Below are 56398 nucleotides of genomic sequence, written 5' to 3'. Positions count from 1 at the left end.
CGTGTCGCTGATGACCAAGGTGGCGGCGAAGAAGACCGCCGGCGTGCTCGGCGACGACCTCGCCCTCAACGCCCAGCAGGTCACCGGCGTCAACGCCGACCGCGAGCTGCCGGTGGTCTGGGCGGTGGCCGTGGGGTCGCTGCGCAACAAGCTGATCCTGATTCCCGCGGCCCTGCTGATCAGCGCCGTCGTGCCCTGGGCGGTGACGCTGCTGCTGATGCTCGGCGGCGCCTACCTGTGCTTCGAGGGTGCCGAGAAGCTCGCCCACAGGTTCCTGCATCGCGCCGACGACACCGAGGAACATCGCCGGCGGCTCGCGGCGATGGCCGATGCCACGGTGGACATGCGCGCCTTCGAGCGCGACCGCATCAAGGGCGCGATACGCACCGACTTCATCCTCTCCGCGGAGATCATCGTGATCACCCTGGGCACCGTGGCCGGGGCGACGCTGACCCAGCAGATCGCGGTGCTGACGGGCATCGGCATTCTGATGACGGCGGGGGTCTACGGGCTGGTCGCCGGTATCGTCAAGATCGACGACCTGGGGCTGTATCTCAGTCGTCGCAACGGCGCGGCGGCGTCGCTGGGGCGCGGCCTGCTGGCCGGAGCGCCCTGGCTGATGAAGGGGCTGTCGGTGGTCGGTACCCTGGCGATGTTCCTGGTCGGCGGCGGCATCCTGAGCCACGGCGTGCCGCTGCTGCATCACCTCGTGGAGGGGGCGGCCGAGGCCGAACTCGGCGTGCCCGGCCTCGACGCCCTGATTCATGGCCTCGGCCCGTCACTGTTCAATCTGGCGATCGGGCTGGCGGCCGGCGCGCTGGTGCTGGCCGGGGTGACTCTCGTCCAGCACCTGCGGCGGCGGGGCGGCTGAGCCTTCGGTCGGGCAGGCGTCGGCCACCACCACGCGGTTGCGGCCGTGGTGCTTGGCGGCGTAGAGCGCCCGATCGGCCCGGGCGACGGCATCCGCCTGGCAGCCGTGCGGGTCGGTCACGGCAGGCAGCACGACCAGCCCGATGCTCAGCGTGATCGACAGCGTCAGCGGCGTCTTCGTGTCCGGTACGCTCAGCGTGAAGGGATGCCCGGCGATGGCGCGGCGGATGCGCTCGGCGAGGTCGCGGGCCTGGGCGGTGGTCATCGCGGTGGTGAGGATGGCGAATTCCTCGCCGCCGATACGGGCGAGGGCGTCTTCCTGCCGCAGCTGCTGGCGCAGCCGCCGGGTCAGCAGCCGCAGCAGCTGATCGCCCGCGGGGTGCCCGTGGCGGTCGTTGACCGGCTTGAAATGATCGATGTCGAGCAGCAGCAGGTGGGGGGCGCGGTCATCGGTCGGATCGCGGGGCGCCAGCTCGGCAAAGCGTCGGTCGAGACCGCGCCGGTTGAGCAGGCCGGTAAGCGCATCGTGGTGAGAGGCGATCAGCGCCTGCTCTTCCTGCCGCTTGCGCTGGCTGATGTCGATCAGCAGCCCGGCGATGCTCAGCGGCCGGGCCTGCTCGTCGTAGGTGATGTCGGCAACGATCTCGCTCCAGGCGTACTCGCCGCCGGCGGTTCGCACCCGGGCGTCCTGGCGGCAGTGGCTCGAGCGGTCGTGCAGGGCCTGGCGCAGCTGCCGGAACAGGGCGGCGCGGTCCGCCTCGAGGATGCCCTCCAGCAGACGCCGCAACGGCACGTGCGGGTAGGTCTCGGGGTAGCCGAGGCGTCGCCGCAGCCCCTGTGAGCACCAGGGGGCGCCGCTGACGAGGTCCAGCTCCCACACGCCGCAGTCCGTGACCTTGTGGAACAGCTCCAGCTGGGAGGAGCGGCTGGAAAGCTGCTGCCGGTAGATGCCGGAGGCGATCAGCTCGGCCGCCAGACCGAGCGCGTCGAGCCCCGGGCCCTTCCAGTCGACGGCGCGCTCGCAGTCATCGATGCCCAGCGTGCCCCACCACTGGCCGTTGACCAGAATCGGCACCGTCGCCATCGACCGGATCGACTGGCTTTCGAGGTTGTCGCGCAGCGACCCGGGCGGCAGCGCGGCGGTGATGGTGCTCTGGCTCTGGCCGCGCCGGCGTTGATCGACCAGCGTCAGGAACTGCGGGTCGTCGAACAGGGTGGCGAAGAAGCGGAAGCGGCGCTGGGTCAGCTGGCGGAAGCGCGGTCCGGCCGACCACTCGAACACATAGTCCTGAACGATGGCGTCGTCCTGAAGGTCGATCAACTGGAAGATCCAGACCCGGCTGGCCCCCGTGGCCTCGCCGATGCGGGCCAGCAGCTGCTGGACGCCATCGGTGAATCGGGCCGTTTCCGCCAGGGCCCGTCCCCCTTGCGAAAGGGCCGCGAGCAGTTCGGTGGTGTTGTTCATCGGGTGGGTTCCGCGGCGCAGGCGATTGTTGTTGGTCGTTGTTCATGGAAGTCTAAGAGGCCGGTCGACGCTTGCCAATGTCGGCGGTCGCCGTTATCGACCCGCGAGGAACCATGAATACCGTCTGGACCCTGCAGCGCCTGCTGCCCGACTCGCCCCATGTCGCCACCGTGGCGCGCTGGACTCACGCGACCTGGGGGCATCTCGACCCGACGCGCAGTCCTGCCGAACGGCTGGCCGAGACCCACAGTGAATGCGGCGAGGCCGGGGTGCCGTCGGTGTTCGTGGCCCTGGCCGGCGAGACGCCGGTGGGCACGGCGAGCCTGATCATCGACGACATGCCCTCCCGGCCCGAGCTGACACCCTGGCTCGCCTCGGTGTTCGTCCATCCCGAGTGGCGTCGGCACGGCATCGCCTCGGCCCTGGTGAAACATGTCGAGCGCGAAGCGCGGGAGGCGGGGGTGGCGACACTGTATCTCTACACGCCCGATCGGCAGGCGCTGTACCGACGGCTGGGCTGGCTGGCGTTCGAGAGCGTCGACTATCGCGGCGAAACCGTGACGCTGATGGCGCGGAGCCTGGGATGAGTGGCACCGGCGACTCGAGAGGGCGTCATGCCCAGAGGTCGGCGATGTCTCGAATGGCACTGCGTATCCGTATATTCGGCAGGCTTCAGGATGATAGTTTTGCCAAAGGTCGGGCGGCCTTGAGCGCAGGAAAGGACCTGTAGCCCGACCCTGCCATGTCCCAACAGCCAAGGAGAGACTCATGGGAATCCAGATGATGGGCAAGCCGTTCCGTGCCGCGCCTTACACCGGCCTGTCGGACCGGGGCGATGGCTCCCTGATCGACCCGGCCGCCGGTATCACCCGGGATGTCCGAAACGACGACGTGACGGCCTTCGCCGGGCACGCCGACATGGCTCGGGGCGCGGCCGGACGAGGCCTGCATCACGGGCCGGACGATCTCGATCCGCCGGGGCGGATCGTGGCGTCCGTGGCGGCTGATGCCCATGGCGGCGAGCCCGTCCGGTCTGCCGTCAACCAGATGCTGGAAACCCGGCCGGCCGACGAGCACGCCGGCCCGAAGCCGACGGGATCCCCGTCGACGGGGGCTGGCCGCGACAACGGCCAGGCAGGCGGTGATCCGTCGGGCACGCTGGTCATCGACGAATCGGGAACGCTGGACGCCTCGACCTTCGAGGGCCGGCTCGAGGGTATCGATACCCTGCGCTTCACCAGCCACGTGATGGCCGATGCCAGCGACTTCAGCGAGGTCGGCGACATCATCCTCGACAACGGCGCAACCCTGCTCAACCTGGGCAACGAGCAGACCGTCACCGCCTTGAACGGAAGCCTCGACGGCGAGGATGAGCCCCTGGTGCTCCGCGAGGCGGGGCAGGCGGTCGATATCGTCACGGATTTCTCCGGACCGGGCGGGCATGTGGATCCGGACGAAACCCTCGAGCTGGTCGTCGAGCCGACCAGCGAGGAGATTGGTGGCCCTATCCCGTACGAATTGGGCACCCTGACGCTCTCGGGCAATGGCGCCGTCAGCTATGAAGATACCGGGCGGGGCTTCGAGAATATCGACGCGTCGTCATTGACGGGCGGCCTGACCTTCTCGGGCCAGACCTACGTCTGGGAGCATGTTTTCCTGGGCGAGGGCGCCGATACGCTGAACATGGCCGGGAAGTCCAACTACTATGCCGCCGATGAGATCACGGGGTTCGATGTCGGCGAGGATAGCCTGGACGTGATCAGCGGCGAGTTCGGCGATGTGAAGGTGATCGAGCCCGATACCCAAAACTGGGACCGAGACGCGTTGATGAATGCCGAGCACCAGGCAATCGAGGTCTCGGGCGAGAATGGGGGCGCCTACGTGGCCTTCGAGACCGACGACAGCACGCGTATTCTCGGGGATACGGAGGGCAGGAGAACGGGCTTTCTCAGCGATGGTGACTTCTCGATCAAGCTGGTCGGCACCACGGGGTTGACGGATATCCTGGCTGCCGAAGGTTCACTCTAGCGGTGTAAACCCATCAGGTTGTTCACGGAAAGGCCCCGCCGGCTGATCTGGAGGGTAGTAATCCAAGCTGACCGGCCTGCCGGAAGGGGGATCCCCGCCCTGAAGGGAGCTTGCGGGAGGGGATTCATCCCCGACAGCGGTGTCTCGGTGGCGCGCTCATCGCGACTGAAGTCGCTCCCACGGCCAGACTGCGGATGAACAACCTACCGAGAGACCACATCTAGCCGCCTCTATCGCCCCGGGAATTGACTTCCCGGGGCGTATTCCTGAAGGGCCTGGCCCGCTGCCCTCGGCGAGCACGACGAGAGGGTCATATTTCCGATGAAAGACCGGCCCGGTGAGGGGCCGGCACCCGGGTCTGATGCGTCAGCGTTGCCTCGATGCGCGAGTAGAGGGCCCGCAGCTCGGGCGGCAGCTCGCTGACCGCCTGGCGCTGATCGATGTAGTAGGCGCGGCGCAGGCCGTGGAAGGTCACGGGCTCGCCGACGCAGGTGAAGCGCAGGCCGTGGATTGCCAGCCGCCGCGGCAGGCGGTGCTGCATCATGGCGAAGACATGGTGCCGGCCGGCCAGGCCGACCAGCGCCGTCGCCGCCAGAAACAGGCCGACGCCGATCAGCGCAAAGCCGGCGCGCTCCTCGGCCGGGAACAGCGAGGGGGCGGCGGAGTGGTCACGTGTCTCGGCGCGGTGGCGGAAGACCGGGGAGATGGCCAGACGAGAGATTTCGCAGAGACGATCGCGCGGCAGGTAATCTGGATGCAGCACGGGGTGCGTCAGGCTGTCCCGGCAGTGTGCCTCCAGGGGCAGGCGGCGCAATGGCTCGGGGCCCTCGGTCAGGGACGGTACCAGGCGTACGCAGCCCGCCGGGATGCCGCTCGCGCGATGCTCGAGCAGCACGATCAGGGAGGCCGTATCGTGGTCGTCGTACTCGAGGCGAGCCTCCGGGTCCTCGTGCATCCGGTAATCGAGTTCCCGGCGAAAGACGGCATGACGCAGGGCATAGGCCCGTTCCCGCAGGACGGAGGTAGTGGCTAGGTGGAAATCAAACGTGGCCTCGAAACGATCCAGTGCATTCACGACAAGTCCCTTTCAGGAAGGGGCGATGAGCCCCGGTTGGTTGTGATTATGGTGAGTCTTCCGAACCGCCCTGCACGTACTCGGTCGCCGGGGAGCGGTCGACATCGATGACGTCCGCCACCGCCATGGGGCGGCCGATGTAGAAGCCCTGGGCATAGGTGATGCCGTAGGCGGCGAGCAGCGGCAGCATGCTTTCGCGATCGACGAACTCGGCGATAGTGCGCTTGCCGAAGCCGTTGGCGATGTCGGCGATGGCCTTGACGATCAGGCGGTCCTCGGGGCTGTCGATCAGCTTCTGGATGAACGAGCCGTCGATCTTGATGTAGTCGGCGGGCAGTTGACCCAGGTAGTGGAAGCTGCTGAAGCCGACCCCGAAGTCGTCGAGTGCCGTCCGGCAGCCCAGCTCGCGGATGCCCTGCAGGACCCCGCGGGCGGTGGCGAAGTCGGTGACCGCGGCGGTTTCGGTGACCTCGAGGATGAGCCGCCGCGGGTCGGCGCCGGAGGCCGCCAGGGCGTCGGCGAGGAAGCCGGTCAGCTCCGGGTCGTGGAGCGACTGGCCGGACAGGTTGACCGCCAGGCTGATGCCGCGCCGCTGCAGCCGGGCCAGCAGCTTCAGGCCGTGACGCAGCACCCAGCGGTCGAGCTCGACGATCTGCCCGCTGCGCTCGGCGATGGGGATGAACAGACCGGGCATCACCGGGTTGCCGTTGTCGCCGTGCATGCGCAGCAGGGCCTCGTAGTGGCGGACGCTGTTGTCGGCGAGATGCAGGATGGGCTGCAGGACCAGCTCGAAGTCGTCGTCGCGCAGCGCCTGGCGGATGCGTTCCACCCAGTAGACGCGCTGCTGCAGCTCCTCCCGCGAGCGGTGCACCATTGACAGCTGATGCCAGCGCTGGCTGCCGTTTTCCTTGGCCTTGTACATGGCCAGGTCGGCGCTCGCCATCAGGTCGGTGGGGGTCAGCCCGTGCTCGGGATAGAGCGCGATGCCGATGCTGCCCATGGCCCGATGGCGGCGCCCGGCGACCGAGAAGTCGATCATCTCGAGCACCTGGATGATGCGTCGGGCCACGTGGCCGGCCTGGGCCTCCTCGGCGTTCTTGAGCAGAATCGAGAACTCGTCGCCGCCCAGTCGGGCGATGACCGCCTCGCCGCCGAGCTCCCGCGACAGCGCCTCGGCGACCAGCTTGAGCAGCTGATCGCCGGCGTTGTGGCCGCTGAGCTCGTTGACCTCCTTGAACTGGTCGAGGTCGATGAACAGCACGGCGCCCCGGGCCTCGGGGACCAGGGCCTTCTCGAGGGATTCCTGGAAGTAGCGGCGGTTGTAGAGGTTGGTCAGCGGGTCACGGTGCGCCAGCCAGGACAGGCGCTCCTCGGCATGCTTGCGGTCGGTGATGTCCAGCCCCACCGAAATCAGGGTGCCGGCTGCCTGCCCCTCGCCGGGCAGGGGCGCATGAAACCAGGCGATGGTGCGCCGCTCGTCGTCGGGGGTGACCAGCGTGCCCTCTTCCTGGCCGGGGCACGCCAGCGTGTCGGGAGACTGGGCGACCCGGAAGCAGGCCGAGAACGGCTGGCCCAGCAGTTCTTCCCGCGGGCGTCCCGAGAGGGTTTCGGCGAAGTGGTTGACCAGGGTGATGCGACCGCGGGCGTCCTGGGTGAGGATCAGCACGTGCGCGGTATCCAGCAGCCCGGCGACGAAGTCGCGCTCCTGGCTCAGCTCGCTCAGACGCTGGGTCAGCTCCCGGTCGCGGCTGGAGACGGTGTGCTCGAGGGTTTCCAGCTGCTCGGCCAACTGCAGCGTGGTGCGTTCGAGGGTGTCGATCTCGTCGGTATACAGGCGCCCCCCGGGCGGCAGGGCCTCGCGGACCCGGGTGAAGTCGCGCCGCGCCAGACGGGGCAGCAGGGTGGCCAGCAGGCGCAGGCGGGCCATGGGGCGCCACAGGATCAGCAGCAGCAGGGCCTCGGCCGCCAGCCAGCCGACCAGCGCCAGGCCCAGGATGTGGCGGGTGTCGCGACGGATGGCACGGACCTGCGGGGTGATGTCGGAGAGCATCACCAGATAGCCGGTGGAGGGGAAGCGGGCGGCGTCGTCCAGGCCGAACGCCGTGAGCTCGTAGGTCCGCTCGCCCTGCTCGAAGGTCCAGGGGCGATCCGTCAGGCGCGACAGCGGTATGCGGTTGGCGGCCTCGCGCAGCACCGGCATGCTGCGCTCCTGGTTGGTCAGGGTGAGCAGCGCGCCCTGCCAGGGCGACAGGTAGCGATCCGGGTGAGGGTACAGCGACGCCTGCGGCGAGACGATCAGCCGCGGTGGCCCGCTGACCAGCAGGGCCACGTCGCCTTCGCTCATGTGCTGCGCGACACGGGTCAGGTCGGCCAGCGAACGCGAGAGTACCACCACGCCCACGCTCGTCCCGCGTGACAGCACCGGCACCACGGCATACTGACGACAGTCGCGCACGCAGCGCAGCTGGGTCAGCGGCTGCTCGTCCTGCATGACGGTGCGGGTCCACTCCGCCAGCGGGGGATCGTCGCCGGGCAGCGGCTGGCCACGCTGGCCGAGCAGGGTGCCCCGGGCATCGAGCACGCTCAGCGCGTCGACGCCGACATCCAGCTGCAGCGTGGGCCAGAAGGGGTCGATGGCCAGCGATACCCGGGTCGGGCTGCCGGAGCGCACGGCGCCGCCCAGATTGTCCGACGCCGCCGCCAGGCTCGCCAGCTGGGCCAGGGTACCGGCGGACTTGGTCGTCGTCAGGCGGTATTCGCGCTGGCGGGCCTGGTAGATGGTCTCGCGGGACTGGCGAAACTGGTCGGTCAGGCTCTTGTGGCCGATGAACGTGAACAGCGAGGCGATACCCAGCAGCAGCAGGCTGGACAGCACGATGGCGCGCCAGGTCAGGCTGAAGCGGGGGCGGTCGTCGCTAGCGGTTCGGTGTCGCATGGGCTGCATCGTCCATCGGGTTCACGAGGCGTGTCTCGGTTCAGAAACGCAAGGAGGCCTGAAACAGCAGCAGGTTCCAGTACTTGGCCGGGGGCGGCGAGGTGGCGGTGGCGGGCAGCCAGGCCGTGCCCTCGATGTGGTGCCACTCCGCGGCCAGCATGAAGCGCGGGGTGGGCTGCCAGCGCAGGCCACCGGTGGTGTCGCGGGCGTAGCGCGCATAGGCCGGCCCGCCGCGGGCGGCGGCGAAGGCCGAGCCGTCGCGGTCGTCGCGGTCGCTGACCAGGCTGTCGTAGCGCAACAGCCACTGCCAGTCGTCGGCGAAGCGTCGGGTGTACTGCACATACCAGCTCTCGCCGACCTGGCTGGCGTTGTAGGCCGGGTTGGCGAAGCCATCGAGCGCGATGCGGCGCAGCGCGTACTCCGCGGTCAGGCTCCAGAACGCGTCGTTGTACTGCACCGAGACGATCCACGGCTGGAAGTGGAAGCGGCCATCGTCGAGCGCGGCCGTGCCATGCTCGTAGCCGGCGCGAACATCGGCGGCGCTCAGCGCGGTGACCCAGTGGCCGCCGTCGTCCTCGAACAGCACCTGGCCGATATAGGAGGTCCGGCCGTCGAAGGAGCCCGGCCAGTCGGCGAGCCCCAGGGTCGCGTCGAGGTCGTTGCCGGTCTGCGGCTGCCCGATGCCGGCCTGGAAGCGCAGGGTGCCGGCGTCCAGGTATTCCTCGTCGTAGAGCGAGACACCGTCGGCGGCCAGTGCCAGCGAGCGGGTTCTCTCGAAGTAGATCGACTGGGGCAGCAGGATGCTGGGGCGGGTGAAGGCCACGTCCCGGGTCTGGTTGTAGAAGCCGAAGGGATTCTTGAAGCGGCCCAGCTGAATGCCCAGGCGCCGGTCGCGGCTGGAGAAGGCCTGGTAGTCCACCACGCCATGGTCCAGCACGGGGCTGGCATCGCCATCGCCGTTGCGGCGGCTGAGCCACTGGGCCGAGACGAGCACATCGCGACGCGGACGCAGGGACAGGTTGAGGCCGAGTTCGGTGTAGTCGAAGCTGCCGCCGCCCTGGCTGCTGGGGCCGAAGAGGTCGTTGTCGTCGCTGATCAGCCAGGCCTGGCTGAGAAAGCCGTGCACCTGAAAGGTGTCCATGACGTCACCGGCGCGGGACGCGGAGGGCAGGGCGCCGGCCAGGGCCAGCAGCAGTCCCGCGATGCGGCGTTCAGTTCGCCAGCGATATGACATGCACGCTGTCCTCCAGGTGGTCGCGTTCGAGATAGCCGATGGCGCCGGGGGTCGTGGCCACCTGGTGCAGCATGGTCTGCTGATCGTCGGCCTGATGCGGTGCCTGCCCGGTGCCCGAGAAGACGGCGCGGTCCCAGGCCAGTTGCAGCTGATGGGGGTAGACGTTGAGCCGTGACTTGACGAAACGCTTGTGCACGGGGTGATCGCCCGGCAGCACGTAGACGTCGACGCTGCGGCCGTCCGGCCAGGTGCGCTGGCGCATGGCGAAGATGGCGCGGGCCATGTCGTGGGAGAGGGTGTCTATCTCGACATCCGGATTGGCGATCACCACCACCTCGTCCGCGCCGGCCACGCCCCCGGGCAGCCAGAACAGCCACAGCCACAGCCACCACCAGGCGCGCCCTCGGCCGACCGGCAGGTGGCGAGAATCGGGGAGAACGCGGTCGGCGCGATATCCGGCCGCTTGCCGCGCGGCGGAAATGGCGTGTCGTGTGCTCCCTGCCCGTCTCGAGGTCATGCCGCGATTCCGTCGCCCCATCGTCGTGTCGTCGTCACGTGCTGCTCCCGCCCAGGTACTTTTTTCATACTAGCGTGTCCCGGGAATTCGTCATCAGCACAGGTTTTTTATCCGGATTGCTGAAGAAAAGGCCTGCTGAATGCCCCGACATTTTTTATGAAAATGGTTAAGTAAACTTCAGGGTTTTTGTATTGAGTTTCCCCTTCGCCGGGTAACGGCTTTTCTCAGTCGGGAGGCTAGAGGATGACAAGATAAGGGGGTGTCGGCAATATTATGAAGTGCTGTGGATAAAAAAAATCACATGGGTTAACAGGCGCGGCCGCCCCGGCTGACGGGAGCGGCAACGAGGGTCGGCGTCGCCAGAGCATGACGCGGGTCAACGCGCGTCACGGCGGGCCTGACTAGACTCGGCGAGTCGGGAGCGAACCTTCGGGAGGCCGCCATGCGCGCGATGCAACTGCAACAGCTCGGTAGTGTGTCCCGCCGGGGGGCGCTCCTCGTGTGTCGCGAGGTGCCGGAGCCGAGCCCCGGCCCGGGTCAGGTGCTCATCGAGGTGGCGGTCTGCGGTGTCTGTCACACCGAGCTCGACGAGATCGAGGGGCGGTTGCCGCCGCCGCATCTGCCCGTCATTCCGGGACATCAGGTCGTGGGGCGCATCATCGGCGTCGGCGAGGGCGTGGATCGTCGGCGGCTCAATGAGCGCGTCGGCGTCGGCTGGATCGCCTCGGCCTGCGGCGACTGTCCGGCGTGTCGGGAAGGGCGCGAGAACCTGTGCCCCGAGTACACGGCCACCGGGTGCGATGTCGACGGCGGCTATGCCCAGCGGATGGTGGTGGATGCGCGCTTCGCCTGCCCGATGCCGGAGACGCTGGATGCCGCCGAAGCGGCGCCGCTGCTGTGCGCGGGGGCCATCGGCTACCGTGCCCTGCGTCTGGCGGCGCTCGACAACGGCGAACCGCTGGGCCTGACCGGCTTCGGCGGCAGTGCCCATCTGGTGCTGCAGATGGCCCGGCATCGCTATCCGGATTCGCCGCTGTACGTCTTCGCGCGCAACGCCGCGGAGCGGGAGTTCGCCCGACAGCTGGGGGCACACTGGACCGGACATACCCATGAGCGGCCGCCGCGCCCGCCGGCGGCCATCATCGACACGACCCCGGCCTGGGAACCGATCGTCGCCGCGCTCGAGTATCTGGCGCCGGGCGGGCGGCTGGTGGTCAATGCGATTCGCAAGGAACGCCGCGATCTCGAGGCCCTGCTGGGGCTGGATTACCCGACGCATCTCTGGCGGGAAAAGTCCCTGCAGTCGGTGGCCAACGTCACGCGGCGGGATATCGTCGAGTGCCTGGCGCTGGCCGCGGAGATCGGCCTGCGGCCCACGGTGCGCTGCTTCGACCTGGAGGACGCCAACCAGGCGCTTCTCGAACTCAAGACCCGCGCGGTGCGCGGGGCCAAGGTACTGCGAATCGGTTCCTGATTGCGCCACTGCCGCGCCGGACCGTCAGGCCCGGCGCGGCGTGAATCACTGGATGTCGAGGCGCCGGCGACGGGCTTCCCGCAGCTTGGGAAGGACCAGTTCCAGCATGCCGTCCTTGAAGGAGGCGCTGGCGTTGTCGGCATCGATGTCACCGGGCAGGGTCAGCGTGCGAGCGAAGGACGACTGGGCGATCTCGCTGCGATAGAACTCGCCGTTTTCCTCCTCCTCGGTGCTCTTGTGCTCGCCCTTGATGGTGACTCGATTGTCACTGATCGACACGTCCAGCTCGTCGCGCGAGATGCCGGGGATCTCGGCACGCAGCACGAATTCGTTGTCGCGTTCGATGAGGTCGACCCGCGGTGCCCGCGGGGCGGCAAGGTCGAAGCGGTCCCAGGCCTGGCGTTCCCGGAACAGCGGACGCATCCAGCCACGATCGAAGAAGCGCTCCAGCATGTGGTCGAACTCCTCGAAGGGGGTGAGTGCCTGGCCACTCGAGCGCGGCGTGGGCGATGACTCGCGTGCGGGCGTGGCTTCCTTCATCTCGCTGACGTTGCTCGTGTCACTGCTTGGCTTGGCCATGATGACCCTCCCGCCATGGTGGCGATCCGGAAAAGGTGAACGGTGTGAACAAGCCCTTGCCGGCTTGCGGATAAAAGATAGTCACGGGACGCAGGGAGGTGGCTTGATGGGCGTCAAGACTCGGTCGTGGCGGCCGGTGAATCGCGGCGGAAGATGACAGGGCGCAAGGCTCTGCTACCTTGAGGAGGCGATCCGGGAGCAGCAGGCTGCAGGAGGTGACATGCGCTACGAGCTCTACTACTGGCCGACCATTCAGGGGCGCGGCGAGTTCGTGCGTCTGGCGCTCGAGGATGCCGGTGCCGACTATATCGACGTGGGCAACGCCTCGGATGCCGGTATCACCGAGATCAGCGAGTTCCTGGACGGCGAGAGCACGCTCTACCCGCCGTTCGCGCCGCCGTTTCTCAGGGCCGGCGAGATCCTCGTCTCCCACGTGGCCAACATCCTGCAGTTCCTGGGGCCGCGGTTGGGGCTGGTGCCCGAGGGTGACGCGATCCGGCTCTGGGCCCACGGGCTTCAGCTCACCGTGACCGACTTCGTCGCCGAGATCCACGATGTCCACCACCCGATCAGTTCCGACGACTACTACGAGGCGCAGCGCGATACCGCCCAGGCGCGCGCCGAGGCGTTCCTCGAATCACGCCTTCCCCGCTTCCTCGGCTATTTCGAGCAGGTGATCGCGCAGAATCCCGGCAGCGACGACTGCCTGGTGGAGGGCGGGCACAGCTATGTCGACCTGTCGCTGTTCCAGGTCGTCAGTGGCCTGCGTTATGCCTTTCCGCGGGCCATGGAGGGCGCGATGCCCAATCACCCGGGCATCGCCGCGCTGGTCAGCCGGGTCGCCCGCCGCGAGCGCATCGCCGCCTACCTGAGTTCCGAGCGCCGGCTGCCGTTCAGCGAGCAGGGCATCTTTCGCCACTACCCCGAGCTGGACTCGCCACCGCCGACCTAGCCGGAGCAACCCGGCGGTGCGGAAGTACCCCTGCGGTTTTTTCGCGCCCCGACTGGCCACGGACCGCCCAACGATGGTAGAACGCCAGCGTAGGTCGGCCGGGTCGCGCACAACAACGCCAATCCATGACTCGCCGAGCATCCCCTCGGGCTCCGGGCTTTCAAGGTATCAGGACTGGCATGTTTCTCGACGATTTCCATACGGTGGCGGAAGGCTGGATCCGTATCACCGCCGCGCAGGCGAGCCGCTTCGCCAAGCAGATGGCCGGTGACTACAACCCCCTCCATGATGCAAAAGCGCGACGCTTCTGCGTTCCCGGTGACCTGCTCTTCGCGCTGGTGCTGGCGCGTCACGGGCTCTCTCAACGCATGACCTTCCACTTCCGCGGCATGGTCGGCGACGACGTTCCGCTGGCGGTCGAGGAACACGACGATGGCACGCTGCAGGTGGTCGATGCCGCCGGCAAGGCGTTCCTGGTGGTCGAGCGTGGCGGTGCCATCAGCCACGATGACGTCGCCATCGAGGCCTTCACCCGCCGCTACATCGCCTTTTCCGGGCGCAATTTCCCGCATTTCCTCAAGCCCCTGCTGGAGGAAAACGGCGTGATGTTCAACCCCCGGCGGCCGCTGGTGATCTACGACAGCATGGGTTTCACTCTCGACGCCTTGCCCGATGCCAGCCTGGCGGTGGAGTTCGACGGGGCCTCGTTCGAGGTCCAGGGCAAGCGCGGCGAGGCCCGCCTGGCCTTCCGCATGACCGCCGGCGGCGAGCCGATCGGCACCGGCGCCAAGAAGCTGGTGGTCAGCGGGCTGCAGCCCTACGACGCGACGGTGATGGACGAATTCGTCGAGGCCTTCAACCGGCGCAAGGCGCAATACGAGGCGTCCTGACGGCGTGCTCTGAAGACGGCTTGTCGGGGTCCCTCGCCCCGGCCGGGGCAGTCGCTGCTATGGTGGAGGGCTGCACCACGGGTCCCGAACGGCCATCCATCAGGAGGGAAACGTCATGACCGTATCGTCCAGTCTCTGGGACATGACGCTGGCGGGCTTTCGCGATGCCATCGAATCGCGCTCCACGCCGGGCTGCGGTGCCGCCGCGGCGGCCTCGGCAGGGCTCGGGCTGGCGCTGGTGCTCAAGGGGCTGCGCATCACCCGGGGCAAGCACGACGATGCGCCGGACGCCATGCACCGGGCGATCGAGCGCGCCGACGCGCTGCTGGCCCGGCTCGGCGACTACGCCGACGAGGACGTCAACGCCTTCGAGGCCTATCTGGCGGCCGTGAGGCTGCCCCACGACGACGAGGCCGCAGGCGAGCGGCGTGAGCGGGCCATCGCCCACGCCGCCGAGCGGGCCAATGCCGTGCCGCTGGGAGCCGCGCGGGTCTGTCGCGAAGGCCTGGCCCTGAGCGTCGAGGTCCTGGCGCTCACCGATGCCAACCTGCAGAGCGATACCCGCGCCGGCGCCTTGATGCTGCACTCGGGGCTGAGCGCGCTGCTGCTCGGTGTCGACGCCAATCTGGCGAGTCTCGATGACGACACCGAGCGCGAGGCGCTGACCCGTACGCGAGATGATCTGCAGGACGCCGCCGATCGCTGCCGCGACGAGCTGCTGCGGCAGGGCGCCCGGTGACAGGACAGACCTGACGGGCAAGGCCCGAATGAGTGACTACGCTGGTGAGGAGTGAGCGGCGTCGTCATGAAAGTGCCGCTCCAGGGAAGACCTTCACCCATGGCAAGGAGCCAGTCATGTCACTCCATCACGGCAGGCATTGTTCGCATTGTTCTTCCCTCGGCGCGGCGGGCGCCATCGGCCTGGGGCTGGTGGCCGGCGTGGCCGCGGCGGCCGGTGTGCTGGCGGGGCGCAGGGCCGCCACCACCGCGCGGCTGAGCCGGGGCCATCCGCGCAAGCATCGCCTGCTCGACGCCGCCTCCAGCACCCTGCAGCGCAAGATTCCGCTGGAGGCCATGAGCACCTACCTCAACGGCTTTCACATGTATGCCGACGACATGGGGCGTCAGGTCGAGGCTTCGCACTTCTGCAGCCATCTCGAGCCGGACCTGCACCAGTGCGTGATCTTCGATTCCAACCGGCCCGACGCGCGGCTGATCGGCATCGAGTACATCATCAGCGAGGCGCGCTTTCGCGCCCTGCCCGAGGAGGAGAAGCGCCTCTGGCACAGCCATCACTACGAGGTGAAGTCGGGCCTGCTGGTGGCGCCGGGTATTCCCGAGATGGCCGAGCATGCCTACTTCGAGGATCTGGTCACCACCTACGGCAAGACCTTCCACACTTGGCAGTACGATCGCGACGATTTTCCCTACGGCGTGCCGCAGCTGATGATGGGCTTCACCGGGGACGGGCAGGCCGATCCTGCGCTGGTGGCGGCTCGTGACCGGCGGCTGGGCATCTCGACCGACTGGCGGCGCCAGAAGCGCAGCGATATCCCCGAACCGGTGGTGGCACCCGGAGCCAACAGTTGGGAGAGCGGGCGTATCGTGCAGACCACGCTGGAAGATCGCCCTTTCAAGCGGTGAGTACGGGTCGGCCGGGCCGGTAGTCAGCACGTGACGGGATCGTCATCGCGCGGTCCCCGGGCTGTCATCTGCGTCGTGGATACTCCGGTCAGCGTTACGACACGGAGGAGAACGCGACATGACCTTGACTCGCAGAGACTTTCTCGCCCGGGGCTCGCGCCTGGGACTCGGGGTGCTGGGCGGCAGCCTGCTCGGCGCCCCGGCGATCGTGATGGCCGAGGCGCGGCGGCCGCAGGTGGTGTCCGGCGCGATGAGCGGCGACATGCTCGACGATCGGGCGATGCTCTGGGGCCAGGCGGACCGCCCGGCACGGATGTGGCTCGAGGTGGCCGACAATCCCGAGTTCCGCGGTGCCCGGACGCTGCCGTCGCTGGACGTGCTGCCGGACACCGACCTGATCGGCAAGGTCGATGCCACCGGGCTGGGCGGCCGGGACACGCTGCACTATCGGCTGCGCTTCGCCGCGCTGGGCGATGAGCGCGCCGTCAGCGAGCCGGTGACCGGCCGGTTGCGCCTGCCGCCACGCCAGCCGCGCGACGTGCGCTTCGTGTGGTCTGGCGACGTGGTCGGCCAGGGCTGGGGCATCGACGAGTCGCGCGGCGGCATGCGCATCTTCGAGACCATGCGCCGCCAGCAACCGGACTTCTTCATCCACTCCGGCGACAGCGTCTACGCCGACGGGCCGCTCGAGGAAACGGTGGACCTCGGCGGTGGCGAGCTCTGGCGCAACCGGGTCACCCCGGCCAAGCGCAAGGTCGCCGAGACCCTGGCCGAGTACCGGGGGCAGCACGCCTACAACCGACTCGATGTCAACTATCGGCGTTTCACCGCCGAGGTGCCGATGCTGGCCCAGTGGGACGACCACGCGACCCTCAACAACTGGTATCCGGGCGAGATCCTCGACGACCCGCGCTACACCGAGACGAACGTCTCGCTGCTCGCCGCCCGCGCCCGCCGGGCCTTTCTCGAGTATGCGCCGATCCGGCTGGCGCCCGACGCGCCGCAGCGCATCTACCGGCGCTTCGCCTATGGCCCCGGGCTCGAGGTGTTCATGCTCGACATGCGCAGCTACCGCGGCCCCAACAGCCACAATCGTCAGGACACCGCCTCCGACGACACGGCCTTTCTCGGCGAGACCCAGTTCGCCTGGCTGCGTCGGGCGCTCAGGGAGTCCACCGCGACCTGGAAGGTGATCGCCGCCGACATGCCGATCGGCCTGAACGTGCCGGATGGCGATAATTTCGACGCGGTGGCCAATGGCGACGACGGCCAGCCGCTGGGGCGCGAGCTGGAACTGGCCCGGCTGCTCAAGGCGATCCGCGACGACGGCATCCGCAACGTGGTGTGGCTGACTGCCGACGTCCACTACACCGCCGCCCATCACTACGCGCCGGAGCGTGCCGCCTTCCGGCAGTTCGCGCCGTTCTGGGAGTTCGTCACCGGCCCGCTCAACGCCGGCACCTACGGACCCAATACCCTCGATGCCACCTTCGGCCCCGAGGTGGTGTTCAGCAAGGCGCCGCCCGACGGCCAGTCCAACCTGCCGCCCTCGGCGGGCTACCAGTTCTTCGGCCAGGTCGATCTCGATGGCGAGAGCGAGGCGCTCACCGTGACGCTCAAGGACATGGACGGCACGGCGCTGTACCGGAAGATGCTGGAGCCGCAGCGCGCACCGGCCTGACGGCAGCCTGCCATCGCCCGACAATCGCAGGCGGCGGTGCCTGGCGATGGTCGAGTGGCGGGTCACCGCGTTGGCTCGCGCCACTCGGTCAGCCAGAACAGCACGCCGATCAGCCCGAACGCCGCGCCCAGCGCGCAGGCCCCGGTCCAGCCGGCGAGGGTGTAGAGCCAGGCCGCGCCCGCCGAGCCCAGCGCGCCGCCCAGGAAGTAGCAGGTCATGTAGGCGGTGGTGATGCGGCTGCGGGCTTCCGGGCGAATCTGGTAGATGGCGCCCTGGTTGAGGATCTGGTTGCCCTGCACGCCGATGTCGAGCAGGACGATGCCCAGCACGATCGCCGCCAGCTCATGGGCGAAGAGGGTCATGACCCAGAAGCTCAGCGTGATCAGACTCAGGAAGCTGCCGGTGCCGACCCGCGACAGGCCGCGATCGTGAAGACTGCCGGCGACGTTGGCGCACAGCGCGCCGGCGGCGCCGAGCAGGCCGAACAGCCCGATCACGGAATCACTGTAGCCGTAGGGCGGTCGGGCCAGCAGGAAGGGCAGGGTGGTCCAGAAGGCGCTGAAGGCGGCGAAGCCGGCCGCGCCATAGACGATGCGCCGGCGCAGCAGGGGTTCCTCGCGCATCAGGGTCAGCACCGAGGCCAGCAGCGCCGCGTAGGACAGTGAGGTCTGGCCCGGTTCGCGCGGCAGCAGGCGGGCCAGCAGCAGTGCCTGGCAGACCATCACCCCGGCGGCCAGCCAGTAGACCGCCCGCCAACCCAGCGCATCGGCGAGCCCGCCGGACACGGTGCGCGCCAGCAGGATGCCCAGCAGCAGCCCGGTCATCACCCGGCCCACCACGCGGCCGCGCTGGTCATCGTCGGCCAGGTGTGCGGCGAAGGGCACCAGGATCTGGGCCACCACGGCGGTCAGGCCGGTGGCCAGGGCACAGAGAATGAACAGCTCGATGCCGGGCGCCAGGGCGGTGCCGGCCAGGGCGACGGCGGTGGCCAGCGACACCGTGACGATCAGCCGCCGGCGCTCGAGCAGGTCGCCCAGCGGCACCAGCAGCACCAGGCCGGTGGCGTAGCCGAGCTGAGTCATGGTGATGATCATGCCCGCCGTGCCGCGCGATACCGAGAAATCCCGGGCCAGGGTATCGAGCAGCGGCTGGGCATAGTAGATGTTGGCCACCGCCACCCCGCAGGCCAGTGCCATAACGAAGGTCAGCAGGGCGTTGGGACGCAGGGCCGTCCCGGGTGTTTGCATGTCGGTCACGTTGCTGGTCTCCGCCTCAACCGTGCTGGGTGTCGTCGCCGCTCACGTCGATGTCCACCTCGACCATCATCCCGGGCCCGATCTGCTTGACCGGCCCGTCGTCGAGGGCGATGCGTACCGGGATGCGCTGGGTGATCTTGGTGAAGTTGCCGGAGGGGTTGGGGTCCGGCAGCAGCGCGAACTGGCTGGTGGCGGCGCGGCCGATGACCGTCACGTGGTCGTGGAAGGGCCGGTCCGGGTAGGCGTCGACGGTGATGTCGACCGGCTGGCCGACGCGCAGCTCGCCGATGTCGGTTTCCTTGATGTTGGCCTCCACCCACAGCTTGTCCGGATCGTGCATCATCAGCAGCGGCTGACCGGCACTGACGTATTCGCCCGCATCGACCAGCGTCTTGTTGACCACGCCGCCGATCGGGCTGGGCACCGTCAGGTCGGCGATGCGCAGCTTTTCCTGCGACAGCCTGGCCCGGGCCTGGGCCAGCTCCTGCCTGGCCACCTTCAGCTGGGAGCGCAGCACCGAGGGGTTGGGCAGCGGCATCTGCGTGAAGCCCACCTCGGCGTTGTCGGCCTGGGCCTGGCTGACCGCGACTTCCTGCTTGGCCTGACGATACTCGGCCTGGGCCGCCAGATACGCATAGTAGTCCGCGTCACGCTGCTGCTGCGACACCGAGTGCTTGGCGAGCAGGGCGTCGGAGCGCTGATAGTCCTTGCGCGCCTGCACCAGCCGGGCCTTGGCGGCGGCCATGGCGGCCTTGCTGGCGGTCAGCTCCTGATGGGTCATGTTCAAGCCGCCCTTGAACTGCTTCTCGGCGAGCTTGAGCCGCTCGCGCTGGTAGTCGAGCCGCGCCTGCATGGCGGCCACCCCGGCCTCGAGGGTCTTGAGCTTCTCCTCGTCCGGGCGGCTGTAGAGATGGGCCACCGTGTCGCCCTTGTCCAGGCGGTCGCCCTCGATGATGGAGAAGTCGGTCACCCAGCCTGCCAGGCGGCTGCTGACGGTGACCTGGTCGGCCATCACCCGGGCATCCTGGGCGCTGACGTGGGTCATCCGGTGGTGGATGGCAAAGCCCCCCCAGACCAGCACGGCCAGCACCACCAGGGCCAGCAGCGTCAGCTTGGTGACCTTGCCGGGGCGGCGGGAAACGGCATTCGACGTCGACGATGTCATGATGGCGGAATCCTTGAACGAACGAATGGAAGAAAGGCGTCAGGCACGCTGCCAGCGGCTGAGCAGGATCGACGGGATCGCGACGACCAGCAGGCTGCCGACCAGCAGCCAGAAGCCGTCCTGGTAGGCAAGGATCGAGGCCCAGATCGTCTCGATGCGGCCCATCAGGTAACCGGCCATGGCCGACTGGTGGATATCCGGCACCCCCAGATGGCCGGTCAGCTGGGCCAGCTGGCCCAGCTGTTCCCGGGCCTGGGTGTTGTCGGCGGTGACCCCGGCGTTGAGATGCTGGCCATGGAGGGCGGTGCGCCGGTCGAGCAGGATCACCAGACCCGCGGTGCCCAGCGCGCCGCCCAGCTGCATGACGAAGTTGATCGCCCCGGAGCCGTGCCCGGTGAGCTCGCGGGGCAGGGCGGCGATGGCATTGGACAGCGTGGGCGGCGGAAAGGCCGCCATGCCGATGGCCATGATCGCCATGTTGCCGGCGAGGAACGCGAAGGAGGTGTTCCAGTCCATCTGCGCCATGTGCCAGACCGCGATCATCGTGCAGGCCAGTCCCGGCAGGGTGATCCAGTGCGGCGGGTAGCGGTCGCTCAGCCAGCCGACCAGGGGCACCAGTACGCCGAGTACCGCCGTCGATGGCACGAAGATCATCCCCGCGCTCACCGGGCTGTAGTGCAGCACCGACTGCACGAACTGCGGCAGCAGGTACATGATGCCGTAGAACGAACCACCGAAGAGCAGCATCGCCAGGATGCCGACCATGAAGATCCGGTAGCGGAAGATCGCCAGGTCGATCAGCGGATGCGCGGTGCGCCGCTGCCAGGCGACGAAGATGGTGCCACAGAGCAGCGAAGTGCCGATCAGCTCGGGGATGCGCGGGTCGTACCAGCCCCAGCGCTGGCCGTTGGAGAGTGCCGCGAGCAGCGCGAACACCGCGATGAACAGCAGTATCGTGCCGGCCCAGTCGAAGGGCGGGCGCGGCCCCTTGCCCTCGCGGGGCGGCAGGAAGAAGTAGCCCATCGCCACGGCGGCCGCGCAGATCGGCAGGGTGATGAAGAACACGTAACGCCAGGTGAAGTTCTCCACCAGCCAGCCGCCGATCACCGTGGCCAGCGTCAGCGGCAGACCCAGGCACATGCCGTACATGGCCACCGCCATGCCGCGGCCCTCGGGCGGGTAGGCGGCGAACAGTGCCTGCATCGCCACCGGGCGGATCAGCCCGGTCATGGCGCCCTGGATGACGCGGGCGGCGATCAGCATCGTCATGCCCTGGCCCAGCCCGCCGAGAATCGACGCGGCGATGAACACCAGCAGCAGGCCCATGAAGGTGGCGCGCTGGCCGACCGCCGAGACCAGCCAGGGCGCGATCAGCAGCGACACCGTGGTCGAGGCCAGAAAACCGGTGGACAGCCACTGCACCTGGGAGGCGCTCATGCCGAAGGAGCCCTTGATGTAGGGGATCGCCACGTTGACGATGGTGATCGACATGCCCAGTGCCACCAGCCCCAGCATCACCGTGAGCGTGACCCACAGCTTGTAACGGGGGCCGTAGCGTTCGAACAGCAGATCCACCTGGCTCATGGCCGATACCTTCCCGGCGACTGGGCCGGACAGGAATGGACGTTCTCGAACACAGGAACCTCTCCTCGTGTTGTGCCGCGGGCCACCACTCATCCAAGCAGGCGGGCCGGCCTCCCTGGGGTGGGGGGAAACCGGCCCGAAGCTCTTGAACAGCAGACGGTGGCGCCAGTCAGGCGCTAACAAGTAGTTAAAATATCATTTGATAGCTAAGCATCATAACGCATCCGGACGGTGAGGCCCAGAGGCTGCGTGCAGAGCCGAGGTTCGGGGCCATCAGGGCCGCAGCGGCCCGGGAGCTGTCATTCGAGAAATGCCACGACCGCCTCGAGAACCGCTTCCGGTCGCTCCCGGTGAGGAACATGGCCACAGCCAAACAGACGCAGCATGGCGGGGCCGGCGGCATGTGCGACGAGCCGTTCGGGATGGCGTGGCGAGCCATACTCGTCACGGTCGCCGTGCAGCGCGAGCAACGGGCAGGGTACCCGCGCCATCACCCCGGCGAGTTCCCAGTCGCGAAACGCCTCACTCAGCCAGGTGTCCACCCAGGCGTTCAGCACCCAACGGGCCTTGTCACCGTGATAGCGGGCCAGCCGCGCCAGCTGCTCCGGCGCGGCGAAGGCCTGTTTCGCCTCGCGCACGCCGTCAAGTGTGCGCCTTTCGACAAAGCTCATGGCGGACTCGGTCACCAGGCCCCGGCAGGCTTCGGGAAAGGCTGCCGAGACATGCGCGGCCATGGCGCCGCCCACGCTGTGCCCGAAGGCGATGAAGTGTGTCAGTGCCAGGTGGGCGTGTATCGCCGCGAAGGCCTCCTGCGCCTCCATCTCTATGAAGTCGAGCGGCAACTGCCCGGGGTAGGGATCGGAGCGGCCGAAGCCAAGGCGATCGTAGGCGATCACCCGGCGGCCCGTGGCATCGGCCAGTTGCGCGGGGAAGTCGCGCCACAGGGCAATGCAGCCCAGCGACTCGTGGAACAGCACGATGGGCGGGGCATCGACGACACCCGACGGCAGCCAGCTACGGACAAAAAGGCGGCCTTGGGGGATGGGCACCCAAGTATCGTGGGTGGTGGGTGGCGTCATGCGAGAATGCCCCGGTGTGGCGTGTGACGGTGGATAGCAGACGTCAGAGTGCCAGCCGGCAGGCGATGAAGTCGAGAAACGCCTCGATGCGCGGCGACAGGGCACTGCCACGGTAGTAGACCGCCTGCACCGCCTCGCGGGCGTTGGGTGTCCGCATTCTGTCGCCGAGCAGGGTGACCAGCCGGCCGTGTCGAAGGTCGTCGTGGATCATGAACCGCGACAGGCAGGCGATGCCCTGGCCGGTCAGGCACAGTTCGCGGATCACTTCACCGCTGGACGAGGTGAGCGAAGGTGTGATGTTGGCGCCTTCCTGAGCCAGGCCCTCGACCGGCCAGTGATTGAGGTTGTCGGCATGTAGGAAACCCAGCAGGCGATGATCGCGCAGCGCCGTTGCGCTGCCGGGTATGCCGTGACGGTCCAGATACTCGGGACTGGCGACCAGTTGGAGTGGCGATCGGCCAAGAACCCGGGCATGCAATGTGGAATCCGTCAGGGGGCCGATGCGGATGGCCACGTCGGTGCGCTGTTCCAGCAGGTTGATGATGTCGTCGGAAGCCGAAAGCTCCAGGCGTATCCCCGGATAGCGGTCGGTGAAAGAGCCCACCAGTGGCACCAGTTGATGAAGGATGAACGGTGTGGCGGCGTCGACCCGCAGCGGGCCGCTCGGTTGGCTATGCCTCAGGCGTAGCGCCTCCTCGGCGGCCGCCAGCTGGCCGAGTCCCTCGCGAACCTGCTCGACGAAGCGTCGCCCTTCTGCGGTGAGGACCACGCTACGGGTGGTGCGGTTGAGCAGCGGCGTCTCCAGCTGGCGCTCGAGACGCTGTACCGCCCGCGATATCTTGGCCACCGGCACGTCCAGGTGGCGTGCCGCCGCGCTGAATCCGCCGCTGTCGATCACCGCGAGCAGCAGTTCCAGGTTGTCCGACCGGCTCTGCAAGCTTTCCTCCCGCACCTTGCGCGCTGTCGATTGTTGCTGGAATTGTAAAAGTCTTTCGAGTTTACGCTGGTTTTTCGTTCAGGGCAGCCAGGCCAGACTCCGTGCCATCCAAGGCACTTCCCCAAGGAGTCTTCTCATGCCTATCGCGCTATTTGCACTGACGCTCAGTGCCTTCGCCATCGGCACCACCGAGTTCGTTATCGTCGGCCTGGTGCCCACCATCGCCGGGGATCTGGGCGTCACGCTGCCCTCGGCGGGGCTGCTGGTCAGCCTCTACGCCACCGGAGTCGCCGTTGGCGCCCCGGTGCTCACCGCGCTCACCGGCCGGCTCAACCGCAAGTGGGTGCTGCTCGGCCTGATGACGCTGTTCATCGCCGGCAACCTGCTGGCCTGGCAGGCGCCCGGTTATGCTTCGCTGATCACCGCCCGGGTGCTAACCGGTTTGGCTCACGGGGTGTTCTTCTCGATCGGCTCGACCATTGCCACCAGCCTGGTCAGCAAGGACAAGGAGGCCAGCGCCATCGCCCTGATGTTTACCGGCCTGACCGTGGCGCTGGTTACCGGCGTGCCGCTGGGAACCTGGATCGGCCAGCACCTCGGCTGGCGGGCGACCTTCCTGGCCGTCGCCGGGCTGGGGGTGATCGCTCTGGTCGGCAGCGCTCTGCTGGTACCAAGCAACCTCAAGCAGTCCGCCCCAGCCTCCCTGAGCCAGCAGCTCAAGGTACTCACTCACCCTCGGCTGCTGCTGGTCTATGTCATCACTATCCTCGGCTACGGTGGCACCTTTACCGCTTTCACCTTCCTGGCACCGATTCTCCAGCAGGTCACCGGTTTTGGCGACAATGCGGTCAGCCTGATCATGCTGGTCTACGGAGCCTCTGTGGCGGTCGGTAACCTCTATGGCGGCCGGCTGGCCGATCGCTTGGGTGCGATTCGCGCGCTGACGCTGATTTTCACCGGTCTGGCCGCCGTATTGCTGGTACTCACCGTGGCTGCCGGCCACCCTGTGGCTGCCGTGCTTACCGTTCTTGTGTGGGGCGCCTTTGCCTTTGGCAATGTGCCCGGGTTACAAGTCTACGTGGTCCAGCAGGCTGAGCGTTTCGTGCCGCAGGCGGTTGATGTCGCCTCGGGACTCAATATCGCCGCCTTCAACATCGGCATCGCCCTGGGCTCGGTGACCGGTGGTCACGTGGTCGACGCCATGACGCTCCCCGATACTGCCTGGATCGGGGCGCTGATCGTACTCGTCGCGCTGGTGCTAACCTGGCTTTCCGGCACGCTCGACCAGCGCACGCGTTGCCGGGCGGCCACGACCGGCTGATTGTCGACCCACCGGGTCCATTGCCGGGGCTGGGTGCCCAGGCATGCGTTGCCGTCATCGGTTGCGCGGGCTATGTTGGCCGACGCGATCCATCAGAGAGGAAATGGCCGGCATGAACCAGTACGCGGTAGTGGCCCACGATTACACGGATGACGAGGCGCTTGACCGCCGCCTGAGCCGTCGGGAAGCCCACCTGGAGGGTGTCCGCCAGCTCGCCGATCAGGGGCGCTTCCTCAGTGGCGGGGCGATTCTCGATGACGCCGGGCGCATGGTCGGCTCCAGCGTGCATGTTCAGTTTCCCGACCGGCGGGAGCTGGACGACTGGCTTGCAGCAGAGCCCTATGTGACCGGGAAGGTCTGGGAGCGGATCGAGATCCGTGAGGTCAAGTTCTTCGATCCGAGTGCCTGACCCATCATGGCTGATAGCCGGACACGGCTTGCCGCTCAGGTTCGCCGCCTTCTCGAGACGACGCCCCGCGAGGCGCTTCCCATGACCTATCACCAGGTCGCGGAAACACTCGGGCTGCAGTCACCGCGAATCATTCAGCAGGTGGCTCTGGCACTGGAGGAAACGATGCGGGAAGACGCCGAAGCGGAGCAGCCCTTCATGGCGGCCCTGGTCGTCAGCCGACAAGGGCAGGGCCTGCCCGCCCGGGGCTTCTTCGATCACGCCGTGGCGCTGGGGCGTTTCCCCGAGGAACCGGCACGGCACATTGAAGCCTGGCGGGGGGAATATCGGCATGTCCTGGCGGCGAGGGGGAATCATTGACTCACTTTTCAGGCATGCAAAAACACCAGAGCCCGCCGAAGCGGGCCCTGGTGCTCGAAGCCTTGCGGCTCGAAAGCGCGGTCTAATCGATATTAGAGCGGCTTGATGTTCGCAGCCTGCAGGCCTTTCTTGCCCTGAGTGACGTCAAAGGAAACCTGTTGACCGTCCTGCAGAGACTTGAAGCCGTCAGCCTGAATTTCGGAGAAGTGGGCGAACAGATCGTCACCGCCGTCAGCGGGAGAAATGAAGCCGAAACCCTTGGAGTCGTTGAACCACTTGACTGTGCCAGTTGCCATGATCGAATTCCTTATGCGTTGAACGCTTTTGCGGTTACCGGGGACACCCCGGAATGAAGTGGGTGAGACAAGAGATATGTCCAGGTAACCGAATGCTTCGAGTACAACTGACAATATGCGACTTGCTAACCAACTGACGGCATAGTGCGGGCCTTTCGTTCTGGAGTCAAACAATTTTTGCCGGCCAGCCCAAAAAGACGGTGCTATATCGGTCGACGGGGGTCCGCGCAGCATGAGGGAACCCCCGGGGCCTGGGCGCCCCGCCGCCAGCCGATGAAGCCGTTCATGGCGTGGTGGCGACTGGCGGTGCTTCCCACCTCGCCCCGGTCAGGTCGCAGGAGACCTCCCACAGCCGCTCGGCCAGCATCGAATCGCGTGCCGCGGCGGTCATCCGGGCGCGTTTCGGTGCGCCGCGCGCCTCCCAGGGGCCGGCGGGGCCGAAATAGTCGCCCGGGCGCACCTCGTCGGCGGTGGCCGCATGCAGCACCGGGCGGGCACCGTCGGCGGCGGACTGGCTGATGAGCGGCATCAGCAGCCGGAACAGGCTGCCCACCAGGGCGCGGCTTCTGACGCCATGCTCGAACAGTGCCGTGCGCGACAGGCCGGGATGCGCCGCCACGCTGACCAGCTCCCAGCCTCGGGCGTCGCTGTGGCGTTGCAGCGCCTGGCTGAACAGCAGCATGGCCAGCTTGGACTGGCGATAGGCGCGCCACGGATCGTAATCGCGTTCGCCGTTGAGGTCCCCGAAATCGATGCGCCCGCTGCGGTGCGCCAGGCTCGACAGCTGCACCACACGCGGTGCCGGTGCGGCCTGCAACAGCGGCAGCAGCAGGCTGGTCAGCAGGAAGTGCCCCAGGTAGTTGACGCCCAACTGGCGCTCGAAACCGTCGCGGGTCATTTCCCGCGTCGGCGGTGCCAGGAGGCCGGCGTTGTTGACCAGCCGATCCAGCCTGGCTTCCTGCGCCTGCACCGTGGCGGCGAAGTCACGGACCGAGGCCAGGCTGTCCAGGTCGAGCGGCTCGAAGCGCACCGTTGCCTCGGGAAATTCGGCGCGCAGCGCCTCGGCGGCGGCGCGGCCCTTGTGCGGGTGGCGCGCGGCGACGATCACGCGATAACCCTGCTCGACGAGGCCCCGAGCGGTCTCGAAGCCGAGCCCGGTATTGGCCCCGGTGACGATCGCCAGCGGAGGGGCGCCGTTAGGGTTGCTCGTCACGGTTCAGCTGTTGCCGACCGTCTGGATCACCTCGAAGCCCTCGAACTTCGGCGGCCCCAGGTACAGCCCCTCGCGACGCGTCTGCCCGGCGTTGGCGTGGGCGGCGCGAAATGCCTCGGAATGCGTCCAGGCCTCGAAGTCCTCGCGCGAGCGCCAGAGGGTGTGCGAGGCGTAGAGGACGTGATCCTCCTCCTCGGGGCCGCGCAGCATGTGGAACTCGATGAAGCCAGGCAGGCCCTGGAGGTGAGTTTCGCGCTCCAGCCAGATCTGCTCGAACTCGTCCGTTCTCTCGGGATTGACCCGGAAACGATTCATGGCGATGAACATGGTACGTTCCTCACGGCCTGGGTGATGGATGTCCGGGGACGATGACACCTTCCCCGGAATGGAGCAAGGCGACGCCGGGCCAGCCGCAGTCTACTGTGGGAGGGGATTTATCCCCGATGGCGGAGCCCGGTGGCGGGTTCAGCGCGACTGAAGTCGCTCCCACGGCCAGGCTCCGGATGAACAACCTGCCGAGAGATCACGGCTAGCGGGCTGCCACCATTTCCTGATCCCTGCCGGTCAGGGTCATCCACACCACCACGGCAACGATCACGCCGAGAAACAGCAGGCTGGTGATGACGGTGCCGAATCCGAGACCGCCGTAGGCCACCGGTTGCGACAGCAGGTCGCCGAAGGAAGCGCCCAGCGGGCGAGTCAGGATATACACCAGCCAGAAGCCGAGAATGGCATCGAGGCCGAGGAAGAAGTAGCCGATCGCCAGCGACAGGATGATGGCCCCGAACAGGATGCCGGTCGCCAGGTACCCCAGGCCGAACTGCTCGGAGACCAGATCGCCCACGGCCGTCCCCAGCGCGAAGGTGAAGAGAATCGCCAGCCAGTAGAAGGCCTCGCGCCGTGTGGTGGTGATGGAATGAATCGACAGGGTGCCCTCCTTCCGGAACCAGAGCCAGAAGGTCAGGGCCAGCAGCACACTGAAGGCGACCGTGCAGGTCAGCAGGCTGACCCCCAGGTTGTCGACCAGGTTGTCGCTGATCAGGGTGCCGACGATGGAAACCAGTACCACGGCCAGCCAGTAGGACCAGGGCACATAGCGCCTGCGCGAGAACTGCAGGGCGAGGGCCACGACCAGAACCGCGGTCATCAGCAGCGAGGTGGTCGTCAGGCCCAGCCCCAGATTGACCGCCAGGTAGTCCGCGGCGGTTTCGCCCATGGTCACCGCCATGAGCTTGATGAGCCAGAAGCCGGCCGTTACCTGCGGGATCCGGTTGGGACGCAGGCCGTCCTGGGTCGTGGGTTCGGCTGTCAGTGCCTCGGTGTTCATGGCTGTCTCCTGATAACGCGTCATTGGCTGGAAAGGGCAAGCGCCCGGGCGGAGAGTTGATCGGAATGCACGTCGTCGTCGGCGTTGCAGCGCTGGGTGGCCCGGGATTGCAGGCTTCTTGCCTGGGCGAGATCGGCGTCACCGATCGCGCCATTCGCCAGGGCGCTGCGCAGCTTGCCGAGCAGGGTTTCGCAGGGGATGGCGTGGCCATTGGCGTCGGTCACGGCGATGCCGGCCACCTGCTGGACACCCCCCTTCGACCCGCCGGCCGAGGGATGGCTGAGCCGGTCCGACAGCGCTGTCAGCCGCTTTTTCACCGTCTGCGTATCGGGTGACCGGGCGCGAAGGGCCGCAAACACGCGATCGGCCGCCGCATCGACGTTGCCCCAGGCAGCGGGCGCCTTCGGGCGCAGCGAGGACTCGGCATCGTCCCATCTGGTCTCGAAGTCGGTGGCGCGGTGCTCGGCCGCACTCAGCTTCCCGGCTTCGACCAGCGCCCGGGTGTCGGAGACGATGGCCTGGTAATCCGTCAGGTCGCCGAGCGGGTTTGACGTGCCCGCACCGGCGGGCGGCTTATGGCCCGGTGACAGCCAGAGTTCCGTGGCGGAAAACACGCTGACCGGCACCACGATCAGCAGCGCGGCAAGCAGGATCTGTTTCATGGGTGGCTCCACGTTGTTGATGGACACCTCCCAGCTTGTGCGCGCTTGAATACTGTCGGCTTCACCGGGCTATACAGATTTGCAATGTTCCGGGAGGGCGGTCGACAGGTTGAAGATTTGCAATCTTTCGGGCAGGTCGCTGTGACATTGCGCGCCTAGCGTCATGGAGTGGCGGATGCTTTCACGCCACTGTCCATCAATCAGGAGATCAACATGATTCATTCGACCATGATTCGTCGCAGTGCCCTGGCCGGCCTGGTGCTGGCGCTTGCCCTGCCGGTATCACAAGCCATGGCAGACGATGACCCGACCGAGGCGAAGGACTTTCTGGCCTCGGGCATGACGGTGGCGCAAGCCGCCACCGCGGCCGAGGCGGCGGATACCGGGACGGCCATGTCGGTGGCCTGGGAACCTCGGGCGTCGGGAACCATGGGCTTCGCGGTAGAGCTGGCCCGGGCCGACGGCAGCGTGAACACCGTCCTGGTCGACCCGCAGGATGGCAAGGTGACACCGTGGGTCGCGCACGCCGAGGACAAGGAAAGCCATGATGAGGGTGAGCGACATCATGCTCAGGCAGGCGACGAGGAGGATGACGACTGACGTCCCTGTTGTGCCCGGAGCGACGGTATGGCATTACCGTCGCTTTTTCCGGTGACATGACGGGGAGCCATCGGTCAGGGGTACACTCGATGGTCGGCCTTCGGGAACAGGTTGCGAGTACGGCGTGAAAATACTGGTGATTGAAGATGACCGTCTGACCGGTCAGTACATCGTGGATGGCTTGCGTGAAGAAGGGCATGTCGTCGACCTGCTGACGGATGGCTCGCAAGGCCTGATGCAGGCGGCAGCGGGCGGCTATGACGTGCTGGTCGTGGACCGGATGCTGCCGAGCCTGGACGGGCTGGCCATCGTGCAAACGCTGCGTGGCGCGAGGCTTCCCGTTCCCATCCTGCTGTTGACGGCACTCGACGGGGTGGAAGACCGCATCGAGGGGCTCAACGCCGGGGCCGATGACTATCTGGTCAAGCCCTTCGTCTTCGGCGAGCTCTCCGCCCGGGTCGCCGCCCTGGCAAGACGCCCGCCGCCCGCGGAAGAGCCGACGGTGCTGCGGGCCCGGGATCTCGAGATGAACCTCCTGACCCGGCGGGTGACCCGGGCCGGGCAGGCCATCGACCTCCTGCCCCGCGAATTTGCCCTGCTCGAATGCCTGCTGCGTCGCAAGGGTCGCGTCCAGACCCGGACCATGCTGCTGGAAACGGTCTGGGGCATCCATTTCGATCCGCAGACCAATGTCGTCGAAACGCACGTCAGCCGGTTGCGCGGCAAGGTCGACAAGCCTTTCGACCAGGAGCTGATCGAAACGGTGCGGGGTGCCGGCTACCGGATTCCGGCATGAGCAGGCTGCGTTCGACCCCGCTGCGGCTCACGGCCACGCTGGTCGTGGTGTTCGTGCTCTTCACCCTGGCCGGTTACGCAACCGCCTATCTGGTCACGCGCACGTCCCTGTCCCGTGAGGTGAACGCCCAGCTCGAGCAGACCGTGGATATGCTGCGCGCCATTGCCGAGCCGGATGAAATCCGCGAGCGGATCGGCGAGATCGCCGCCGGGGCGCAACCTCGCGACCTGCTGCTGCGCTATACCGAGCCGGGCAAGCCGGTCCTGGGCAATCTCACGGTTCCCATCGAGGCGTCGGCGTACCGCGTGATCGGCCATGACGCGATTCCGCGCCCGTCATCCACGCTGGCGGACAGCTATCTGGCCTGGCAGGGGCCCGTCGGCGAGGGCAGGCTGACGCTGCTGGTGGGTCGCGACAGCCTCAACGAGCTGGGCGAAACGTTCGCCAAGGTGCTGCTGTTCAGCCTGGTGCCGGCGCTGCTGCTGGTGACCGCCATCGGCGCGCTGGTCGCCCGCCGGGCCCGGGATCGCGTCGAGGCCATTCGCTCGGCGCTCGCCAGGCTGACATCCGGCCACCATGACGCCCGGGTGACGATTTCGGGTGAGGTCGACGATGATCTCGGCCAGATCGGGGTGGCGGTCAATCGCATGGCGGAAGCACAGGAAGCGTCCATGGAGGCGCTGCGGCAGGTCTCTGCCGATGTCGCCCACGACCTGAGAACACCCATCCAGCGGGTTGCGGTGCTGCTCGATCGGCTGGATGACGGCTCGTTGACGGACTCGGCGCGTGGCACGATCGCCGAGGCGCGGGCCGAAACCGCGCATATCGTGGCGACGTTCCAGTCGCTGCTGCAGATTGCCCAGCTGGAAGGCGGCCAGGCGCGGGCCAGCTTCACGGCGGTTGATCTCGCCTCGCTGGCCGCCAGCCTGGCCGATGTCTACGAGCCGGCCGGCGAGGAAAGCGGCCACCGTCTCGAGGCCCGGGTCGTCGATGCCGCGATGGTCAGCGGCGACCGGACCCTGCTCGGCCGCCTGATCGCCAACCTGATCGAGAATGCCCTGCGCCACACCCCGCCCGGCCGGATTCAACTGATCGTCGAGGGCGGCCCCTCCCCGGTGCTGCGCGTGGTTGACGACGGGCCCGGCATTCCCGAGGGCGAGCGTTCCCGCGTATTACGGCGTCTCTACCGGATGGAGCGCAGCCGCACGAGCGAGGGAAGCGGCCTGGGGCTGAGCCTGGTCGCCGCCATCGCCGAGCTGCACGAGGCGACCCTGACACTGGAAGACGCCGCACCCGGGCTGCGGGTGTCGGTGTGTTTCCCGGCGCTATCGCACTCCGTGGGGGCCGGCCGCTAACCCGAAAGCACCGTCGGCAACCACAGGGCAATCGAGGGCCACAGGCAGACGATCAGGGCGCCGATGCACATCAGCACGAAGAACGGCGCTGCGGCCAGCGCCACGCGACCGATGCTTTCCCCGGTCAGGCCCTGCAGCACGAAGAGGTTAAAGCCCACCGGCGGGGTGATCTGACCAAGCTCTACCATGATGACCAGGAAGACCCCGAACCACAGCGGGTCGTAACCGGCCTGGACGATGATCGGCAGCGTGATCGGCAGGCTCATCACGGTGATCGAAATGCCATCCAGGAACAGGCCCAGCAGCACGTAGAACAGCGCCAGGGCCAGCAGCAGGGCGACCGGGGAGAACGCCTGGTCGGCGATCCAGCCCGCCAGTTCCCGCGGCAGGTGCAGGTAGCCCATGGCGGTGGACAGCAGGGCGGCCGCGATCAGCAGGCTGCAGACCATCACCGCACTGATCAGGGCACCGCTCAGGGCATCGATGAACAGCCGCAGGGTCAGCTGGCGCTCCCACAGGAGCAGCACCAGAGTGGCGGCACAGCCGACCGCGGCGGCCTCGGAGGGCGTGGCGATGCCGCTGTAGATGGCGCCGAGGACGATCACGATCAGTCCCAGTACCGGAGCGAGATTCAGCAGAGCGCCGCCCAGGCCGGTCGCGTCATCCTCACCGCGAGGCGCGATGCTCGGATCGATCAGGCTGCGCACGGCCACATAGCCGATGTACAGCGCGGCGATCAGCAGTCCGGGCAGCACACCCGCCATGAACAGCTTGCTGATCGAGACCTCAGCCTGGACGCCATAGACGATCATCACGATCGAGGGGGGTATCAACAGCCCCAGGCTACCCGCGCCGGCCAGGGAGCCGATCGACAGGTTGCGATCGTAGTGGCGCCTGGCCAGCTCCTGGGTGGTGATCTTGCCGACGGTCGCGGTCGTGGCGGCGCTCGAGCCGCTGACGGCGGCGAACAGGGTGCAGCCCATGACGTTGGTATGCAGGATACCGCCGGGAAGATGCCGGGTGAGCGGCGTCAGTCCCCGGAACAGCCGTTCGGAGATGTCGGAGCGAAAGATCAGCTCGCCCATGAGGATGAACAGGGGGATGGCCGAGAGCTCCCAGCTGTTGGCGGCGCGAAAGAGGATCTTGGAGAAGATCAAGCCGATGCGCTGGGCATCGAAGTCACCCAGCCCCCATAACGAGAGCATGGCCACGATGACCAGGCCGGAGAACACCCAGCTGCCGAGCGCCAGCACCCCGAGCAGCAGGGCGACGACGCCGGCGCCCGTGAGTAGCATGTCCATTCATTGTCCTCCGGGCGTGAAGGCCTGACGCTGCGCCAGGATCTGCAGCGTGCGTACGGCGAGCGCGAAGCAGAGCAGGTACAGGCCCAGCAGGACCGCGCTCTGGGGGATCCACAGCGGGGTCCTGGCCATCGTCTCGCTGATGATGCCGCGGGCATAGCTGCGCTCCACGGCCAGGGTCCAGTAGCGCGCCAGCCAGCCGAAGGCGAGCAGCGCCGACACGCTGGCGAACAGTTCCAGCGGCCAGCGCCAGGGCCGAGGAAGACGCTCGAGGACGAGTGACACACGGATCAATCCATCCTTCTCGAGGGCATAGGGCAGACCGAGGAAGGTCATGGCGGCCACACTGTAGCCGATGTATTCATCGAGAATGAACGTGGAGTGCCCGAACAGGCGCAGACCGATCTCGAGCAGGATGTGCCCGAGCATGTAGACCACGAGCAGCATGGCGATGCCGGCGCCCAGCGCCGCCAGGGCGCTGGACAGCCGGGTCAGGGCCAAGAGGACGGGGCCGGACCGGTCGCTGTCGTGCGATTCGGACGCCGCCATCATTCGGCCTCTTGGCTGCGATACTGCTCGAGAATGTCGCGGCCGCGCTCGCCGGCTGTCTCGATCCAGTTTTCGACCACCGGTTTGGCCGCCTTTTCCAGACTGGCCTGGAACTCGGGCGGAATGGGGTCGTGAATGGCCACCTGATGCTCACGCAACTGGGCGTAATTCTTCTTCAGTCGTTGCTTTACCACTTCCCAGTTATGGGCATCGGTTTCCTTCGCTGCCTGCAGGATCGCCTGTTGATTGGCCTCGCTCAGGTCATCGAAGGCGTCCCGGTTCATGTGAACCATGTTGAGTGGCACGGCGTAGTTGATGGCGCTGAAGTCGTTGAGGTGCTCCCAGAAGCTGCCATTGGCGCCGGCCTCGGCCGAGGTCAGTACGGCCTCGATGCCGCCGGTGGCGAGCTGGGGCACGACATCGGCCCAGGAGAGCTTGACCGGCGAGGCTCCGGCGTTCATCAGGGTTTCCGTGCCGTTGCGATCGTAGCTGCGAATCTTCAGCCCCTGGAGGCCCTGCATGCTGGTCACCGGGGTCTTGGACCAGATGCCGCTGGCCGGCCACGGCGAGGCGTAAAGCAGGATCTGATTGTTGTCCTTGAAGACCTTGGCGTACTCGGGGCGGGCGATGTCGTAGAGCCGGTGGGCGGATTCGACATCGTCCGCAACAAAGGGCAAGGACGACAGCAGGAAGATGGGGTCGATGCCGCCCAGGGTGCCGGAAAGGCTGTCGGCGATCTGTACCGCATTGTCGGCCACGGCATAGAAATTGTCCGCCGATCGGAAGCCCAGAGAACCACCAGTATGCAGGGTGATATCGACCTGGCCGTCGGTGAGTTCCTTGACCCGGTCGATGAACCAGGCGTCTCCCTGGGCATGGATAGAACTGGCATTGTACTCGTTCGAGAAATCCATGCTGGAAGCCGAGTAGGCGGGGACGGACAGTGCCGACAGGCCGAGCGCTACCAGTGAATTTATTAGCATATTGCCAGGATAAATAGCGAATTTTTCAAGCATATTCGGGTCCTTTTGTTTGTAATGGTTCGCCTATAAAGGCTTCGTTAAACGGGATCAGAAGGTAGGTCTGAAAGCGACATAAGGCGGTCCATCTGCGACACTTCGAGATGCTATATGGCATCTTTGAGATCCTGGAAATAGGGGTGTTACTTGCCGATGAAGGGACAAGGACCGGGAGCGGTAAAGGCAATCGGACAGGGGAGATCATTGCCAAAAAGGGTTGCAGCGACAGAGGCCAAGTATTCGATCGGCGACGAGGTTGCGAATGGGTGATTCTTGTTGGGCGTCGTGTAGAGCTTCGGGGATGACGCAGGGAGAAAGGTGAGCGAGGAGAGTATCCGGATTATGGAAGACACAATTCCACAAACACGGTCCTTGCCATGGTCTATACCACTGCCATTCTGCTCAGCCTGATCGGCTATTTCGTGATCGGCCATCTGGCCGGTCGTCGGGTCAAGCATCTCGACGACTATCTGGTCGCGGGGCGCAATGCACCGACCTTCCTCATTCTCGGCACGCTGGTGGCCAGCTACCTGAGTACCAGTGCCTTCCTCGGCGAGACCGGCTTCGCCTACAGCGGTTACCCCTTCGTGATGCTGATCTTCGCCTCGGTCAGCACCTCCGGCTGCCTGCTCGGCGCGCTGGCCTTCGGCCGCTACCTGCGACGCAGCGGCGCGCTCACGGTGCCCGAGTTCTTCGGCAAGCGCTTCGCCTCGCGGCATGTGCAGGTAATCGCCGGACTGACCACCGTATTCGGCCTGGGCGCCTACCTACTGGGCGTGATGCAGGGCGCCGGCATCATGTTCGAGGAGCTCACCGGGCTGCCGTACTGGGTCGGGCTGGTGTTGGTGTGGCTAACTTACACCGGCTTCATCCTCTACTCGGGCTCGCCGGGCGTAGTGCTGACCGACACGGTGATGTTCGTCATCTTCTCACTGGCCGCACTGGGCGGGTCGCTTTATATCATCAACGACCTGGGCGGCTGGCACGGTGTCCTCGAAGGTTTGATGAGCCAGTCCGACAAGCCCGGCATCGCGCTCTGGCACGGCGTGGTCCGGGGCAGCGACGCCAGCTTCGCCTCGCCGGGTGAATCGCTGACCTGGGGGCTGACGCTGGGGCTGGTATGGGCCGCCGTGCTGGCAGCGAGCCCCTGGCAGGCCAGCCGCTACCTGATGGCGCGCAACGAGCATGTGGTGATGCGTTCGGCGATGTTCACCGCCGTGGCACTGGCGGTCTTCTACGCGCTGATGATGATGACCGGGGCCGCCATCAACCTCTACAAGCCCGACCTGGATGCCGAGCATGCTATGGTCTGGTCGGCACTCAACGTCCTGCCCACCTGGTTGGGTATCGTGATCCTGACCGGGGTCTTCGCCGCCGGTCTGTCGTCCTGCTCGACCTTCCTGTCGATCATCGGCTTCAGCCTCTCCAACGATATCCTGCCGCCGTCGCGTGACGAGAAGACCGCCATGCGCACCAGCCGGCTCGCGGTACTGGCGGCTGGCCTGATCGCCCTGGTACTGGCGCTGTTCCAGCCGCCGGCGGTGATGGCCGTGGTGTGGTTCGCGGCGACCCTGTTTGCCTCGTCCTGGGGGCCGGTGGCGTTGATGAGCATCTGGAGCCGCCGGATCACCGCCGCCGGTGCGGCCTGGGGCCTGGTGGTCGGCTTCGTCGGCAACCTGCTGCTCTCGCTGGCCGATCAGGCCGGATGGATCTCGCTGCCGGTTTATCTGCACCCGGTGGTGATCAGCACCGTGGCGGCCCTTGTGGCTATTCTCGTGGCCTCGCGGATGACCCGGGTCAGCCAGTCGGAACGCGACTACCTGGCCTTCCTGCACCAGGACGACGAGAGCCTGGAGGCCGGCTGGATGACCGGCTCGCGGTGGGTGGCGGTGTGCACCATGCTGTCGGGCATCGGCATCGGGGTGTTCCTGTGGAACCAGTATGCCGAGACGCTGGCCGGTCTGGCCGGTCGCTTTGCAATCCCCGATAGTTCGGTGTGGGGGGCCTATGCCCTGGCGGTAGGCTGCGGCGGCATGCTGTTCATCGCCGGCGCTGCAGGCTACTGGGTGGTCCGCGCCCGAAAGCCGGCCATGACTGCCGCGCGCTCCATGGAACCCTGAGCTCGTGCGCCGGCCCCGCTGATCCGGCGGGGCCGCCGCGTGACCTGGATCATCGCCGCTTTTCCATGCCAGAACGGCCCGAGCAGATCGCTCGGGCCGTTCTGGTTGGTTGCAAGGAAGCGTGCGACCCGTCGGTCGATTTCGCCCTGCGGGAAGCCATCGTGGCCGGGACGGTTATGGCATGTGGCGGGAAGGCCGTTTTCAACGTTCCTCCGGCCTCCAGCTGCCACCCCTGGACGATGAGGCCGGGGAGTCGAGCGCTTGCCTCATGAGCCTGAACTGGCGGCCGGCTTTTCCGCCTCATCCTCTGCCGGTTCTTCCAGCGGCTCGCCCTCGTCGTTCTGCAGCTGGTTGTCGTAGGCGGCCTGAAGGCCGGTGGCCTCCTCGGGCTCCTCTTCGTCTTGCTGTTCGATGTGGCCCGGGTAGAAGGGCGAGAGGATGGCCACCAGGATGCCGAGCGCGGCGAACATGGAAAAGGCATCGGCGTAACCGAAGATATTCACCAGCCCGCCGACGGCCGGCGAGCCGGTGGCCTGCCCGAGTGAGACCGCCATGAAGGGCAGCACCGGCCCGGCCGACAGCCGACCCGGCAACAGGCGAATGCCGGTCATCAGATAGAGTCCCGTCAGACTCATGTAGGCCAGGCCGAAGACCAGCGCGGAGAACGCCGCCAGCAGCGGCTGACTCGGGCTGGCCGCAAGCAGGGACAGGCTCGCCGCCAGCATCATCAGCATCAGGGCATGGGTGATGGGCGGGTTGTTGCGATCGGCCAGGTCGGCGACCACGGCGCCGCCCAGGCCGGCGATGCCCACCGCCAGCCAGAGCCAACCGGTGTCGCCGGGCGCCAGGTTGCCGAGGTTGACCGCCAGGTCGGGCGCGAAGATCCAGTACGCGGAGGAAACGAAGCCCATCACGAAGGCAAACAGGGACAGCCGGCACAGACGCGACCAGGGCAGTTCCTTGAACGGGGCCGGTGGGGCGGCATTGGCGGGCACGATCCGCGAGACCGAGGGCAGGAACAGCCAGGCACCCATCACGCCGATGGCGGCGCAGACGGCGAAGGAGAGATAGGCGATGCGCCAGGCGCCGACCATGAACAGCACCGTGGGCACGGCAACGATCACGCCGATGCTGGTCCCCGCGTTCATCACCGAGCTGACGCGGCCGTGCATCGAGCGCTTCACCATGGCCTGCATGGCCGCCGTGAGGGCCGGCATCATCAGGCCGGTGCAGATCCCGCACGCGAATACCCCGGCGCCCAGCAGCAGGGCGTTGGGCGCCTGGCTGATCAGCCCCAGGCCGCCGACCCCGAACGCACCGGACAGCACTGCCGCGTTGCGGGCCCCCAGATAATCGGTGGCGAGGGGGGCGACCGCCGTGGCCAGCAGGAAGCTGATGAGCGGCAGGGCGCCGATGATGCCGATGACGTAGGGGGAGAGATCCAGCGCGGTGCGCATCTGGGGCACGAACAGGCCGAAGGCGAAGCGTGCGAGGCCGTAGCTGATGGCGATCAGCATGGCACCGAAGATCGCGAACTGGGTACTCGACAGCGTGGGAGCTCTCATGGCGCCTCCACCCGGCAGGCGGCGATGATGCCGGCCCGTCCCGCGTCCGGGCGGGGTGCCCGTGATGTGATGACTGCCCGTGGACGGGCACACTCCATGTCCGTGGTAATCGCCATGCGGTCCTCGCCTGACAGGGTACGGGGGTGTCGACGCTGGCCTGCCGGGGCATTGCTGGAGCGGGCTGTCGATCCAGCGGGATAATGGGCCCGGGGCCGCACCGCGAGGTGCCGTCGATGTGGGTCCATGGCGATGTTCCTGCACGCCGTAGACTGGACTCGATGAAGCCTAGGAGTTACCTCGGCCCCCTTCAAGCCGGCTGTCGATATGGGCGCAGGGCGTTACGTTTTCGGCTTCATTTTCTCGGCCGAGCCCGCCGCCGCAGCGGCTCGAGCAGGCCGCTCAGGCCGTTGTGGTCGATCTCGTGCATCAGCTCAAGCAACTGGCCGATCTCGCCGCGCGGGAAGCCTTCCCGGGCAAACCAGTTGAGGTAGGGGCCGGGCAGGTCGGCGATCAGCCGCCCCTCGTACTTGCCGAAGGGCATGCGGCGGGTGACCAGTTTCTCGAGATCCTCGGGCTTCATGGCAGGCGGCTCTCCGCCGGACTCGTCTCGACCCGGTTCCTTCCGCCGTGCTTGCCGGCGTACAGGGCCTGGTCCGCCTGCCTGATCAGAGCGGGCAGGTCGCTGGCCGCGTCGAGCTCTCCGGCGATCCCGATGGTGACGGTCAGGCGGTGTTCGGTCATTGCCTCCGTCACCGGGAGCTCGGCGACGGCTTTCTTCAGGCGTTCCGCCACTCTTCGCGCCTCTTCCAGCGGCGTGTTCGGCAGGGCCACGATGAACTCCTCGCCCCCGAAACGCCCGATCACATCCCCGGCTCTGAGGGATTGCATGCAGGTTTTTGCGATCGCGGTCAGTACACGGTCTCCCTGACTGTGCCCCCAGGTGTCGTTGATGGCCTTGAAATGGTCCACGTCGATCATGAAAAGGCTGAAGGGGGTGTTGTCATGCTGCGCTTGCAGCAGCAGCTCCTGCGCTCGCTGCATGAAGTGAATCCGGCTGGCCAGCCCCGTCAGCGCATCCCGCTCGGCGACCATGCGCAGCTGTTTTTCCAGCGACTTTCGGTGAGCGATTTCCTCGCTCAGCTGGTGGTTCTGGATACGCTCTTCCTGCAGCAGCGCGAACTGCTTGCGTTGCAGCTTTTCCAGGCGAAGCAGGGCGAAGAAACCCACGGCGTTGGCCATGACCAGCAACAGCAGCAGGCGCAGTGCCACCACGGCGGAAATATCGGCCGCCATCACCGCCGCGACGAGGAAGCCCACGCTCAGGTAGAGGCTGGCGATCGCCACCACGGGAAGCAGGTTGGGGATCAGCAGGTAGAAGGCCATGATGGCCACCACCAAGGAAGTGACCTGGGTGGAGAGGCTGTCGGGGCGCAAGGGAATGATCAGGATGATCCCCGTGGCCAGTATCCACAGCGGCAGGGCGTGCAGCCATGTCTGGCGGGAATAGCCGCCTCGCTGTCCGATCACGAAGGCCAGGGCCAGGCACGCGATCACCACCAGGGCCCGCATGCCGAGCAGCAGATAAAGCTCCGTGCTCAAGCCGATATAGTAATAATCGGAAATGGCAAACATGCCGAAGATCAGGGCGGCCACGCTCAGCGTCAGGCAGGATTCCGCGCGAATTCTGGGCTCGCTATCCCGGCGATACATCGCTTCCTTGCCGGGGTCGTGGAACTGACCGGTCAACCAGTGCAACGGGTATTCTTTCACGGGTGGCGACAACGGCCATTGTCCCCCATCCTGCACACTCTGCGCCATGTTGTGTCTCGCTCTGGTCCGGCATCGTCAAGGCCGCCGGGTAACGGGCCGAAATATCCCGGTCGCGTGCTGCTTCTTTCCCGTAATGGGGTGTCAGTCGTGTGCCCCTGCCGGCCTCAGCCAGTATCCCGCGACCGCTCCCCCCCAAGCCCTTCACCAAGGTAAACCAGTCCCTGATGCCTGTAATGCCCCTATAGACCAACGCGCTAGTCGGCCTCGGGTCGCAATATCCGCCTACTGGACTCGATCGGCCATGGTCCGGGCGATGTAGCTGGCGATAATGGTGTCCAGATGCGCGCCGCCGCCATTCTTGTAGACGGTGATCTCCGAGTCGGCCCGGCGGCCGACGCTGCCCTTGACCAGGTCGTAGAGATCGCCCTGCACGTCGTCGGCGGTAATCACCCCCTCGGCGATCGGGATCATCAGTTCCCCGATATGCCCGATCGTGGTCTCGCGGCTGTCGACGAAGAGCGAGCCCCGGGTGAGCAGCTCATCATCGGCCTCGCGCATGTCCGCCTTGTAGGCCCCGATGAGGTCGACATGGGTGCCCGGCCGCAGCCAGGCCCCCTCGAGGACCGGCGTGCGGGCCATGGTCGCGGTCGAGACGATGTCGGCCTGCGCCGCGGCCCGGGGCAGGTCGTCGACCGCCGCGACCTCGACCGTCATGCCCTGCATCTCTTCCGCCAGTCGCTGCGCCTGTTCCGGCTTGCGGGCCCAGACGGCGATGCGCTCCAGCGCCGGGAAGCCGGCGGCATAGGCCCGGACCAGGCTGCGCGCCAGGGTGCCTGCGCCGACGATGAGCAGCTGCCGGCTGTCCGGCCGGGCCAGAAGCCGGGCGCCCAGCACGGAGTCCCCGGCAGTCTTGAACTCGGTCACCAGCCGGCTGTCGATCACCGCGGCCAGGCAGCCGTGCTGGGGCTCGAAGACCAGCATCGCCCCCTGGACCGTGGCGAGGCCGTGAGCCGGGTTGTCGTTGAAGACGGTCACCGCCTTCACCCCGTAGCCCGTGCCGGCGATATAGGCGGCGCGGTCGAGCAGGGCGCCCGCCGGCGGGCCGAGGACCAGGTCGCCGACCTCGGCCCTGGCCATCTCGTGGCCGGAACGCAGCGCCTCGATGGCCTCGTCCCATGACAGATGGTCGATGGCCGCTTCGTAATCGATGACGTTCAGGCTCATGTGGTGCCTCTTTGTAGCGCGTCAGAATGGCGTTAACTGCCCACCATACACGCTAAGCGCTTCATCCATTATCACCGGGAGTCCAACGCTGGCGACCGTCGCCCTCCCCATCGCTCCGTGGTGGTCGTGGGAGGACGGGCCGGCCACCCCTCGCCGCCGGAACGGCGATGCCAGGCCAGGGGAAAGACTGATGAGAGAGTGATGCGCGTTGCCGCTGACGATGAGGGCTCGACTCGCCGGGAAGGGGGTATTGCGCGCGGAAGCGGCCGGGCTTCAGGGCCCGGCCGCGGAGTGTCACGCCTTGTGGTGGCGGCAGGTCACCGTCGGGTTGAACGGCTCGAGATTGCCGTTGGGGTTGTTGCGAAACCACAGGTGCTGATCGTAGTGGGCCTCGAAGTGATGAGCCTCCTCGGTGGGGGTAGCCGGATCATCGACCATGTACTCCCAGTTGCGCCCGGCCAGGACCGGCGGCGCGCTGTGTCCCGCGCTTTCCCAGGCCTTGCGGAACACCAGATTCTCGACCCCGACCAGCACCAGGGAGCCGTCTTCCTGGGGTTCGTAGAGCAGGATGGCGGGGTTCATGAAGTCGGTATGGGTGCCGGTGCCGTCGACCCGCGGGGCGGTGACCGTGATGCCCAGCAGGTCGGGACGCAGGTAGTGGATGCCCATGGCCCCCAGCTCGGCGGGAGCGCCATGAGCCTCGGCCGTTACGCATTCACCGGAAGGGTCCGGCACGTAGCCCGCCGCCAGGGCCGCGTTGACATCCTCGAAGCGCCGCGTGGCGGCGCGCACCGACTCGATCAGCGCCGTCGCCTCCGCGTTCTGGCCCGGGGGCGGGCTCGCCGCTACCAGTGGGGCCGTCGTCAGACCCGCCAGGATCACACCACCCCACATGACTGCACGCATGGGATTCTCCTCCCGGCGTTGCCGGGCCGGCCGCATCGGGCAGACGCCCGCCAGCGTTATTCGCCGAGCTCCCTTGCGGCCCAGGGTGAGAGGGCCCGGCCCGCGTCGACCAACCCAATCAGTATAGGAGAACCGGGGCCTTCGGCGGTGCCGCGAAACGCGAAGCGGAAGCGGACAGGCGAGCGCCGGTGGCGTCAGGCGCCGTCTTGCCACTCCTGGAGCAGCCGGCTCACCAGCTCGCCGGCGGGGAGTTCGCGTACCAGTGGCGCGCCCTGGCCGGCCCAGTGCGCCGCGAAGTCATGATGGCCGAGGCCGGCCGCCGCCGCGTTGAGCCGCTTGGCGGCGTCGTACGCCACCGGGTAGGCGGGGGGCGTTGGCCCGCTCGCCGAATCGGCATGGCGGATCAGGCGATTGAGGATGCCGCGCGCCGGGCGTCCCGACAGCGCCGTGGTCATGCGGGTCACCCCGGCACGTTCGCTTTTGAGGGTCGCGCGATAGCCGTCGTTGGCCGCTGATTCCGGGCACAGGATGAAGGCCGTCCCCAACTGGGCGGCGCAGGCGCCCAGCGCCAGGGCCGCCCGAATGCCCTGGCCATCCATGATGCCGCCGGCCGCCACGATCGGCAGCGCCATCTCCCTGACCAGCCGGCGAACGAGCACGGACGTGCTCAGCCGTTCGTCGTCCGCCTCGGGATCGAAGCAGCCGCGGTGCCCGCCCGCCTCATCGCCCTGGGCCACGATCGCGTCGACGCCCCGCGCCTGAATCTCTCGCGCCTCCTGCAGGCTGGTCGCCGTCGCCAGCGTGTAGATGCCGGCCTCCCGCAGCGCGCGTATCCACGCCTCGGGCGGCAATCCGAAGTGAAAGCTGACCACGGCGGGGTGCGTCTCGAGCAGCATCTCGAAGGTCGCCTCGTCCTCCACGAAGCTGCGGTAGATCTCGTCGAGCGCGGCCGGCGGCTCGCTGCCACTTTCCCGAAACAGCGGCGCGAGGTGTGAAAGCCAGGCCGATTCCCGGGCCGCGTCGCGCACTGCCGGGGCATGGCAGAAGACGTTGACGTTGAACGGGCGGGGCGTGAGCGCTCGGGTGCGCTCGATCATCGCCCGAGCCTTATCGACGCCGCTGGCGCCGATACCCAGGGAGCCCAGGCCGCCGGCATTCGACACGGCCGCCGCCAACTCCGGCGTGGCCACGCCGGCCATGGGCGCCTGGATGATTGGCTGGATGCCCAGCCGGTCGGTCAGAGGATTCGACGAAGTCATGGGAACGGCCTCCACGAGTGCGGGAACGATGGCTTTCATTTATTCTCAATTTGAGAATAAAATAGATCAATGAATTTCAAAAGGCGAATGGTGTGGATCTGGAAACCCTGAGAATCTTCGAGGCCGTCGCCGCCGAGCTGAGCGTGACCCGCGCCGCCGCGCGGCTCGGGCGTGCGCCTTCCAACGTCACGACGCGCATCCAGCAGCTGGAGGCGGAGCTGGACGCGGAACTGTTCATTCGCCTCGGCAAGCGCATCACGCTTTCGACGGCGGGGCAGCGCTTCTTGGCCTACGCGCAGCGCCTGCTGGCGCTGGAGGACGAGGCCCGGCAGGCCGTGGGCGGCGGCGATGGCGGCAGCCTGCGCATCGGCAGTATGGAGAGCACGGCGGCCAGCCGGCTGCCGGCGCCGCTGGCGGCCTTCAACCGCGCCCATCCGGCGACCCGGCTCGAGGTCAGCACCGGCCCCACGGGGCCGCTGGTGGAACAGGTGCGCGACGGGCGGCTGGACTGCGCCTTCGTGGCCCTGCCCGCCGAGCTCGAGAACGAGCCAGCCCTGGCCGAGATGGGGCTGCAGAGCGCGCCGGTCTGGGAGGAATCGCTGTTGCTGCTGCTGCCGCCCGTCGACGCCAAGGCCACCGCGCCGGCGGAGCTTGGCACCCGCACCCTGGCGGCCTTCAAGCCGGGCTGCACCTACCGCGCCATGGCGGAGCAGCGGCTCGGCATCGTCGCCGGAAGCGAATGGCACATCCAGGAGCTCGGCTCCTACCATGCCATGGTGGCGGCCGTTGCTGCGGGTTCCTGCGTCACCCTGCTGCCGCGCAGCGTGCTGGAACTGTGCCGCGTGCCGGACGATCTGGCCACGCTGGAGATGGGCACCGTCAGCACGCGCCTGCTGTGGCGCTCTGGCTACGAGACGCCCACGTTCCAGACGTTCGCGGGTCAGTTCCTGGAGGACGCATGACGCGCGCCGGAGGCTTCAGCGCGGCAACAAGCCCTTGCCGATCGCCTCACCCAGCCGATCCACGGCGGCGGCCAACTTCTCGTCGATGATGTGCAGATAGGCCGTCCAGTCGTCGACGTGATTGAGCTCCGCCTTGCCGTCGGAGATGCCGCGCAGCACCGCCAGCGGCACCCCGAAGCGGGTGCAGGCGCGCAGGCAGGCGTAGCTCTCCATGTCCACCATGTCGGCGGTGATGGCGCCATAGGCCGCGCCCGAGACGATATCGGCGCCGGTCGAGAGCGTGGCCTCGCGAATCCCGGGAATGCGCAGCGGCAGGGGCAGGGTGGCCGGCAGGTCGAGGAAGGGTGTGATGCCTTTCTCGAAGCCCAGCGGCGAGGCGTCCATGTCGCGGTAGGCCACCGAGGTCGCCTGATAGACCTCGGTCTGCTCGAGATCCCGGCTGCCCGCCGAGCCCAGCGATACCACCAGGTCCGGCCGTTGCCCGCGCGCTGAAAGCTCCGTCAGCGCGGCAGTGAGTTCCACCGCCGCCTCGACCGGCCCCACGCCGATCATCAAGGGCGTGAAACGCTCCCGCAGATGCGGGCCGTATTCGGCGTCCGCCGCCATTACGAACAGCACGGAGCGGCCGCCGAGTTCCGTCAGTGGTGCCAGTACGCGTGGTGTCTGGTTCATCCCGAGAGTCTCCCGCAGCTTATGAGCGCCACCATCATGGCGGGCCGGGGCGTTGGCGCCAAGCGTGGGATGGCTTGGCTGATGCCGAGCGGATCATTCTTGAAAGATCGACCTAGATCAAAAGCCGAAGTGAAATTGTCTCCAGGCGGTGACATTATGTATCCCTAATTCTAGGCTGAGGAACCAGCCGACCAGCAAGGGACTGACGATGGCCGATCACACCGCCGAAACGCGCATTACCCTGCATCCGCATACCCGCCGGGTTCGCATTTTCGACGGCGACATTCTGATTGCCGATACCTGCAAGGCCATCGAACTGCGCGAGCGTGGTTATCCACCGAGACACTATCTGCCGCGTGCGGATGTGAATATATCGAAATTCTCGATTTCCTCTACCGTTACCCACTGTCCGTTCAAGGGTGATACCACCTATTACTCGCTGCCTGATATCGCCGATGTAGCCTGGAGCTATGAACGGCCGGTCGATGAGATGCAGGCGATTGCTGGGCGGCTGGCATTTGATGCCCGCAAGGTGACGGAGCTTGTGGAGTGACGTTCGCTATCGACCCAAAGCGGATAGCGGAAAAGGCAGAAGGTGCGCTCGCCTAATATTTATTCGGAACAAGTAATATGCTTGATGCCTAGAATTCAGGGTTTTCAATAAGTTTGGAAATGAGCGATGTGAGGAAATTAATGTGGAGAGACGAGGTGACACGTCCATCCAGTCAAAAGTCGGGTGTTCCAATAACTCATAGGTATGTATATGCAGCTAGAGCTTATCTCTCCCCGAAGCCTTGATTCAAAAGCAGTGAAGAGTATTTCAAAAGGAATGATTTATTATGTGTGCACAGGAAGGAATGCTTGGCACAGTACATGGGTGTCTCATTATTATCCTGGTTGCATGCATACCACTTTGGCGTCAGCGAAGGAACATGCAGAGAAGCTCAGGACAAGAGGAACTGTGTTCTATATAAAGCAACTTCCATGCCTTGTTTTCCGAAGTAGTGGAGTTGCTGTGATTGTTACTGAAATAAACAGCAGGAATCCTCTATCTGAGTACTCCGCTGATGCAGTTACAGATGAGGTAACTCCTAGTTCAAAAAAAATTGAGGGGGTTTTAGATAATTATATAAGAATTGGCGCTCCATTACAGGGGGTGGCAATGTCATTCCTCCCAAATAGTCGTTTCTGGAGGCAAAGGCCTTCACCTAAAAATTCGGTCATTATTCTGTCCGCAAATTATGAGTCAGTGCCAATTGAAAATATTAAATCTAGCGGCCTTTTGTCTATTAAGTCGTTTTCTAATGGGGGAAACTATTACCTAGGGTGGAGCTCAATTGAGTCCCGCGTAAAAAGTACGGCCGTGCTCGGTTTGTCCCGGAAGGAAAAGACAAAAAATCAAGGCCCTCGGATGGTGTAAATGCTGCTGGCGCATGAAGTGGAAAGCCTAAATTGTCGGGTCCCAGATGATCAAATGAACTATAGGAGTTATCCTCTTCTAGCAGCCAAGGAGAAGAGTAGGCGGGGCCGGTGCTGCCATCGTTTTATCAAGGTCATCTTAGAGTCCGCTTCTGTTCGCCCGAGTATTATTAGTATATAATGATAAGTTGCTTTCGGCCGCTGGCGACCTAAAGCCGACATGCCAGAAAAAGGGCGAAAGCGTTTGTTGGGGATATGCAGCATGCACAATGATTGGCGTTATACTAGGCGATCTATACTTGATTTATTGGGTTTTCAATGAAATAAAGTGTGGTCGGTCGCGGAGCATAACATTGTTGAACGTGCGTGCACGTTCAAGTGAAATATCGAGCATGCTAAATAATACAGCTGTTGGGCAGCAAGTGATGAGCAGTGTTTTTGCGCTTTTGTTAACTGATAAAAAGATGATATTTCGAGGAAAACATGATGCGGCGTAGTTGTAGTGACTTTGAGAGTGCTAATGCCATGCGAAATCCCGCTGGATACATGTACTACGCACGCATGAAAACAAAGTGGGGGAAATTCTATAAACTTGGTTACACCAGCCAAGATTCACTCGAAGAACGCCTGAACTACGGCGAGAAGAATGATGGCGGACTCGTAGATCGCGTTCTTCTTTGGGCTTGGTCAGACAGCGCACTACACGATGAGCAGAGGCTGCATGGCCTATTCCACAATAAGAGGGTCTTCGGAAAGTACGGGAAATTTCACAATGGCCCCCTGTACAAGAACGGACAATCAGAGTTGTATGCAGAAGACATCTTTGATTTGGACCCAGAGTGTACAAAGGAGCAGGTGAAAAATTCGATCAAGGCTGCCGAAAGAATTGGCATCGAATATCGCAACGATCCGATTGGCGATCATCCCATCTGGCGCGTTGTGGGATACGTGCTCATGGTGGCTTTGTCGCCACTGATACTACTTCGAAAAATTCTCGAAGAAACCGTTCCAGCGATGAAGAGAGAAAAGGAACGAATTCTCGAACTGGAGCGTAAACGCGAAACAGATATTGCGGCCGCCGTTCTAGAGATCAAAAGAAAATCGACGACCTATAGAGATGGTGCCGGCTCAAACGGTTCCTGTAGAATTTTTGATCGAGCGAAATCAGAAAATGCATGGAAAAAAAGCCTATGTGATTGGCTCAACCGCGCTTTGACGGTTGAGCCAGAAGATATGACGGCAGAGGATATGTTCAGGGTTGTTAAAGGCAACTTTAGTCCAGCAACTATCGATTCCGTCGAGTGCCTGGTTTTAGGTGATGCTCAAGGCGGCAGGCATATTTCTGCGCTTCCGGAATGCCTGTACGAACTGCGCGGCCTCAGATCGCTTCATCTGCAGCGTAACGAAATCGAACACCTCGGCGATAAGCTCGGTCAGTTGGTCAATTTGGAAGAATTGAAGCTTGGCGGAACTGCGTTGAAAACATTGCCTGCAGCTATTGGTCAGTTGAAGAAATTACGCATCCTTACGGCATGGTGGAGTGACCTAGAATCATTGCCGCCAGAAATCGGACAGCTTAGTGAGCTTGAGGGGCTTGATGTATCAGGGTGTGAAAATTTGAAAGTACTTCCCAGCGAGATTGTGCAACTGAGAAAAATTAAGAGGTTGTATCTTCCCGCACATGATGACTTCAAACTAACTGCTGAGCAGCAGCGCTGGGCAGATGAACTGAAGAAAAGTGGGGCGGAAGTGGAGCATTATTGGTGAATGCGTTGTATGAAAGTCGAGATTTGTGGCGAGTGAAATGCCGTTGCCGCCCAACAAATCGCTGCAGATGACGTTTGGCCCGCCACCCACTTTTGCTGTCGCAAAAGCGGGCGTCGATTCAAACGCACCTGAGTTCGAGCGTCTAAATCATTAATTATGAAAAATCCGATGCGAAGCAAAGGTGATCATGGTGGCGAATATTGAAAGGGTTGGGATGAAGGTGTCAGCAGCGCTGCTAACATTTAATGTGCTGGCGTTTGCAAATATGGCTCGTGCAGAGATGAGTCACGAAAACTTGTGTGATTTGATGGTCGAGATCTCAGAGACCACCGACTCTCCGTCAATTCGGAAGGCCGCTTGAAGATTTAATTCTTAGTAATGAGTTAAATAATGTGTAAAAGAAGGTGGCTAGAATTGCCTGCCAAGTTCCGATACAAGAGGGCGTTGCCAGTAAAGGATGGGTGATCAGAGAGTTTAACTCCTATCAAGAGAGTCAATGTCGAGAGCATTTTGGTATTGAGTAGAACTGTTTTGACGATGTTTCGGGGGGTTAAAAATCGCAGTCACAGCGACGTCTGATACATTGCGGCTTCGCCTCCATTCCGTAGCAGCGCATGCCACTGGGCCCTCACTCACCCATGCTGGCGTCGTCGACCCGCACCCGGACATAGGAGCCCGGCGCCTCCTCGAGGGGCGGGTAGCGGCGGCTGCCGGGCTCACGGGCCGCCACCTGGCCGCCGGCGTGGCGCTGGAGCCAGTGGCGCCATTCCGGCCACCAGGAGCCGGGGTGGTGGGTGGCCGAGGCCAGCCAGCGCTCGGGATCTTTCGGCAGGCGGCCATAGCTCCAGTAGCCGTACTTGGAGGAGCCGGCCGGGTTGATGACCCCGGCGATATGCCCTGACCCGCCGAGCAGGAAGCGGGGTTGCTTGCCCAGCAGGTGCGCGCCGCGGTAACTGGACTGCCAGGGGGCGATGTGATCCTTCTCGGTCGCCACGAAGAACGTCGGGATGCGCACCCGGCTCAGGTCGATGGCCTGCCCCGCCAGGGAGATCCCCCCGGGCTCGGCGAGGCGGTTCTCCAGGTACATGTTGCGCAGGTAGAAGCTCTGCATGCGCCGCGGCATGCGGGTGGAGTCGGAGTTCCAGTAGAGCAGGTCGAAGGCCTGTGGGGTGCGACCAAGCAGGTAGTTGTTGATCACGAACCCCCAGATCAGGTCGGCGGACTGCAGCAGGTTGAAGGCATTGGCCAGGTGCGTGCCCTCCAGATAGCCGCGCTGGGCCATGTGCTGCTCGATGTGGCGGATCTGCTCCTCGTCGATGAACACCTCCAGCGGCCCCACCTCGCTGAAGTCGAGCAGGGTGGTGAAGAAGGTGGCACTGTGTACCCGCTCGTCCCCTCGAGCGGCCTGATGCGCCAGGGTGCAGGCCAGCAGGGTGCCACCGATGCAGTAGCCGATGGTGTTGAGCGTCTCCTCGCCGGTGACCTCCGCCACCACGTCCATGGCCTTGAGGGTGCCCCGGGTCAGGTAGTCGTCGAAGGCCACCTCGGCATAGCGTTCGTCCGGGTTGACCCAGGAAATCACGAAGACGGTGATGCCCTGCGCCACGGCCCAGCGGATGAAGGAGCGCTGCGGGGTCAGGTCCAGGATGTAGAACTTGTTGATCCAGGGCGGCACGATCAGCAGCGGCCGACGATCGACCGTCTCGGTGGTAGGGGCGTACTGGATGAGCTGCATCAGCTCGTTCTGGAAGATGACCTCGCCCGGGGTCACCGCGAGGTTCCTGCCCAGTTCCAGCTCGGCCGAATCGCTCTGTGTGATGCGCAACAGGCCCTCGCCCCGGGCCAGGTCCTCCATCAGGTTGGCCAGGCCCTGCAGCAGGTTGGCGCCGCCGGTGCGCACCGTGGCCTCGATCACCTCCGGGTTGGTGAGGGCATAATTGCCGGGAGCGAGGGCATCCATCAGCTGCTGGGCATAGAACTCGACCCTCACCTGCTCGTCGTGGTCCAGTTCCTCGGTGACCTCATGCACGCCCTTCAACCATTGCTCGGCGGTCAGCTGATAGGCCTGGCGGAGCGCGTCGAAGAACAGGTTCTCCTCCCAGCCCTTGCCCTTGAAGCGCCGGTCCCGCGGGTCGGGCGCGGCGACCGGGGAGGGCGCCTCGCCAGACAGGCGCCGGGCGGTGTTCTGCCAGAGTGTCGTATAGCCCTGCCACAGCTGCTGCTGGAGCTCCAGGGCACGTTGCGGATGAAGCATGAACTGCTGGCTCAGGCGGGTCAGCGCCCTGGCCGCGACCGCCGGGTCGGGCAGGGAGAAGAAGTCCCCGCGCGCCTGGCGCTCGAACCAGCCCTGCCAGGCCCGGGACGACCCGTCGGACAATCGCGCGAGGGCCTCGGCATAGCGGTGTGCCAACGCGTCGGATGGCGCCTCCCGGGGTGGTGTCGCCGGATCGCCAGGTGTCGCTGACGACGGTTTCCGGTCACTCATGGCCTGGTCCCCCTTGGTGAACACGGGTCGATGGCGGCATCGTCCGCCGCGTGCCGCAAGCAGGGCCGCTGTGCTGCCCCCTCTGCGGCAACCCACGGTTTCAGTATCGTCGGGACCGGCCGAGACGCAACTGCCTGGCGTGGCGGCGGCCGGCCGGCTGGACGCTATATTGAGAGCACTAACCCGAATCCGGCGACTCACGACGGCCAGGTTCCGGCTTGGCTGACGTTGGGCGCTCGCACAGGGTTTTGCGGGATTCACCGTCCGGCACCCCGCTGAACGGGATAACCACGCCGCGGCAATCCGCATGGGGACAGGAGGAGCACTGCCATGATTGAAACATTGGCCGACTTTCCCGATAGCGTACTGGCGTTCGTTTGCCATGGGCAGGTCACGAAGCAGGATTACGAGTCGGTCCTGACGCCTGCTGTCGAGAGGGCACTCCAGAACCATTACAAGGTGCGCCTCTACTATGAAACCGCCCCTGATTTCGCCGGCATCGATCCCGGCGCCATCTGGGAAGACACCAAGGTGGGTCTGGGTCATCTCGCGCGTTGGGAAAAGTTCGCCGTCGTCACCGATGTCGAGTGGATCCGGCACACCATTCGGCTTTTCAGCTTCCTGATGCCCGGTGAAATGCGCATATTCTCGACGGACGAGGCAGCGCAGGCCCGTGAGTGGATCGTGCAGTAGCCGCAAAGCACCGGGTGACTGCCGCTGCTCGGATGGCGGGCGTGGGGGATGCCGGGGTAGACCACTGCCCGCGTCAGGCTCTGTCATGCCGCCCGCTGTAAGCAGGTTTCAGGCCATTCGAGCGGTGATCAATTCTGCATGGGAATGTGGTCGTCCCACCGAAAGCCGATGCCGCCGCCTTGCCAGACCCCCTGGCCCTGGGGATTGGGGCCGTGGATATCGACATGGAGCGGCAGCCCGAAGCCGGGGGCCAGGTCCTGAACACCGCGCATGGTGCTGCGGTGCAAGATGCGCAGGCCCTGCTGCTCGGCGGGCAGATGGGCCTCGGGGGCGGCACGATGCGCCACGGCGAGGTTGTCGATGAACACGCAGTCGTTTTCCCGGTACTCGTAGGCGGCGGCGTAGCCGTTCTCCAGCCCGGCATTCAGGATGTCGTTGTACTCATGGCAGAGCCGCGTGAGTTCGTCGGCGTTCAACAGGCGGAAGGCCTCCGCGTCGGGCAGCTTCTCGATTATCGCGCCCGTCATGCCCAGGTGCAGCCAGATGCACCGGCGGCCGGAGATGGGGTGCTCGTGCACCACGGGATGCACGGCGCCGGAACTGGAGTTCACCGAGGCAAGGCGGCTCCAGTAGGCCTGGCGATCCTCCGGGAGGGCATCGTGCGCGGCGGCCTGATGGGCGAAGTAGGTGCCGCCGCCGTTCTCGGCGGGCCGGACGATGTGGTAGCCCGAGTGCGAGAAGGTGTCGGTGTTGAAGCTGCCGTCGTTGTGCCACTGCGGCCCGACGTCCGGGATACCGTGACGGCGGTCGTTCGAGAGGCGGAAGATATGCGGGTTGCCCTCGGGCGTGGCCGGATGCACGCCATGGGTGCTGTGCAGTTCCTTGCCACCCCACCAGCAGCTGGCACGGAGAAAGTCGTCGGCCGAGAGCGGCGCGTCGTTCTTGAAGACCAGGAACCCGCGGTTGGCCATCTCGCGCTCCAGGGCGTCGAGCACCTCGGGCGGTGGCGCCTGTTCGGAGGACAGGTCGATGCCCTGCACCTGCGCGCCCAATGGGTCCAGCGGCGTGATGGTGCCGCCGAAGGCCTCGATGGTGGCGACGCGTGACGGGTCGAGGGGCGGGAGGACGGATTGGCGAGACATCGATGCGGGCCTCCTGTGTTTGAGCGCGATGCCAGCAAGGAGAAGGGCGCCGCTGTCATCCGCGCACAGGCTGTATGTGCCGGGCATGCTGACAGAGGCGCTGCGGTTTTCCAAACGCGGGCCAGTGGGGGCTGCTGCGCCCGTTGCAGGCCCGCAGCGCGTTCCGTCGCTCGGCCGCGTCAGCCTTTCGACACCTTCCCCAGCCCACTCACCCGGGTCACCTCCCGCAATATCGCCTCGTCCAGTATTCCGCGACCGCTTTCCACTAGCGTGAACCAGTCCCTGGCGCGTGTTATGCCCGTGTAGACCAGCTCTCGAGTCAGAATCGGGTTGGGCGCGTCAGGCAGCACCAGGGCGGTGTGGGTGAATTCCGAGCCCTGGGACTTGTGCACGGTCATGGCGTAGACGGTCTCCACCGCCTGCAGGCGGCTGGGCAGCACCCACTTGATGCGCCCGCTGCCGTCGTTGGCGGGGAAGGCCACGCGGGGCAGCCAGCGCGCGCCGGGGCGGCGGGCGTTGGGCAGGGCGAGGGTGATGCCGATGTCGCCGTTCATCAGCCCCAGCCGGTAGTCGTTGCGGGTGACCAGCACCGGGCGGCCGATGTACCAGCCGTGCTGGAGTTCGGCGTCGCCGGCCTCGATCAGCCCGGCACGGCGCAGGGCGAGGGCGATGCGCTCGTTGAGTCCGGCCACACCCCAGGGGCCGCGGCGCAGCGCGCACAGCAACTGGAAGCGGCCGTGGGCGTCGAGCACGGCGCGTGCCCAGGCGTCGAAGGCTTCCTTGTCAGCTTCCAGCGTGGCGGACTCGGGCGGGCGCCGGTCGGCGAGTGCCTCGAGGTAGTGGCGATAGCCGGTGGGCGGCGGCAGCGGCTCGCCCCGGCGGTCGCGGCGGCCCTGTCCGTCGTTGGCGAAGCCGCCGGGGTGGCCGTCGATCGCCAGCCGCTCGAGGGCGTTGTCGTGCTCATCGCGGAGGCGCAGCCGGGCGATGTCGGGATAGTTGGGCGGCTCTCCGGGATCGAACAGCGCCTGCACCCGGCGGCGCTTGTCATGGGGCTGGTGGTCGGTGCCCAGCGGGGTGTTCACCGCCTGGGCGAGCTGGCCGATGCCGCTGTGGGCGTCGAAGCGGTGGCTGACCCGCAGCATGGCGATCGCCTGATCGAGCGCATGGCCCTCGTCGTCGAGGAAGCTGCCGGGCACGGCGGCGCCGGTGACGGCGTTCAGCCACTCGGCGGTGGCCGGCGTGTAGTGGCCGCCCTCGGCACGCTGGCACAGGTCGCCGAGCACCGCCCCGGCCTCCACCGAGGCGAGCTGGTCCTTGTCGCCGAGCAGCACCAGCCGGGCGCGGCGTGGCAGGGCGGCGAGCAGCGCGGCCATCATCTCGATGTCGACCATCGAGGCCTCGTCGACCACCAGCACGTCGAGCGGCAGCGGATTGTCGGCGTGGTGGCGGAAGTGACGGGTGTCGGGTCGCGAGCCGAGCAGGCGGTGCAGCGTGGTGACTTCCGTGGGGATCGACTCGCGCAGCGTGGTCAGGTCGATGCCGCCGCCGAGCTGGCAGAGTTCGACCAGCGAGAGGCCGGCGACCTGCCTGGCGATCGATTCGTTGAGGCGTGCGGCGGCCTTGCCGGTGGGGGCGGCGAGGCGGATGCGCAGCGCGCGGGGTTGATCCGTGTCGCTATCGCCGAGTTGCAGCGCCTGAAGCAACGCCAGCAGCTTGACCACGGTGGTGGTCTTGCCGGTGCCGGGGCCGCCGGTAATCACCGCGAAGGGCGAGCGCACCGCCAGCGCACAGGCGAGCTTCTGCCAGTCGGGCGCGGCGCCCTCGCCGGGGCCGAACAGGGCATCCAGCGCCTGTCGCAGGCCGGCGGGATCGGTGTTGTCGGTCGCGTCGGCGCTCATGTGCAGGCGGGCATCCAGCGCCCGGCGGATGTCGCGCTCGTACTGCCAGTAGCGGCGCAGATAGAGCCGGGTGCGGCCGTCGCGATGTTCGATCACCAGCGGCGTGGTGCCGGAGGCGCCGCTGGCGGCGTCGGCGACCAGCGCGGGGTGGTCGAGGGCGGTCCGCCAGGTCGCGAGGTCGAGTCCGGCGAGCACCTGGCTGGGCAGCGGCGGCGGATCGCTGAGGTCATCACCCTCCGGTGGCAGCGAGAGTGCCAGGTCCGGGGCATTCAGCGTCAGGCCGAGATCGAGGCAGACGTGGCCGCGGCCCAGCTGGTGGCTGGTCAGTGCCACGCCGAGCAGCAGCAGTGGCGGGGCGTCCGGCGCCTCGCGGTGGAGGAAGCGCGCCAGCGCGCGGTCGAGGGCGCGCAGCCAGCCGCGTGCCACCCAGCCGTCGGTGAGGGCGAGCACGGCGTCGGCGTCCATGGCGGTGGCGGGGGCCACCGCCGGGCCCGCCTGAGCCTGTTCCTCAGCGTCGCTGGCGGCATCGCCGGTCGGGTCGAGATCCGAGAACAGGTCCTTCATGCCGTGGCCTCCGTGGCGGCGGGGCGGGCGTCGCCCTGGAACAGCGCGTCGAGCGCCTCGATCAGTTCGCGCGGCGGGCGCTCGGCGTGCACGCCGCGGCCGGGGGCGTTGGCGCCGCGCAGGAACACGGTCAGCGAGCCGCCGATGTGGCGGTCGTAGTCGTAGTCCGGCAGGCGCGAGGTGAGCAGGCGATGCAGCGCCAGCAGGTAGAGCGCGTACTGCAGGTCGTAGCGCTTGCCGGCGATCGCCACGGCCAGCGCCTCGGGGGTGTAGGCGGCATCGTCCGGGCCCAGGTGGTTGGACTTCCAGTCGGCGACGTAATAGCGCCCGTCGCGTTCGAACACCAGGTCGATGAAGCCCTTGAGCATGCCGTTGAGCATGTCGCGGTCGGCGCGCGGGCGCGTCAGCCTGCCCAGGGTGTGGCGGCGCACGGCGTCGTCGAGGGCACGAGTGTCGACGCGGTGGGCGGCGAACCAGAACTCCAGCTCGACCTGATAGACGTTGAGCGCATCGAGGCGCAGCGTGTCGCCGTCGGGCAGCGGCAACGGCGTGGCCAGCAGCCGGGTCAGCCATTCGTGGAGGGTGGGAACCCACGCCGTCCAGCCGCGCACGTTGCAGCGCCGCGCCAGGGTGTCCTCGAGCGCGGCGGGGTTGGCGAGCACCCAGCCGAAGCCCTGCTGGCCGGCCCATTCCAGCAGGCCGTGCAGAAACGTCCCGGGGCCGGGGCCGCGCGGGAAGCGGTGCAGGCTGGGGGCGGTTTCCGTGGTGGTGGCGCTGTCGCGGGGCTCCTCGATCACCTCGATGGCGGTGGCCTCGAGCGGGGTGGCCGGCTCCGGCAGTGGCGCCTGCGGGGCGGCGATCGCGTCGCCGTTCGGGGCGGAGGCGGCCATTTCGGGGCGGGCGTCGGCGTGCGTCGAGAAGGTCAGCGCCGAGTAGCTGGCGATCCACCAGTGCTCGCGGGCCGCCCGCGCGGGAATCCTCGCCTCGCCGGGCGTACCGGCGGCATCGTCGAGGGCGATGGCGCGTTCCTCGACGGCCGGGGCCGGCTCCAGCGCGATCGCCTCGCAGTCGCCGCGCAGGGTGGCCAGCGCCTTGCCGAACGCCTCGGGAGCCAGCTCGGTGCCGCCGGTGAGCAGGTGGCCGATGGCGCTGGCTTCCAGCCCCTTGAGGGGGGCCAGGCCCGCCCAGGTGGCGTGGCGGGCGCGGGTCAGGGCGACGTAGAGCTTGCGCAGGTCCTCGCCCAGGCGCTCGCGATCGGCGGCGGCCAGGGTGGCCTCGTCGCCTTCCAGGGCGATGCGCAGTCGGCCGCGGTCATCGTGCCAGCGCAGCGGCGTGTCGTCGGGCTTGAGCGGGCGGTGGCTGCAGATGAAGGGCAGGAA

50 protein-coding genes (2 of these 50 running past the window's edge) are annotated in these 56398 nt (G+C 66.3%); 20 read left to right on the top strand and 30 right to left on the bottom strand.

Going from position 1 to position 56398, the window contains the following annotated elements:
* Nucleotides 1–871, top strand: the 3' portion of a protein-coding gene (locus tag G7A98_RS01645; protein ID WP_163647735.1) for a DUF808 domain-containing protein. Its footprint begins 56 nt before the window's first position; only the last 871 of its 927 coding nucleotides appear in the window; its start codon lies off the left edge, out of view; the stop codon is at nt 869–871.
* Here G7A98_RS01645 and G7A98_RS01640 read toward each other — a convergent pair.
* Entirely contained in the window at nt 779–2335 is a 1557-nt protein-coding gene (locus G7A98_RS01640; protein ID WP_163647734.1) for a diguanylate cyclase, read from the bottom strand. The genes G7A98_RS01645 and G7A98_RS01640 overlap by 93 nt on opposite strands.
* A 113-nt stretch (nt 2336–2448) precedes the next feature.
* On the opposite strand from G7A98_RS01640, the gene G7A98_RS01635 reads away from it, so the two are divergent.
* Together G7A98_RS01635 and G7A98_RS01630 are read left to right on the top strand one after the other, a co-directional pair.
* Nucleotides 2449–2922 carry a GNAT family N-acetyltransferase gene (locus G7A98_RS01635; RefSeq protein ID WP_163647733.1) on the top strand — a complete coding sequence of 158 codons (474 nt, stop codon included), beginning with the start codon at nt 2449–2451 and terminating at the stop codon, nt 2920–2922.
* Nucleotides 2923–3103: 181 nt separating this feature from the next.
* Nucleotides 3104–4363 carry a hypothetical protein gene (locus tag G7A98_RS01630; RefSeq protein WP_163647732.1) on the top strand — a complete coding sequence of 420 codons (1260 nt, stop codon included), beginning with the start codon at nt 3104–3106 and terminating at the stop codon, nt 4361–4363.
* Nucleotides 4364–4673: 310 nt separating this feature from the next.
* Here the strand turns inward: G7A98_RS01630 and G7A98_RS01625 are convergent, their stop codons facing one another.
* The 4 genes from G7A98_RS01625 to G7A98_RS01610 are packed head-to-tail and all read right to left on the bottom strand — an operon-like array spanning nt 4674 to nt 10124.
* Entirely contained in the window at nt 4674–5438 is a 765-nt protein-coding gene (locus tag G7A98_RS01625; protein ID WP_163647731.1) for a PEP-CTERM/exosortase system-associated acyltransferase, read from the bottom strand.
* A gap of 46 nt (nt 5439–5484) precedes the next feature.
* The gene (locus G7A98_RS01620; protein ID WP_163647730.1) at nt 5485–8373 is read right to left on the bottom strand and encodes an EAL domain-containing protein; all 2889 of its coding nucleotides are present in this window, start codon (nt 8371–8373) and stop codon (nt 5485–5487) included.
* 40 nt (nt 8374–8413) lie between these two features.
* On the bottom strand, nt 8414–9607 hold the full coding sequence (locus G7A98_RS01615; protein ID WP_240464647.1) for a hypothetical protein: 1194 nt from the start codon (nt 9605–9607) through the stop codon (nt 8414–8416).
* Nucleotides 9585–10124: a substrate-binding domain-containing protein gene (locus G7A98_RS01610; protein ID WP_224415481.1), complete on the bottom strand. Its 540-nt coding sequence runs from the start codon at nt 10122–10124 to the stop codon at nt 9585–9587. Before G7A98_RS01610 ends, G7A98_RS01615 begins: the two co-directional genes overlap by 23 nt.
* Nucleotides 10125–10566: 442 nt before the next feature.
* On the opposite strand from G7A98_RS01610, the gene G7A98_RS01605 reads away from it, so the two are divergent.
* Complete coding sequence (locus tag G7A98_RS01605; RefSeq protein WP_163647729.1) at nt 10567–11598, top strand: zinc-dependent alcohol dehydrogenase family protein; 1032 nt, start codon at nt 10567–10569, stop codon at nt 11596–11598.
* A 45-nt stretch (nt 11599–11643) separates the two neighbouring features.
* On the opposite strand, the gene G7A98_RS01600 is transcribed toward G7A98_RS01605, so the two are convergent.
* Nucleotides 11644–12177, bottom strand: a complete 534-nt coding sequence (locus tag G7A98_RS01600) for an Hsp20/alpha crystallin family protein (RefSeq protein WP_163647728.1) — start codon at nt 12175–12177, stop codon at nt 11644–11646.
* A 220-nt stretch (nt 12178–12397) separates the two neighbouring features.
* Here G7A98_RS01600 and G7A98_RS01595 point away from each other — a divergent pair, with 220 nt between their 5' ends.
* The 5 genes from G7A98_RS01595 (at nt 12398) to G7A98_RS01575 (ending at nt 17344) form a co-directional block, all read left to right on the top strand.
* Nucleotides 12398–13129 carry a glutathione S-transferase gene (locus G7A98_RS01595; RefSeq protein WP_163647727.1) on the top strand — a complete coding sequence of 244 codons (732 nt, stop codon included), beginning with the start codon at nt 12398–12400 and terminating at the stop codon, nt 13127–13129.
* 179 nt (nt 13130–13308) lie between these two features.
* Complete coding sequence (locus tag G7A98_RS01590; RefSeq protein WP_163647726.1) at nt 13309–14019, top strand: DUF3581 family protein; 711 nt, start codon at nt 13309–13311, stop codon at nt 14017–14019.
* Between the two features lie 115 nt (nt 14020–14134).
* On the top strand, nt 14135–14758 hold the full coding sequence (locus G7A98_RS01585; RefSeq protein WP_163647725.1) for a cyclodeaminase/cyclohydrolase family protein: 624 nt from the start codon (nt 14135–14137) through the stop codon (nt 14756–14758).
* A gap of 116 nt (nt 14759–14874) precedes the next feature.
* Entirely contained in the window at nt 14875–15663 is a 789-nt protein-coding gene (locus G7A98_RS01580; RefSeq protein WP_163647724.1) for an OBAP family protein, read from the top strand.
* A gap of 118 nt (nt 15664–15781) precedes the next feature.
* On the top strand, nt 15782–17344 hold the full coding sequence (locus G7A98_RS01575; RefSeq protein WP_163647723.1) for an alkaline phosphatase D family protein: 1563 nt from the start codon (nt 15782–15784) through the stop codon (nt 17342–17344).
* A gap of 62 nt (nt 17345–17406) precedes the next feature.
* On the opposite strand, the gene G7A98_RS01570 is transcribed toward G7A98_RS01575, so the two are convergent.
* From G7A98_RS01570 to G7A98_RS01550, 5 genes are all read right to left on the bottom strand, one after another.
* Complete coding sequence (locus G7A98_RS01570) at nt 17407–18591, bottom strand: MFS transporter (RefSeq protein ID WP_163647722.1); 1185 nt, start codon at nt 18589–18591, stop codon at nt 17407–17409.
* Nucleotides 18592–18616: 25 nt separating this feature from the next.
* Nucleotides 18617–19765: an HlyD family secretion protein gene (locus G7A98_RS01565; protein WP_163647721.1), complete on the bottom strand. Its 1149-nt coding sequence runs from the start codon at nt 19763–19765 to the stop codon at nt 18617–18619.
* A 39-nt stretch (nt 19766–19804) separates the two neighbouring features.
* A complete protein-coding gene (locus tag G7A98_RS01560) occupies nt 19805–21349 on the bottom strand; it encodes a DHA2 family efflux MFS transporter permease subunit (RefSeq protein ID WP_163647720.1) in 1545 nt (514 codons plus the stop codon).
* A 299-nt stretch (nt 21350–21648) separates the two neighbouring features.
* On the bottom strand, nt 21649–22428 hold the full coding sequence (locus tag G7A98_RS01555; protein ID WP_163647719.1) for an alpha/beta fold hydrolase: 780 nt from the start codon (nt 22426–22428) through the stop codon (nt 21649–21651).
* A gap of 43 nt (nt 22429–22471) precedes the next feature.
* Nucleotides 22472–23365: a LysR family transcriptional regulator gene (locus G7A98_RS01550; RefSeq protein WP_163647718.1), complete on the bottom strand. Its 894-nt coding sequence runs from the start codon at nt 23363–23365 to the stop codon at nt 22472–22474.
* 136 nt (nt 23366–23501) lie between these two features.
* Here G7A98_RS01550 and G7A98_RS01545 point away from each other — a divergent pair, with 136 nt between their 5' ends.
* The 3 genes from G7A98_RS01545 (at nt 23502) to G7A98_RS01535 (ending at nt 25455) form a co-directional block, all read left to right on the top strand.
* Complete coding sequence (locus tag G7A98_RS01545; protein WP_163647717.1) at nt 23502–24686, top strand: MFS transporter; 1185 nt, start codon at nt 23502–23504, stop codon at nt 24684–24686.
* A 112-nt stretch (nt 24687–24798) separates the two neighbouring features.
* Entirely contained in the window at nt 24799–25095 is a 297-nt protein-coding gene (locus tag G7A98_RS01540; protein WP_163647716.1) for a YciI family protein, read from the top strand.
* A gap of 81 nt (nt 25096–25176) precedes the next feature.
* Nucleotides 25177–25455, top strand: coding sequence for a hypothetical protein (locus tag G7A98_RS01535; RefSeq protein WP_346427251.1), 279 nt, complete (start codon nt 25177–25179; stop codon nt 25453–25455).
* 92 nt (nt 25456–25547) lie between these two features.
* On the opposite strand, the gene G7A98_RS01530 is transcribed toward G7A98_RS01535, so the two are convergent.
* The 5 genes from G7A98_RS01530 to G7A98_RS01510 form a co-directional block, all read right to left on the bottom strand.
* Nucleotides 25548–25751 carry a cold-shock protein gene (locus G7A98_RS01530; RefSeq protein ID WP_163647714.1) on the bottom strand — a complete coding sequence of 68 codons (204 nt, stop codon included), beginning with the start codon at nt 25749–25751 and terminating at the stop codon, nt 25548–25550.
* A 283-nt stretch (nt 25752–26034) separates the two neighbouring features.
* On the bottom strand, nt 26035–26964 hold the full coding sequence (locus G7A98_RS01525) for an oxidoreductase (protein WP_163647713.1): 930 nt from the start codon (nt 26962–26964) through the stop codon (nt 26035–26037).
* A gap of 3 nt (nt 26965–26967) precedes the next feature.
* Nucleotides 26968–27291, bottom strand: coding sequence for an antibiotic biosynthesis monooxygenase (locus G7A98_RS01520; protein WP_163647712.1), 324 nt, complete (start codon nt 27289–27291; stop codon nt 26968–26970).
* A gap of 202 nt (nt 27292–27493) precedes the next feature.
* Nucleotides 27494–28291, bottom strand: coding sequence for a hypothetical protein (locus tag G7A98_RS01515; protein WP_163647711.1), 798 nt, complete (start codon nt 28289–28291; stop codon nt 27494–27496).
* Between the two features lie 20 nt (nt 28292–28311).
* The gene (locus G7A98_RS01510; RefSeq protein ID WP_163647710.1) at nt 28312–28953 is read right to left on the bottom strand and encodes a hypothetical protein; all 642 of its coding nucleotides are present in this window, start codon (nt 28951–28953) and stop codon (nt 28312–28314) included.
* 213 nt (nt 28954–29166) lie between these two features.
* On the opposite strand from G7A98_RS01510, the gene G7A98_RS01505 reads away from it, so the two are divergent.
* The 3 genes from G7A98_RS01505 to G7A98_RS01495 all read left to right on the top strand — a co-directional run bounded on the left by G7A98_RS01505 (nt 29167) and on the right by G7A98_RS01495 (nt 31704).
* The gene (locus G7A98_RS01505) at nt 29167–29553 is read left to right on the top strand and encodes a hypothetical protein (RefSeq protein ID WP_163647709.1); all 387 of its coding nucleotides are present in this window, start codon (nt 29167–29169) and stop codon (nt 29551–29553) included.
* 124 nt (nt 29554–29677) lie between these two features.
* Entirely contained in the window at nt 29678–30349 is a 672-nt protein-coding gene (locus G7A98_RS01500; protein ID WP_163647708.1) for a response regulator transcription factor, read from the top strand.
* A complete protein-coding gene (locus G7A98_RS01495) occupies nt 30346–31704 on the top strand; it encodes an ATP-binding protein (protein WP_163647707.1) in 1359 nt (452 codons plus the stop codon). The genes G7A98_RS01500 and G7A98_RS01495 overlap by 4 nt, the downstream gene beginning before the upstream one ends.
* On the opposite strand, the gene G7A98_RS01490 is transcribed toward G7A98_RS01495, so the two are convergent.
* From G7A98_RS01490 to G7A98_RS01480, 3 genes are read right to left on the bottom strand one after another with little or no spacing between them, the layout of a single operon-like run.
* Entirely contained in the window at nt 31701–33005 is a 1305-nt protein-coding gene (locus G7A98_RS01490) for a TRAP transporter large permease subunit (protein ID WP_163647706.1), read from the bottom strand. The genes G7A98_RS01495 and G7A98_RS01490 overlap by 4 nt on opposite strands.
* The gene (locus tag G7A98_RS01485) at nt 33006–33557 is read right to left on the bottom strand and encodes a TRAP transporter small permease (RefSeq protein WP_163647705.1); all 552 of its coding nucleotides are present in this window, start codon (nt 33555–33557) and stop codon (nt 33006–33008) included.
* The gene (locus G7A98_RS01480) at nt 33554–34468 is read right to left on the bottom strand and encodes a TRAP transporter substrate-binding protein (protein ID WP_240464646.1); all 915 of its coding nucleotides are present in this window, start codon (nt 34466–34468) and stop codon (nt 33554–33556) included. The genes G7A98_RS01485 and G7A98_RS01480 overlap by 4 nt, the downstream gene beginning before the upstream one ends.
* Before the next feature lie 482 nt (nt 34469–34950).
* Between G7A98_RS01480 and G7A98_RS01475 the strand changes: the two genes are divergently transcribed.
* Nucleotides 34951–36693: a sodium:solute symporter family protein gene (locus tag G7A98_RS01475; protein ID WP_163647703.1), complete on the top strand. Its 1743-nt coding sequence runs from the start codon at nt 34951–34953 to the stop codon at nt 36691–36693.
* A 266-nt stretch (nt 36694–36959) separates the two neighbouring features.
* On the opposite strand, the gene G7A98_RS01470 is transcribed toward G7A98_RS01475, so the two are convergent.
* The 6 genes from G7A98_RS01470 to G7A98_RS01445 all read right to left on the bottom strand — a co-directional run bounded on the left by G7A98_RS01470 (nt 36960) and on the right by G7A98_RS01445 (nt 43417).
* Nucleotides 36960–38258, bottom strand: coding sequence for an MFS transporter (locus tag G7A98_RS01470; protein WP_163647702.1), 1299 nt, complete (start codon nt 38256–38258; stop codon nt 36960–36962).
* Nucleotides 38259–38610: 352 nt separating this feature from the next.
* Nucleotides 38611–38838 carry a DUF3820 family protein gene (locus G7A98_RS01465; RefSeq protein WP_163647701.1) on the bottom strand — a complete coding sequence of 76 codons (228 nt, stop codon included), beginning with the start codon at nt 38836–38838 and terminating at the stop codon, nt 38611–38613.
* A complete protein-coding gene (locus G7A98_RS01460) occupies nt 38835–40076 on the bottom strand; it encodes a GGDEF domain-containing protein (protein ID WP_205596187.1) in 1242 nt (413 codons plus the stop codon). Before G7A98_RS01460 ends, G7A98_RS01465 begins: the two co-directional genes overlap by 4 nt.
* Nucleotides 40077–40310: 234 nt before the next feature.
* Nucleotides 40311–41252 carry an ornithine cyclodeaminase gene (locus G7A98_RS01455; protein ID WP_163647700.1) on the bottom strand — a complete coding sequence of 314 codons (942 nt, stop codon included), beginning with the start codon at nt 41250–41252 and terminating at the stop codon, nt 40311–40313.
* 294 nt (nt 41253–41546) lie between these two features.
* Nucleotides 41547–42158 (bottom strand): hypothetical protein, encoded by a 612-nt coding sequence (locus G7A98_RS01450; protein WP_205596186.1) that lies wholly within the window; start codon nt 42156–42158, stop codon nt 41547–41549.
* Nucleotides 42159–42352: 194 nt separating this feature from the next.
* Entirely contained in the window at nt 42353–43417 is a 1065-nt protein-coding gene (locus G7A98_RS01445; RefSeq protein ID WP_163647699.1) for a nitronate monooxygenase, read from the bottom strand.
* Nucleotides 43418–43509: 92 nt separating this feature from the next.
* On the opposite strand from G7A98_RS01445, the gene G7A98_RS01440 reads away from it, so the two are divergent.
* The gene (locus G7A98_RS01440; protein ID WP_163647698.1) at nt 43510–44379 is read left to right on the top strand and encodes a LysR substrate-binding domain-containing protein; all 870 of its coding nucleotides are present in this window, start codon (nt 43510–43512) and stop codon (nt 44377–44379) included.
* A 15-nt stretch (nt 44380–44394) separates the two neighbouring features.
* On the opposite strand, the gene G7A98_RS01435 is transcribed toward G7A98_RS01440, so the two are convergent.
* The gene (locus G7A98_RS01435; protein WP_163647697.1) at nt 44395–45051 is read right to left on the bottom strand and encodes a 5'-methylthioadenosine/S-adenosylhomocysteine nucleosidase; all 657 of its coding nucleotides are present in this window, start codon (nt 45049–45051) and stop codon (nt 44395–44397) included.
* Nucleotides 45052–45259: 208 nt separating this feature from the next.
* Here G7A98_RS01435 and G7A98_RS01430 point away from each other — a divergent pair, with 208 nt between their 5' ends.
* Entirely contained in the window at nt 45260–45604 is a 345-nt protein-coding gene (locus G7A98_RS01430; protein ID WP_163647696.1) for a DUF427 domain-containing protein, read from the top strand.
* 1412 nt (nt 45605–47016) lie between these two features.
* Complete coding sequence (locus G7A98_RS01425) at nt 47017–48237, top strand: leucine-rich repeat domain-containing protein (protein ID WP_163647695.1); 1221 nt, start codon at nt 47017–47019, stop codon at nt 48235–48237.
* Between the two features lie 628 nt (nt 48238–48865).
* Here G7A98_RS01425 and phaC read toward each other — a convergent pair.
* Nucleotides 48866–50722: a class I poly(R)-hydroxyalkanoic acid synthase gene (phaC, locus tag G7A98_RS01420; RefSeq protein ID WP_163647694.1), complete on the bottom strand. Its 1857-nt coding sequence runs from the start codon at nt 50720–50722 to the stop codon at nt 48866–48868.
* Between the two features lie 330 nt (nt 50723–51052).
* Between phaC and G7A98_RS01415 the strand changes: the two genes are divergently transcribed.
* Nucleotides 51053–51415 carry an STAS/SEC14 domain-containing protein gene (locus G7A98_RS01415; protein WP_163647693.1) on the top strand — a complete coding sequence of 121 codons (363 nt, stop codon included), beginning with the start codon at nt 51053–51055 and terminating at the stop codon, nt 51413–51415.
* 128 nt (nt 51416–51543) lie between these two features.
* Here the strand turns inward: G7A98_RS01415 and G7A98_RS01410 are convergent, their stop codons facing one another.
* The 3 genes from G7A98_RS01410 to recB all read right to left on the bottom strand — a co-directional run.
* Complete coding sequence (locus G7A98_RS01410) at nt 51544–52557, bottom strand: TauD/TfdA family dioxygenase (RefSeq protein ID WP_163647692.1); 1014 nt, start codon at nt 52555–52557, stop codon at nt 51544–51546.
* Nucleotides 52558–52736: 179 nt separating this feature from the next.
* Nucleotides 52737–55019, bottom strand: coding sequence for an exodeoxyribonuclease V subunit alpha (gene recD / locus G7A98_RS01405; protein WP_163647691.1), 2283 nt, complete (start codon nt 55017–55019; stop codon nt 52737–52739).
* Nucleotides 55016–56398, bottom strand: partial view of an exodeoxyribonuclease V subunit beta gene (gene recB / locus G7A98_RS01400; RefSeq protein ID WP_163647690.1) — the final stretch only. Its footprint extends 2370 nt past the window's final position; only the last 1383 of its 3753 coding nucleotides appear in the window; its start codon lies beyond the right edge, outside the window — the gene reads right to left on this strand; it ends in the stop codon at nt 55016–55018. Before recB ends, recD begins: the two co-directional genes overlap by 4 nt.

This window comes from Modicisalibacter sp. 'Wilcox', from assembly GCF_010993675.1.
Classification (GTDB): Bacteria; Pseudomonadota; Gammaproteobacteria; order Pseudomonadales; family Halomonadaceae; genus Modicisalibacter; species Modicisalibacter tunisiensis.
This window is presented reverse-complemented; position numbering and strand designations above follow the sequence as displayed.

Coding starts and splice junctions, on each gene's coding strand:
- G7A98_RS01640 (WP_163647734.1), bottom strand. CDS start 2,335: ATGAACAACACCACCGAACTGCTCGCGGCCCTTTCGCAAGGGGGACGG.
- G7A98_RS01635 (WP_163647733.1), top strand. CDS start 2,449: ATGAATACCGTCTGGACCCTGCAGCGCCTGCTGCCCGACTCGCCCCAT.
- G7A98_RS01630 (WP_163647732.1), top strand. CDS start 3,104: ATGGGAATCCAGATGATGGGCAAGCCGTTCCGTGCCGCGCCTTACACC.
- G7A98_RS01620 (WP_163647730.1), bottom strand. CDS start 8,373: ATGCGACACCGAACCGCTAGCGACGACCGCCCCCGCTTCAGCCTGACC.
- G7A98_RS01615 (WP_240464647.1), bottom strand. CDS start 9,607: ATGTCATATCGCTGGCGAACTGAACGCCGCATCGCGGGACTGCTGCTG.
- G7A98_RS01610 (WP_224415481.1), bottom strand. CDS start 10,124: ATGACCTCGAGACGGGCAGGGAGCACACGACACGCCATTTCCGCCGCG.
- G7A98_RS01605 (WP_163647729.1), top strand. CDS start 10,567: ATGCGCGCGATGCAACTGCAACAGCTCGGTAGTGTGTCCCGCCGGGGG.
- G7A98_RS01600 (WP_163647728.1), bottom strand. CDS start 12,177: ATGGCCAAGCCAAGCAGTGACACGAGCAACGTCAGCGAGATGAAGGAA.
- G7A98_RS01595 (WP_163647727.1), top strand. CDS start 12,398: ATGCGCTACGAGCTCTACTACTGGCCGACCATTCAGGGGCGCGGCGAG.
- G7A98_RS01590 (WP_163647726.1), top strand. CDS start 13,309: ATGTTTCTCGACGATTTCCATACGGTGGCGGAAGGCTGGATCCGTATC.
- G7A98_RS01585 (WP_163647725.1), top strand. CDS start 14,135: ATGACCGTATCGTCCAGTCTCTGGGACATGACGCTGGCGGGCTTTCGC.
- G7A98_RS01580 (WP_163647724.1), top strand. CDS start 14,875: ATGTCACTCCATCACGGCAGGCATTGTTCGCATTGTTCTTCCCTCGGC.
- G7A98_RS01575 (WP_163647723.1), top strand. CDS start 15,782: ATGACCTTGACTCGCAGAGACTTTCTCGCCCGGGGCTCGCGCCTGGGA.
- G7A98_RS01570 (WP_163647722.1), bottom strand. CDS start 18,591: ATGCAAACACCCGGGACGGCCCTGCGTCCCAACGCCCTGCTGACCTTC.
- G7A98_RS01565 (WP_163647721.1), bottom strand. CDS start 19,765: ATGACATCGTCGACGTCGAATGCCGTTTCCCGCCGCCCCGGCAAGGTC.
- G7A98_RS01560 (WP_163647720.1), bottom strand. CDS start 21,349: ATGAGCCAGGTGGATCTGCTGTTCGAACGCTACGGCCCCCGTTACAAG.
- G7A98_RS01555 (WP_163647719.1), bottom strand. CDS start 22,428: ATGACGCCACCCACCACCCACGATACTTGGGTGCCCATCCCCCAAGGC.
- G7A98_RS01545 (WP_163647717.1), top strand. CDS start 23,502: ATGCCTATCGCGCTATTTGCACTGACGCTCAGTGCCTTCGCCATCGGC.
- G7A98_RS01540 (WP_163647716.1), top strand. CDS start 24,799: ATGAACCAGTACGCGGTAGTGGCCCACGATTACACGGATGACGAGGCG.
- G7A98_RS01535 (WP_346427251.1), top strand. CDS start 25,177: ATGACCTATCACCAGGTCGCGGAAACACTCGGGCTGCAGTCACCGCGA.
- G7A98_RS01530 (WP_163647714.1), bottom strand. CDS start 25,751: ATGGCAACTGGCACAGTCAAGTGGTTCAACGACTCCAAGGGTTTCGGC.
- G7A98_RS01520 (WP_163647712.1), bottom strand. CDS start 27,291: ATGTTCATCGCCATGAATCGTTTCCGGGTCAATCCCGAGAGAACGGAC.
- G7A98_RS01515 (WP_163647711.1), bottom strand. CDS start 28,291: ATGAACACCGAGGCACTGACAGCCGAACCCACGACCCAGGACGGCCTG.
- G7A98_RS01510 (WP_163647710.1), bottom strand. CDS start 28,953: ATGAAACAGATCCTGCTTGCCGCGCTGCTGATCGTGGTGCCGGTCAGC.
- G7A98_RS01505 (WP_163647709.1), top strand. CDS start 29,167: ATGATTCATTCGACCATGATTCGTCGCAGTGCCCTGGCCGGCCTGGTG.
- G7A98_RS01495 (WP_163647707.1), top strand. CDS start 30,346: ATGAGCAGGCTGCGTTCGACCCCGCTGCGGCTCACGGCCACGCTGGTC.
- G7A98_RS01490 (WP_163647706.1), bottom strand. CDS start 33,005: ATGGACATGCTACTCACGGGCGCCGGCGTCGTCGCCCTGCTGCTCGGG.
- G7A98_RS01485 (WP_163647705.1), bottom strand. CDS start 33,557: ATGATGGCGGCGTCCGAATCGCACGACAGCGACCGGTCCGGCCCCGTC.
- G7A98_RS01480 (WP_240464646.1), bottom strand. CDS start 34,468: ATGGATTTCTCGAACGAGTACAATGCCAGTTCTATCCATGCCCAGGGA.
- G7A98_RS01475 (WP_163647703.1), top strand. CDS start 34,951: ATGGTCTATACCACTGCCATTCTGCTCAGCCTGATCGGCTATTTCGTG.
- G7A98_RS01470 (WP_163647702.1), bottom strand. CDS start 38,258: ATGAGAGCTCCCACGCTGTCGAGTACCCAGTTCGCGATCTTCGGTGCC.
- G7A98_RS01465 (WP_163647701.1), bottom strand. CDS start 38,838: ATGAAGCCCGAGGATCTCGAGAAACTGGTCACCCGCCGCATGCCCTTC.
- G7A98_RS01460 (WP_205596187.1), bottom strand. CDS start 40,076: ATGGCGCAGAGTGTGCAGGATGGGGGACAATGGCCGTTGTCGCCACCC.
- G7A98_RS01455 (WP_163647700.1), bottom strand. CDS start 41,252: ATGAGCCTGAACGTCATCGATTACGAAGCGGCCATCGACCATCTGTCA.
- G7A98_RS01450 (WP_205596186.1), bottom strand. CDS start 42,158: ATGCGTGCAGTCATGTGGGGTGGTGTGATCCTGGCGGGTCTGACGACG.
- G7A98_RS01445 (WP_163647699.1), bottom strand. CDS start 43,417: ATGACTTCGTCGAATCCTCTGACCGACCGGCTGGGCATCCAGCCAATC.
- G7A98_RS01435 (WP_163647697.1), bottom strand. CDS start 45,051: ATGAACCAGACACCACGCGTACTGGCACCACTGACGGAACTCGGCGGC.
- G7A98_RS01430 (WP_163647696.1), top strand. CDS start 45,260: ATGGCCGATCACACCGCCGAAACGCGCATTACCCTGCATCCGCATACC.
- G7A98_RS01425 (WP_163647695.1), top strand. CDS start 47,017: ATGTACTACGCACGCATGAAAACAAAGTGGGGGAAATTCTATAAACTT.
- phaC (WP_163647694.1), bottom strand. CDS start 50,722: ATGAGTGACCGGAAACCGTCGTCAGCGACACCTGGCGATCCGGCGACA.
- G7A98_RS01415 (WP_163647693.1), top strand. CDS start 51,053: ATGATTGAAACATTGGCCGACTTTCCCGATAGCGTACTGGCGTTCGTT.
- G7A98_RS01410 (WP_163647692.1), bottom strand. CDS start 52,557: ATGTCTCGCCAATCCGTCCTCCCGCCCCTCGACCCGTCACGCGTCGCC.
- recD (WP_163647691.1), bottom strand. CDS start 55,019: ATGAAGGACCTGTTCTCGGATCTCGACCCGACCGGCGATGCCGCCAGC.